We start from the raw sequence: 57,079 nt of genomic DNA, 5'->3' as shown, positions 1-57,079 counted from the left end.
CAGCCACTTCTCCAGCCCCACGATGGGCAGCACCACCGCGCCGGCCAGCACCGAGCGGGCGATGTCCCCGGCGGACAGGGGCGCGGAGCCGAAGATGCGCTGGAAGAAGGGCACGTACATGAACGCGGCCTGTAGCAGAACCAGCGTCGCGATGCCCACGAACACGGTGCGGTTGCCCCACAGCCCCACCTCCCGCATCGAGCCCATCAGGGTGCGGCACAGCCACAGGTAGAAGATCTGGAAGCTGATGACGGTGTTGACCGCCATCGTCTGCGCCTCGGCCAGCCGCCCGGGGCCCGACGCGTCCCGGCCGGGGCCCTCGCGCGTGAACTCCCAGAGGAACAGGCCAATGGCGCCCGCCGCCATCAGGAGCGCGACGAGGCCGGTGCGCATCATCACGAAGCGGTTGAGCACCGGGGCGTCGGGGGCGCGGGGCGGGCGGCTCATGACGTGGCGCTCACGGGCCTCGAAGGCCAGGGGCAGCGCCAGCGTGACGGTGGCCACCAGGTTGATCCACAAGAGCTGCGTGGGCCGCATGGCCATCAGCGGCGCGTGCACACCCGCAGCCTCCTGGATGGGGAAGAAGGCCACGGCCGCCATGAGGATGAGGGCGAGCCCCAGGTTGGTGGGCAGCACGAAGGCCAGGGACTTGATGAGGTTGTCGTAGACGCGGCGGCCCTCCTCCACGGCGGAGACGATGGTGGCGAAGTTGTCATCCGTCAGCACCAGGTCCGCCGCCTCGCGGGACACCGCCGTGCCGGTGATGCCCATGGCCACGCCGATGTTCGCCTGCTTGAGCGCGGGGGCGTCGTTGACGCCGTCGCCCGTCATCGCCACCACGTGGCCCTCCGCCTGGAGCGCCCGCACCAGGCGCAGCTTGTGTTCAGGGGCCACGCGCGCGAACACGTTCGTGTCCTTCACCGCCTGGAGGAGCGCCGCGTCGTCCAGCGCGGACAGGCGCGCGCCCGTGAGGCCCGGACGCTCCGCCGAGTGGATGCCCAGCTGGAGCCCGATGGCCTCCGCCGTGGCCAGGTGGTCGCCGGTCATCATCTTCACGTGGATGCCCGCGCTGTGGCAGCCCTTCACCGCGGCCACGGCCTCCTCGCGAGGCGGGTCGATCATCCCCTGCAGGCCCAGCAGCGTGAAGCCGTCCTCCACGTCCTCCGCCTGGAGGGCCGTGGCCCCGGGCGCGTCCTTGCGCGCGACCGCGAGCACGCGCATCCCCTGCCGGGCCATGCGCTCCACCTCCGCCAGCACGGCGTCTCCTCCTGTCTCCGGCACGCAGCGGCGCAGCACGACCTCCGGGGCGCCCTTGAGGAACAGGTCCCGGTTCTCCGGACCGTCCGCGTGGAGCGTGGCCATGAACTGCTGCTCCGACTCGAAGGGGATGGCGTCCAGGCGGGGGCGGCGCTTGCGCACGTCGGCCACGCCCAGCCCCACCTTCTCCGCGGCGACGAGCAGCGCGCCCTCGGTCGGGTCCCCCGTCAATCGCCAGCGTCCGGCGCCGTCCTGCCCGGAGCCGGCCAGCAGGCTGGCTTCGTTGCAGAGCACGCCCGCGCGCAGCAGGCAGATGACGTCCTCGGGAGGCGCGTCGGTGGGCTTGCCGCCCCACAGGAGCTGGCCTTCGGGGGCGTGGCCCACGCCGGTGAGCTCGTAGCGCCCGTCCCGCGTCCACAGCGCGCGCACGGTCATCTCATTGCGGGTGAGGGTGCCCGTCTTGTCCGTGCAGATGACGGTGGTGCTGCCCAGCGTCTCCACCGCGGGCAGCTTGCGGATGACGGCGCGGCGGGCCGCCATGCGTTGCACGCCAATGGCCAGCGCGATGGTGACGATGGCGGGCAGGCCTTCCGGGATGGCGGCCACCGCCAGGGTGACGGCCACCATCACGGCGTCGCTGAACGCATACCCGCGCACCATCCCCACGCCGAGCAGCACGGCGGACAGCAGGACGATGCCCGCCGTGATGATGCGGCCCAGCCGCGCCAGCTCGCGCGTGAGCGGCGTGCTCAGGTCGGTGGCCTGCTCCATCAAGTGGGAGATGCGGCCCAGCTCGGTGGTGCTCCCCGTGGCGACGACGACCGCCGTCGTCGTGCCGGACGTCACCAGGGTGCCCCCGAAGGCGAGGCTCGCGCGGTCCCCCAGCTCCGCGTCCCGGGCCACGGCCGCGACGCGCTTGGTGGACGGGACGGACTCCCCGGTGAGGGCGGCCTCCTCCACCTGGAGGTTGCGCGCGTGGAGGAGGCGCACGTCCGCGGGCACGCGGTCACCGGACGCGAGCTGCACGACGTCACCCGGCACCAGCCGGGAGGCGGGCAGGGCCACCGGGCGTCCGTCGCGCACCACCGTGGTGGACTCCGGCACCATGTGGCCCAGGGCCTGGATGGCCTTGCCCGCGCGGTACTCCTGCACGAAGCCGATGAGCGTGTTGAGCACCACCACGGCGGCCACCACCAGCCCGTCCGTCACCTTGCCCAGGAGGATGGCCAGCGCGGCGGAGGCGATGAGCACCCAGATGAGCGGGCTGTTGATCTGCCGCCACAAGAGCTTCCACGCGCTGTCGCCGCGCTCGCGCTGCAGCACATTGGGGCCGTGGCGGGCCAGGCGCTCCACGGCCGCCTGCTCCGTGAGACCCGTGCCCGTGCTCTCCAACTGCTCCAGCACCGCTTCAGGCGGCAGGGCATGCCACGCGACGGGCCTGCCTTCACCCTCATTGCCCGGCTGCTCGCGCATGGCGTGTCTCCCCCGGAGGGAAGCTGGGCACTCCCGGACGCAGGGACCTGGAACGGCAGCCTTGGGCTCGTCGGCCAGCAAGCCCGGCTGCGTTCATGCTGGATGTTTGTGATTTATTTGGATTTGGCGGGAAGGCTGGTTTTTCAAGGTGAGGGCAGGAATGATGGATGGGGCGGACTGTCCCGCGCATCGCGACCTGCGGAGTCACCCATGCTGAGCAAGAGCGCCCTGGGGGCGTGCATCGCCGCCCTGTTCCTCACCGCCTGTGGAGGCGCGCCCACCGGAGAGGAAGTCCTCGAACCCGCGTCTGAAGCCGCCGCGCCGGAGGTGACGGCGCAGGCCTGGAGGCTCTGCAACGGGCGGAGCATCTCCACCCGCTACTTCTACAGTGACTCCTCCATGACGACCATCGTCGGCCGGCAGAACTGCGGCTGCACCACCGGTGGCGGCGAGCGCTACGGGATCACGACCGGGTACTACGAAGACGTCGTCTTCTCCACCTGCCGGTAGCGCTGGCACGAAGTGGGGGCGGGTAGGGGGACGGGCGGATGTCCTCCAGTATCCCCCTCCATGCGACCGCCGGCCGGGCCCGGGCCGGCAATCTCCCTTTGAAATCCGGAGCGCCTTGCCGTAGTTTGCAAGGCGACTTCGAGGAGCGTTGCGAGGCCTTCCCGGCCCCAGGCTCGAAGCCGAATGACCCAACGGCGCTCACCTGTACGCGTTTCTTGCGAGGGTGAGTCCGGCCGAAGGTCTGACCTCCTCCTCGCCAGGACGGCGCGCCACCTGGACCCGGAGCCATTCCATGACCGCAGCCAACAAGCAGCAGAAGCAGGACTACGCCGTCGCCGACCTCAAGCTCGCCAGCTGGGGCCGCAAGGAGATCCGCATCGCCGAGAGCGAGATGCCCGCGCTCATGGCCATCCGCGACGAGTACGCGAAGCAGCAGCCCCTGAAGGGCGCCCGCGTGACGGGCTCGCTGCACATGACCATCCAGACGGCGGTGCTCGTCGAGACGCTCCAGGCGCTGGGCGCGCAGGTGCGCTGGGCGTCGTGCAACATCTTCTCCACCCAGGACCACGCGGCCGCCGCGCTGGTGGAGGCCGGCACGCCGGTGTTCGCGCACAAGGGCGAGTCCCTGAAGGAGTACTGGGACTTCACGCACCGCATCTTCGAGTTCGGCCCCGCCGGCAGCGACCACGAGGGTCCGAACATGATCCTCGACGACGGCGGTGACGCGACCCTGCTCATGCACCTGGGCAAGCGCGCGGAGAAGGACCTGGCCGTCATCGCCAACCCCGAGAGCGAGGAGGAGCGTGAGCTGTACGCCTCCATCAAGGCGAAGCTCGCGGAGGACGCGACCTGGTACTCCCGCAAGAGCGCCAAGATCATGGGCGTCACGGAGGAGACCACCACGGGCGTGCACCGCCTGCAGGAGATGTCCAACAAGGGCACGCTGCTGTTCCGCGCCATCAACGTCAACGACAGCGTGACGAAGAGCAAGTTCGACAACCTGTACGGCTGCCGCGAGTCCCTGGTGGACGGCATCAAGCGCGCCACGGACGTGATGATCGCCGGGAAGATCGCCGTCGTCGCGGGCTACGGCGACGTGGGCAAGGGCTCCGCGCAGGCCCTGCGCGCGCTGTCCGCCCAGGTGTGGGTGACGGAGATCGACCCCATCTGCGCGCTCCAGGCCGCGATGGAGGGCTACCGGGTCGTGACGATGGACTACGCCGCGGACAAGGCGGACATCTTCGTCACCGCCACGGGCAACAAGAGCGTCATCACCCACGAGCACATGGCGAAGATGAAGGACCAGGCCATCGTGTGCAACATCGGCCACTTCGACAATGAGATCGAGGTCGCCTCCCTGGAGAAGTACCAGTGGGAGGAGATCAAGCCCCAGGTCGACCACGTCATCTTCCCGGACAACAAGCGCATCATCCTGCTCGCCAAGGGCCGTCTGGTGAACCTGGGCTGCGGCACCGGCCACCCCAGCTACGTGATGTCCAGCTCGTTCGCGAACCAGACCATCGCGCAGATCGAGCTGTACTCGCACAGCGACAAGTACCAGGTGGGCAAGGTCTACGTGCTGCCCAAGCACCTGGATGAGAAGGTCGCCCGGCTCCAGCTCAAGAAGCTCAACGCGCAGCTCACGGAGCTGACGCCGGAGCAGGCGAGCTACATCGGCGTGGAGAAGTCCGGTCCCTACAAGCAGGACACCTACCGCTACTAAGCGCGGGCGTCCGTGACACCCGGGGCACCGTGGGCCGTACGCCCGCGGTGCCCTTCGTCGTTCCTGCCCCCGGGTTCGGCGGACGGCGTCAGAACAGGCGGTTGAGCCCGTTGAGCGCGGCCACGCGGTAGGCCTCGGCCATGGTGGGGTAGTTGAACGTGGTGTTGATGAAGTAGTTGATGCTGTTGCCCGCCCCCTCCTGCGCCATGATGGCCTGGCCGATGTGGATGATTTCGGAGGCGTTGTCGCCGAAGCAGTGGATGCCGAGGATTTCTCGCGTCTCCCGCTGGAAGAGCAGCTTCAGCATGCCCACGGTGCGGCCGGTAATCTGGGCGCGCGCCAGGCTCTTGAAGAAGGCGTGGCCGACCTCGTAGGGGACGCCCGCCTGGGTGAGCTCGCGCTCGGTGCGGCCCAGGCTGCTGATCTCGGGGCTGGTGTAGATGCCGGTGGGGATGTCCTTCACCAGCTTGTGCTCCAGCCGCCCTTCCACGATGTGCGTGGCGGCGAAGCGGCCCTGGTCATACGACGCGCTCGCCAGGGACGGGGCACCCACCACGTCGCCCACCGCGTAGATGTGGGGCACGGCGGTCTGGTACGCGTCATTCACCTGGATGCAGCCGCGCGAGTCCACGGTGATGCCCAGCGCCTCCAGGCCCAGGTCGCTGCTGTTGCCGGAGCGGCCGTTGGCCCAGAGGAAGACGTCTGCCTTCAGCCGCTTGCCGCTCTTCAGGTGCAGCACCACGCCGTCGTCGTGGGCCTCCACCTGGGTCATCTCCTCCTGGTGGCGGATGAGCACGCCCTGCTCGCGCAGGTGGTAGGAGAGGGCGTCGGAGATTTCATCGTCCAGGAAGGACAGCAGGCGGTCGCGCGTGTTGACCAGGTCCACCTTCGTGCCGAGCATCCGGAACATGGAGGCGTACTCGCAGCCGATGACGCCCGCGCCGTAGATGATCATCGACAGCGGGGCTTCGCGCAGCCGCAGGATGGTGTCCGAGTCGAAGATGCGCGGGTGGCGGAAGTCCACGCCCCCCGGGTGGTAGGGCCTGGAGCCGGTGGCCACGACGAAGGCCTTGGCGGACAGCAGCTCCACGGAGCCGCGCGGCTCCGACACCTCCACCGTGTGGGCATCCCGGAAGCGCGCCCGGCCCACCACCAGCTCCACGCGGTTGCGCTCGTAGAAGGTGCTGCGCAGCTGCACCTGCTTGGACACCACGGACGACGCGGCGCGCATCATGTCCGCCAGCGGCGTGTGGCGCGCCAGCTCCGAGCGCAGCTCCGGGTGGTCCCGCTGCACGTCCATCAGGCGCTGGATGGCGTGGCGCAGCGCCTTGGAGGGAATGGTGGCGGTGTGGGTACAGGCGCCCCCCACCAGGGGGCTCTGCTCCACGGAGCACACCCGGCGGCCGGACTTCACCGCCTTCATCGAAGCGCCTTCACCCCCCGGACCCGAGCCGAGGACCACCACGTCGAACTGCCGAGCACTCATGGTGTACGTGTTTCCCCCAACCCCGGCCCCGAGGGAAGAAAGCTGCTGTGGGCGGGGGCTCGCCCGCCCGGGTGCTCCCTCACGTGCCAGGGTCGGGGGGGCTTCCTCACTCGCAGGTCGCCAGGAACTCCGCGCCGTTCTCCTGGCACCAGCGCCGGTAGCTCTCCAGCCGGTCGGCGGGCATCGCGGAGCGGAGGACCTGGCCGTCCTCACCCAGGTACTCAATCCCGCCGCGGACGTTGATGAGCAGGACCACCGGCTCCTCGCCCACCACCTTCCAGCTGTCGACGTTGCCCTGCGGTTCGTAGACGTAGCCGCCGGGGCCCACCACCTCTCCGGTGTCGAGGAGCTGGCGACGGCCCGCGAGGTTGAAGGCGTGCACCTCGCCGGTGTGACGGTGGCGCGGGATATGGGTGCCGGGCTCCAGCCGGAACAGGTACACCCAGCCGCTCCCGTCGCGGAAGAAGCGGAGCGGCTTGTACGAGAGGCCCGGAGACTCCATGGGGATCCACGGGATGCGTTCGGAGTCGACGGGGAGGGACGCGAGGAGGGTGGAGGCGGTCATGGGGGCAGGATGCCTTCCTGCTGGACCCGTGGGAGGGCCAGGATTGACGATTTCCATTGGGCCAATCCATGGGAGCATCGGGCATGGATTTCCACGTGACCCTCCAGGGCCGCCGGGACCTGTCCGGGCAGATCTACCGCGAGCTGCGCGCGGCCATCCTCGATGGGCGCCTGCGACGCGGGGAGCGGCTGCCGCCCACCCGGGAGCTGGCGCTGCGCCTGGACGTGTCCCGCAACACCGTGGGCGTGGCCTACGAGTGGCTCACCGCCGAGGGGCTCCTGGAAGGGCGGACGCGCGCGGGCAGCTTCGTCCAGGGCGAGCCATCCTCGCGGCGCGGTCGAGCGGAAGCGGCCCCCGGGGTGCGCCTGCGCGCCCGGGCCTTCTGGCGCGAGCTGCCCGGGGAGCCCGTGCTCCTGGCTCCCACCGCCTACGATTTCCGCATCGGCATTCCGGATGCCTCGCACTTCCCCTTCGAGACGTGGCGCAGGCTGGTGGCGCGCCAGCTCCGGGCCGCCACGCTGTCCGAAGGGTATGCCGAAGCGGCGGGGCACGCGGGGCTGCGTGAAGCAGTGGCCCGGCACGTGGGCGTCGCGCGGGGCGTCCACGCGGAGGCCGACGACGTCCTCATCACGCATGGGGCGCAGCAGGCGCTCGACCTCGTGGGACGGGTGCTCCTCGAACCGGGGGACTGCGTCGCGGTGGAGGACCCGGGCTATCCGCCCGCGCGGCTGTTGTTCCAGTCCCTGGGCGCGCGCGTCGTCCCCGTCCCCGTGGACGCGGAGGGGCTCGACGTTCGCGCGCTGCCGGACTCCGCGCGCCTCGTGTACGTCACGCCGTCCCATCAGTTCCCGCTGGGCATGCCCATGTCCCCGGCCCGGCGGAGCGCGCTGCTCGACTGGGCGAAGCAGCGGGACGCGGTCATCATTGAAGACGACTACGACAGCGAGTTCCGCTTCGGTGGCCGGCCCCTGGAGACGCTGCATGGGTTGGATCGCTCCGGCCGCGTCCTCTACGTGGGGTCGTTCTCGAAGGTGATGCTGCCGGTGCTGCGGCTGGGTTTCCTCATCGCGCCGCCGTCGCTCCAGCGGGAGCTGCGGTGGGCCAAGCGCGTGATGGACTGGCACAGCCAGCTTCCAGCGCAGGCGGCGCTCGCGCGCTTCATCGACGGAGGGCTGCTCGCGCGGCACATCCGCAAGATGCGGCGGGAGTACGAGGAGCGGCACGAGCGCGTCCTGGAAGGCCTGACGCGCCACTGCGGTGACTGGCTTCAACCCCTGCCATCCATGGCGGGCCTGCACCTGAGCGCGACGTTCCGGCGGGGAGGCCTGAAGCTGGAGCGGGAGGCCGTGGTGCGGGCCCATGCGGCGGGCGTCGGGCTCTTCACGCTCTCACGCTACTGCGCCGGGCCTCGCGCGAAGGCGGGCCTGGTGCTCGGCTATGGCGCGATACCGACCTCGCGCATCGCGGAGGGATTGCGGCGCCTGGGCGCCTGTATTGCCGCGGCGTCGGGTGGGGCCTGACGCGTGGATGCGGCTCAGGGGGCGGCGGCGGGCTTGGACAGTTTCGTCACGTGGCTCGCGGCGAGCTTCCACTGGCCTTCGCGGTAGACCCAGGTGTCGGTGAACTGGAAGTCGCCCGCGAATTGCACCTTGCCGGAGTGGCCCTTGAGGGTGGTGATGCCGGTGACGACGGCGGCGTCGCCGTACAGGACGACCTTCTGGTGGTGGTTCTTGAAGACCTCGTAGACGGGGTCTCTCTTGGACACCTCCGCGAGGTTCTGGTCGAAGTTCGTCACGGTGCCCTGCGAGTCCGTGAGCGTGAACTTCTTGTCCAGGCTCTTGCGCAGGGTGTCGGCGTCGCCGGCTTCGAAGGCGCGGCAGAGGGCCGCTTCGACCCTGAGCAGGTCGCGTTCGTCCTGCGCGGGGTCGCGGGCTTCAGCAGTGGCGCTCGCGGCGACAGCGAGGACGGCGGTCAGCGTGGTCTGGAAGTTCATCCGCGGCTCCCTGCGGGGTGGGGGACTCAGGTGGCGATGCGAACCAGCTGCTTGCCCAGGTTGTTCCCTTCGAACAGGCCCTGCAAGGCCATGGGCGCCTGTTCCAGTCCTTCAGCGACGGTCTCGGCGCAGAGGAGCTGCCCGCTGGCGGCCCAGGTGGACAGCTCGCGGAAGGCCTCTGGGAAGCGCGAGACGTGGTCGAGGAAGATGAAGCCTTCCATCCTCGCCCGCTGGAAGGCGAGCTGCATGTAATTGCGAGGCGCGACGCCGTAGCTGTTGTCCTTGTAGCCCGACGCGATGGATCCGTTGAGCACCACCCGCGCACCGCGAGCGAGGTGGTCCAACGCGGCCTCCAGCACCGGACCGCCCACGTTGTCGAAGACGACATGCACACCCTGCGGCGCGAGTTCTCGAAGGCGAGCTCGCACGTCCTCGGACTTGTAGTCGATGCACGCGTCGAACCCGGCGACCCGGGTGACCCAGTCGCACTTGCGCGGTCCGCCCGCGATGCCGATGACGCGGCAGCCCCGGAGTCGGGCCACCTGCCCCGCGATGCTGCCGACGCTGCCCGCGGCGCCAGACACGAGGACGGTCTCGCCCGGAGCGGTGCGGCCGATGTCCGTGATGCCAATCCAGGCGGTGAGACCGCTCGCGCCGTAGAGGTTCAACATCGCCTTGGGGTCGATGCCGTCCGGCACCTTGTTGAAGCCGAAGAGGCCGGCGTCTTGGGTCAACACGTAGTCCTGCCAGCCCGTCAGCCCCGCCACGTGGTCGCCCACCGCGAGCCGCTCCGTCCGGGAGGCGATGACCTGGCCCACGCCCGCGCCCCGCATCACCTCTCCGAGCGCGACGGGCTGCGTGTAGGTCGCATGTGCGTTGAGCCACGTGCGCTGCGTCGGTTCAATGGCCAGCCAGAGGACGCGCACGAGCGCTTCACCGGGGCCGGGCGTGGGCACGGGGCGTTTGCGCAGCTCGAAGCAGCGATCGGAGACGTCATCCAGCGGGCGCGCTCGCAGCACCCACTGGCGGTTGACGGGTGTACTCACGGCGCCTCCCTGGTGAACGCGGGAGCCGCGAGTCGGCGTGCGCAGTCGCGGATGTCGTCCGGCCACGCGCGGGTCCACTTGTTGAAGCGGGCGCGGTCACCTGCGTAGAGCGCGCGGGCCGCTTCCTCGTAGCCCGGAGCGTTGCCGGCCATCGTGGTCATGAAGCGATCCGCGGCGGCCTGGGCCTGACGGACGCGGTCGGCATCGCCGTGCGTCGCGCGGGCAGCCTCCACCAGCTTGCGCAGCGCCACGGAGGCGCCGCCCGGCTGGGTGGCCAGCCACTCCCAATGCCGGGGCAGCAGCGTCACCTCGCGGGCCACCACGCCCAGCTTCGGACGTCCGGGGCCGCGGGACTCGGAGGCTTCCGCCGCAGGCTCTGGCGCTGGCTGGAGGCGGGCGAGCACCTCCTCCAGCGAGCCGCGCAGGTGGAAGTCGACCTGACGGCCCGTGGCGTCATCGAACAGCAGGAGGGACTCGGGTTCCCCAGCGTCGAGCGCGCGGCGGGCCGCGGTGACGACCTCGGACGGAGGACCGGAGGCGAGGAGGCGCTGTCCCGCGAAGGCGGTCCAGCAGTCAGATGGGGAAGGCATGGGCAGATATTACCCGGGTATAAATAGGCGTCAATTCTATCCGGGTAGAACATGCTTGGTGGAAACGGACCCCGTCCTTCAGTCGGTGTCGCCCCATGGGGGGGCCCAGAGGGTTAGGTGGTCTCACGTTGCCGCATCGGGCCAAGCCGCTATCCGCGAGTTCTGATTGCGGCGCTCAGGCGCAGAGAGAGTGCGCTCCTACCCTGGGCTTTCAAACCTCCAGGCAATCTGGAATGCTTGTCAGTCTCGACTGAGGACTCCCTGCCAAGTTCGTGAATTCAAGCTCTCGCGCCCCGTCTTCGCGCTGGTCCATTGAGTTGGACCAGTTGTGCATTTCTTTAATCGACCTCCCTCCGGAACTCGCCTTCCGCGTCCACCTCAGATTAGAGGATTGGAAGGCGAAGGGCTGGTGTGACAGCCAACGGGTTCTCTTCTCCCGCGACCAGTGGATCGCACTCGGTCGCCCTACCAATATTGGTGGGGACTCGGAAGAGCGCGACTGCCTCCGAGAGGAATGGGTCTCGCTGCAGCACCTGCTCTTGGACCTGCTCGGGCTTGAACGGCAGTCCATCCGCTGTGACGTCGTGGGCATTCCCGGTGGCACCAGGGCCCAATACAAGATCCGGATTGAAGGCGAGCCGCTCTCGACGGCATCGGAGGCCATCCCGTGGGTGGTGACCCCCGTGGACGGCAAGACGTTCCCCCTGACGCCAACCGCCGCCTGGGCCAGTTCTGAGGCGCGCCTCGCGACCCATGCTTCGCCACAGCAGCAGCTAGCGGTGGTCGCGCGACTTCGCGGCATGTTGGATGACGCGTCCCAGTTGTTGGGAGGGCGCGTCCAGTTCACTGCAGCTGGCTTCCTCAAGACGTTCGAGCCTCAGGTGGTGACTCGGGTGGGTCTGCATTGGGAGCCGGAGCCTGACACCTCCGATGTTGTCTCCTTGCGGTCCTATGCAGTTCTCGCGGATGGATCACAGGCTCCCCTGCCTCTGTCCTCCCTGCGGCCAGGGGGGATTGCTGGCAGTGACAGCCGCCGACCGCTGTTGCTTCCTGAAGGCGCCGATGAGGTACTTGAGAAAGTTCGTCCACTACAGCGTCGTCTTGTCGGCGACGTAACGAGAGAGATGGAGGACCCCACACTCCTCGTTCCCGAGGGACGGGACGTTGACTCCATCTTGGATCTCTCTCTGTACTCGCAGCGAGTCGCGGGATTTGAAGTCCTTCGGGGAAAGCAGCCAGGAGAAGGAAGGGAAGGGAGCGGACTTGTATGGATCGATCCGCCCGCGGATTCCGAGGCTTTTGCTCTGACGATCCACGTCGAGCAAGGGAGCACGCTGGAGCTCCTGAAATTTAGACTGCACTCGCGAGAGGACGCACTGGACGTCCTTGCGCGGAACGATGCGGCGCTGAAGCATGCACCCACCACGGCCATGACCATCGGAGGGCAGCAGCTCTTTCCAAGCGAGGCTCTGGGCCGCCAATTGCGCACGGCACTCAAGCTGTCGGAACAGCCGCCAGAGGAGGGTGAACTCCGTATGGACCCGGATGGAAGTCGGCATTCCAGCGGGAAGGTAGGCGCAATCGTTCGTGAGTTGAACGCCACGCCAGCGGATACTGATGTGGCTTTGGAAGAGTCGAATTCAGTTCCCTGGGACCTCCTTCGCACCGCGCTGCGCCCCGGCGTCACGCTCAAACCGCACCAGAACGAGGGGCTCGCATGGTTGTGGCGCCATGCTCAGTCCAATGCCTCCGGGGTCCTGCTCGCCGATGACATGGGACTCGGAAAGACCCTGCAGGTCGCTTGTCTCCTGACGCTACGATTGCTCGCTGACGGTGGAGGGAAACGCCCACAACTCGTGGTCTGTCCCACGATCCTGCTCGACAATTGGAGGCAGGAACTCGCCCGCTTCTTCCAGGAGGACCTCTGGCCGGAGCCTTTCATTTTGCACGGACCGGAACTTCGGGCGGTCAAACGCGGAGAAGGGCTCAACACCGATTTTCTTGCGCGTCAGCGGATGATTCTCACCAACTATGAGACGCTCGGCGCATACCAGCGCTCCTTGCTGAAGGTAGACTTCGATGTCGTCGTCTTCGATGAGGCACACAATCTCAAGAATCCAGACACGTTGCGCTCTCGCGCAGCCCGTGCGCTCAAGCGGTCCTTCGCAATTGCCCTGACAGGTACCCCAGTCGAGAATGAATTGTTCGATGTCTGGGCCCTCTACGACGCGATCCAGAGCCGGGAACCACGCGTCTTTGGTGTGCGCGCCTCATTCCGCGAGCAACATGGTGGCGAGCACGGCGCGGCGAGCCTTCGGCTCCGGTTGAGGTATCCCTCCGCTCAGAGCACGCTCCTGCGGCGTGAGAAGGCACAGGCCCTCAAGGATCTTCCCCCGAAACTCTACCAGCGCAACTCCGTAGAGATGACGGCGCTCCAGGAGGAGCAGGAGCGGCTCATCGCCCAGCAGGCGCCGAAGCGTGGGGCATTCTGGGCTTTGGCGGCTTTGCAAAAGCTCTACCAACACCCAGCATTGCTTTCGGATGCACGGGGAATGTCAGTGCAGACTGCTCTTCGCGAGAGCCCGAAGACACGGCTCTGCCTTGAACTGTTGGAGCGCGTGGAGAGCCAGGGCAGTGGTGTTCCGGAGAAGGCCCTGGTCTTCGTCCTCTCCCGTGCCATGCAGGAACTGATGGCCCGGCTCATCAAAGAGAAGTTCCGGTTGGGCCACGTCCCCATCATTAATGGGGAGCCAGAGAACCGCCGTGTGGCGCTGCAGTCCATCGACGAGTTCTCGCGCGCGAAGGGGTTCCAGGTCCTTCTCTTGAGCCCCCTGGCTGCGGGAGCCGGGCTGAACATCGTCGCCGCGAATCACGTCATCCACTATGGACGCTGGTGGAATCCCGCGAAGGAGGACCAAGCCACGGACCGTGCTCACCGCATCGGTCAGGTCCGGCCTGTCCATGTGTACTATCCATTGCTCCACCGCCAGGGGCGGGTAGACGCGGGTTTCGACCTGCGGCTTCACGAACTCGTCGAGCGCAAGCGCGGGCTGGCTCACGACTTCCTGTCACCCAATCCTGATGATGCACAGCAGTACGCAGGCGTTTTTCAAGAGGGGGTTGGGCTATGAATTATAATTCTGTATTACAAGATGAGTCGCTGGTAATCCCAATTGTTTTTGTTTTGGCGTTGGTGCTTGTATCGATAGGGGGTGCCGTATGGCGGTGGCGCAGGCTTGCTCAAGCCATCCATGTTGTGGAGGCGAACCTGGAGGCTTTGCTTGCCGGCCGGCGACAGGAGCCTGATTCCAGTGATGCGGGACGCGCCCTGTGGCGTGCTGTTCGTGAGCAGCTCGTGTTCCCTCCTGGGAAGCAGGAGGTCCCGGGACTCGTCCTCATGAGGTCATCTCCCTCGCGAGAGCTTCGCGAAACCTCCCGAGCTCTGTTCCGTCACTCCTTCGGGCATGGACTTGGAGGGAACCTGACGGGCATCGCCCTGGTTATGACATTTGGGCTGCTGGGCCTTGTATTGGTGGGACCGGTTCAAGAGGCATTGAGTAGTACTTTCGCAGGGGGAGCGTCGCAGGCGGATTTGCTTTCCCAGGCTATTGGCAAGATGGGGGCGAAGTTCTTTGTTTCTGCCACAGGGCTCCTGGGGTCATTCGTCTTCCAGGCAGTTGCCGCATCCCTAGAAAAGAAGCTGCTGAGCAGCCTGGACGCAATGCGTGCGAGCTTCGAGCGCACCACCCGGACGTTGGATGCGCATGAGATTTCACTAGCTGCGGCCAGCAAGGATGCTTTGGGGGAACTCAGGGGCGAAATTATACAGACCCGCCGGGAACTCTCTGACCAGCTCCAGCATCTGGAGAGCGTGGAGGTATCCATCCAGGATATTGGCGTAGAGGTTAGGACCCACTTCGGAACGATGATGAAAGAGCAGGTTGGCGATGTTATTACCCGGCAGTTGACCGCGGTCGAGAAGGCCGTTCGGGACATCGCCGCAGACCTGCAGAGAACCATCGCTTCTGGCTTTACCTCGGCGCTCCAGCAAGAGATGGCCTTGGTCCGACAGTACCTAGATGCCATCCAGAAATCAGTCGCGGGAAAGCAGGAACACGATCTGGGCCGTATTCTCGAACAGCTTCGAGACACGGTGTCTGGTGGGTTCCATTCTCAGTCACAGGACATGGCCCGCCAGATGGCAGGGCTCGTGGATGTTCTTCCAAGGTTGGAAAAGCAGTTTGAGGTGATGACCCAGGCCCTTGGGAACAATGCACGCCAGTGGGGCAGCGAGAATCAGCGCGCCGTCGAAGCCCTTGGTGAGAAGGTGTCCGAACTCGTTGGGAGCTTTGATCGGGTTCGGGATGACATGGAAAGAGCCGTCTCTCAAGTGCTCCGCGGAGCGACGACCGCCTCGCATGAACTCGGGATTAAAAATCAGCAGGTGCTCAGTCAACTGGAGGGCAGCGTTTCCGGCATCGTGGGCAGTTTCAAGGACGTGCTCGCGGGAATGCAGGAAAGCTCTCAGCAAATGGTGCGGGTTGCCGCCAAGGTGACTCAGGGTATTCAGGAAGGCACTGTGCAGCAGTCCGGAGCGCTGAACCATATTGCGGAGGGCCTTCGCAACACGGCCGAACTGGGTATGAGCGGCTTCCAGACCCAGTCCAAGGAGTTCGCCAAGGTCATGGGCGAAACGCAAGAGGGGCTGCGCACTCTAACGAAGCAGATGAGCGAAACTGCGGAGAAGTTGGTGTCGGCAACGCGGGGCGCTGGCGAAACCCACAACAAGGCAAGCGGTGTCTCCACGAGGATGGAGGAGGTCGCCCAGCGTCTGATTGAGACGGCGAGTAGCTTCCAGAAGCTCTCCCAGGAACGGACGGGCGTGGTCAAACAGGAGGAGACGCTTCTCAACGCTCAACGGCAGGCCCTTGAGCAAGTCGTCCCGGTGCTGAATGGATTGACTCGTACCTATGAGGAATCTGTCAGTCGGCAGGCGCAGGTCCTGAGCAGCCAGTGGACGGAAGTCATGCGGCGGCTGGACTCCGTGGTGGACCGGACTTCTGGAGAACTCGTCCAGGGTGTGGACGACCTCTCCGAGACAGTGCAGCAACTCAAGGAGACCTTGCGGCAGCAGGTGAGGCGGCCGTGAGTTCATCGGGAGAGAGCAGCGACCGGTCCCTCGCGGACCTGATGGCCGGAGTCGCGGTCGTATTCTTATTGCTGGCCGTCATCTTCATTCTAGAGGCACGCAAGCAGAAGGAAGAGGCCATCCGGGAAAAGGAGGCGGCCATCGGGAAGGTGGATTCTCAGAAAGATGGCGTCCAGGCCTCGCTCTTCTCTCTGAGAGAGGACCTGGTGACACTGGATGCCGAACTCGATGGCGGATTCATCGCGCTGAGTGGACTGGACGGAGGTGTGAACGCGCTGGAGATTGAATTCAAGAACCTCCAGTTTGGCCTGGGGCAGTGCCGGACTCCCCCTGCATATGTCGAGCAGTTCGAGCGAGGGGCTGTTCCCCTCATTCACCGTGTTTGCGAAGCTGTCGATGCCATGCGGGATGCGGGCGCGGAACCGTCCATCATCCTCGAAGGACACACGGATGACCGACCCTTCCTCGGGACGAGCGGCGAGTGCGGGGTCCGTTATGGTGTCTCGCAGTTCAGCTTCGAGAACAACGTCCGTGCGAGCGCCTCGCGCGCACAGGAAGTGTTCTTCACGGTTCGAGGCCAGCTCAGAGATGCTGGCTATGAGCGGGACTGCCTGGATGCGAACTTTGTCGTTTCGGGACGGGGGCAAACGGCTCCACGACCAGGGACAGCTGGGAATGAACCATCCAACCGTCGGCTCGTGATTCGCGTCCGCGGCGACCTACGATTGTAGGAGGTACCATGGGGTTGGACTCCTGGCTCGATGAGGTAAATGAACGGCAGAAGGCAGTCCTGGCGGGGCTTGGCACATTTCAGCAACAGGTCGAGAGTGGAGTGAGGCAGCTTTCTGCCCGCGTGGAGGATGCCCAGCGATTGGCAGACGACCGCGAGCCAGGGCGGCTCCTCCGTGCTCGGCAAACTCTTGATGTTCCGGCTGTGCTCAAGAAGTTGGATGCGCGTGACTTCTCAAGTCTTTCCAGACGTGAGCGACGCATCGTGCCGTGTTTGTGGCGCGAGGTTGGTTTAGAGCGCATGGCCTGGTTCCTCGTGAAGAGTCCTGAGAACCTGCCCCGTTTGGTGCGACAGCGCATCCGTGACTGGAGCTTGTTCGAGGAAATACCGGCACAGGCATCATGGGCGAGGCTGGCTGGTCAATGCAGTGTGGATGCAGGCTTGTTGCGATGGGGGCTTCCCATCTCCATCGAAAGCGCGCTTGGCCGAGAAGGGCCTCGAATCCTGGCGAAGCATTGGCTTGATCGGCCCTTGCCCAATGTGGTCGAGATGCTTAGGGCCTCCGGTATCAAGCCAAGCATCAGCTACGCGGGGCAGGTCGTCGCGGAGTACCTCCGTCGAAGACTCCAGGCGCGGCAGGACGTCTCTGATGCCTTGAAGTTCCTTGTTGATGACCCAATCGGGCGGGGCTGGATGCCGCACAACAACACGGACGACGTCGTTGCTTCGGCTCCCCTGGAAGCTCGAGTGGCCGTGGTTGCTGCTGCATTGGAATGTTGGGCGCGCGGACAGGTCGAGGCGGGTGTCCGAGGCCGTCTGGAGGAACGTCTTATCTCCAGGGACAGCGTCTTCGGTGATCCTAGGCTCACGAACTTGATGCAGGCGTGGGCGCAGGTCCGAGCCCAGGCTGAAGCTGCTTTCGGTGAGTTCCTGACTGCGCTCATTCAGCAGGACTTGGAGTTCTTCTTCGAGCGGGCAATGCACGAGCAGGACCGTCGTCGGTTCTGGTTGCGATATCTCGGTTCCATCAGGAAGACGACGTGCTGGCTGGACTCGGAAACCTATGACGCTTTGAGAAGAAATTTGGCGAACCTGCCCGCAGAGCAGCAGGCTGCATTTCGAAGGGCGAAACGACTTTCCGGCAGCGGGGATGTGAGCGCATTCTGTTTGTCGTTTGAGCGCTACGCAGTGGTGGAGTTTTCAAAGACAGGGAATGCCAGTTTCATTTATCAGCGCCCAGGACTGGAGAGTGCGCTTCAGTCACAGGCTGTTGGGCATCATGAAGAACTCAAGCTCAAGTCGGCCAGCTTCTTCGTGGACCGACTGACTCACGCCGTAGGATGGCAACTCCGTTTCGAGCAAGATCTTCTGGCGCTTGGCATTGAAAAAGACAGTTCTGGGCCGAGAACGCGGCGCTGAGTTTCTGAGGACAGTGGGTGACTGCCAGGTGATCACAAGTAGGCCACTACGACGGCCCCCCTTGACGCGGACGATGCCTCGCTGGCCGCTCAGCGGCTCGCGCGGCGCGTGATTCGGCGGCGCCAGGGTCGGAGCGTGGCCAGGAGGGCCAGGGCGCTCAGGCCTCCTCCGGCCTGCGAACAGCTGTTGTTGGATGTGCCTTCGGGTTCCTCTCCGGGCTCTTCGTCAGGCTCCTCGGGCGGCTCCTGGGCGCACGTCAGCTCGAAGTCCACGGTCACGGGCGGCAGCGTGAGGTGGGCGTGCTCCAGTGTCCCCTTGAGCGTGGCCTGGTGGCGTCCAGGCGCGAGGCCCCGGGTCGGAGGCGTGGTGGGGTTGGGCTCCCCGCAGAGGGTGTAGAGGAACATCAGGCGCCGGTTGTATTCGTAGAGATGGGTGTCTGGGTTTTCACCCGTGGGCGTCAGCCCGCCATGTTTCGCGTAGGACCACGCCTCTCCATCCACCTCCACCGTCCAGTGCACCCACGGCAGGAACGGCACCAGCTCCGGTGACGGCGTGAAGTGCAGGGTGGTGGTGTCGCCCTCCGCCTGCGTGTTCCCGCAGCTCGCATCCCCATACACGCTGAAGGTCCTCCGTTGAGGCGGCTCGGCCGTGAGGCTCCCGAGCGTCGTGGGCAGCGGCAGGGCAGGGCCCGCGGTGAAGGTCGTCGCCTGGGTCTCCTGGGGTCCACCGAAGTTGCAGACGCCCTTCGCCTCCAGACGGTACGTGGTGCCCGTGACGAGCGGCGCGTCCGGGACCAGGACCTGGGTCTGGTGGGCGCCTGTCGTGACGCTCGCGGGCACCTGGGTCCCATCGTCCAAGAGCAGCCGGACGGTGGTCGGATCCACGCTCTCCAGAAGCGGTGGCACCGTCACCAGCCCGGGAAGGTTCGCAGGGACCGCTCCACCGTCAGCGGGGAGGGCGAAGCGGGTTCCTCGCAAGCAGTTGGGCGCGACGCACGCGTGCGCTGAAGGAGGAAGGAGTGCCCCCATCCCCACGAGGAACATCCCTACGGTGGCCAGCTTCCGGGTGTATCCGTGCATGCCTCATCAGACACCCGAAGCCGGAGGGTTGGGACACGGCTCAGGTGGGACGCACTCCGCGGGAGCGCCTGCGCCAGAGCTGGAGCGTGGCGAGGAGCCCGAGCGCCGTGAGGCCGCCGCCTGTCTGGGAGCAGCTCTCGCCGTCAGGGGAGGGGATGGGGTCGGCGGGCTTCTCCGGGCACGTCAGTTCGAAGGGCACCTCCAGCAGCGGCAGCGGTACCGCCAGGTGTTCAATCACCGGACGCAACGTGGCCACATGCCGTCCCGGTGCGAGTCCCATGTTCATGGGCGGCTGTGTGCCGGGTGTCACCTCGCAGACCGTGTAGAGCCACAGCAGGTCCCGCGTGTACTGCAGCCGGATGGAAGGGATGAGTTCGCCCGTGGGCCCCAGCGCGCCGTGCGGTGCCGTGGCCCAGGGCTCTCCATCCACCTCCACCGTCCAGTGCACCCACGGCAGGAACGGCACCAACTCCGGTGACGGTGTGAAGCGCAGGCGCAACGAGCTGCCCTGCGTGTCCACCGAGCACGATGCTCCTCCGACGACGGTGACCTTCCCCTGCTGGACCGGGCCGGCCTCCAGCACGCCCGGGGTGGCGGGCAGGGGCAGGGGCTCGCTCGCGGTGAAGGTGGCCGCCACGGTCTCCTCGCCGAGCGGACAGGGGTTGCTTCCCTCCAGGCGGTAGCCGGCGCCGGGGACGAGCGGCGCGGCGGGCACCACGACCGCGCTCCCGTGGGCGCCCTGGGTGATGTCCGCCGCCAGCTCGAAGCCCTCCGCCGTGCGCAGGTGGACGCTGCCTTCATCCATGTTCCGGAAGATGGCGGGCACGATGACCAGGGCGGGCACGTTCGCGGGAACCTCGGCGTTCGCGGTCATCGGAATCTGGACCTCGCGGTCGGAGCAGGCGGGACCACTGCAGGCCTCCGCGACAGGCGTCAGGCCCCCTCCCGCGCCCAGCACACACGTCACCACGCCCAGGGTTTTCCAATCGTGTCGCGTCATGCGGTTGAGACACCCGGGTCTGGAGGATTGGGACATGAGCCCTCAGCGTCGGTACAGCGTGCCGCCCTTCATCACCAGGCGTACCCGGCGCACGGCGGAGATGTCCTGCGTGGGGTCGCCCTCCACGGCGACGAGGTCCGCGAGCAGCCCTGGCTTCACCTGTCCGATGCGGTCCTCCCAGTGCAGCATGCGCGCGTTGCCGGAGGTGGCGGCCTGGAGCGCCTGCGCGGGCGTCACGCCGCTGCCCACGAGCAGCTCCAGCTCCCGCGCATTGTCCCCGTGGGTGAAGACGCCCGAGTCCCCGCCGACGCACAGGGGCACTCCCGCCGCCAGGGCGGCCTTGAGGCCCGCGCGCTTCTTCTGGGACGACTCCGGCTCCGGATCCACGCCGCGCTTCCAGCCCCGGTACTGGAGCATCGCGTCGCCCGCGGCGAGGGTGGGGCACAGGAACACGTTCCGCTGCGCCATCAGCTTCCAGACTTCGGGCGTGCCGCCGTCGCCATGTTCAATGCTCTCCGCGCCGGCGAGCACCGCCCGCTTCATGCCTTCCGGCGTGCTGGCGTGCACCGCGACGGGGCGTCCGCCGCTCCTCGCGGTCTCCACGATGAGGCGCAGTTCCTCCAGGGAGAAGGTGGGGAGCGCCTCGCCCCGTGGGCCCCAGCGGTAGTCGCCGTAGACCTTGATCCAATCCGCGCCGCGCCCCATCTGTCCGCGCACCGCGCGCGTCAGCCCGTCCACGCCGTCCGCCTCCTCCGCGCCCTGGGGCACCGTCCATTCAGCGGCGTGGCCCTTGGGGCCGTAGCTGCCGGTGGCGACCAGTGCGCGCGTGGTGACGACCATGCGAGGGCCCGGGATGATGCCCTGGTCGATGGCCTGCTTGAGGCCCACGTCCGCGTCGCCCGCGCCCTCGGTGCCCAGGTCGCGCGTGGTGGTGAAGCCCGCGAGGAGCGAGGCCTTCGCGTGGTTCGTGGCCCGAGCGACGCGCAGGGCCAGGGACTCCTTGAGCACCTGGTCGTTCCACGACGCCTCGTTGTACGGGTGCAGCAGCAGGTGCGAGTGGCCTTCGATGAGTCCTGGAAGCAGCGTGGTGCCGGGCAGGTCGATGACCTCCGTGCCCTCCGGGGGCTTCAAGCCCTGCGCGGGACCCGCCGCGACGATGCGCTCCCCGGTGACGAGCACCGCCCAGCCCGTGTGAGGCTTGAGTGTGGTGCCGTCGAAGACGCGCGCCGGCCGCAGCAGGTACGAGCGGGGCGGCGTGGCCGCGGGCGTCTGGGCCCGGACGGACGCGGAGACGAGGACAGCGAACAGGACGGTGGCGAGGAGTGGGGCGCGCATGTCGGGGGCGGCAGTCTGGGCACTGGACGCAGCCAGGGGCCACGGGTTTGTGGGAGCGACCTTGAACAACGTCAGGCGAAGCGCAGTCCCCTTCGAACCCGTGCAGGCGGGGGCTACTTTTGAATGGCGAGGATGCGCGCCCCGGAAACATCCACGGCGTAGGTCGCGCCCATGTCGAGGGCGATCTCCCTTTCGTGCTCAGCGCAGTTGGTGGGGCTGAATGAGAACCGGACGAAAACGACCCCGTCAGCTCCTGGAGCCGCTGACACGTTGAATGCCTCGCGCCGGTAGAGGCACTGCTCAAAGGGAGTCGCATTGCGATGGGGCTTTGTCCCAAGAGGGCGAAAGTCCTCCATGGCGAGCGCGATTGCCGCAGCAGTCGGCCCCGACAACTCTTGAAGCCCCTCACTCGGAAGGTCGCGTGGGAACTGAACCCTGGCCGCCACTTCTGGCGGTGCGTGAGCAGGTCGTGCGGGCCGCTGGAAGAGTGCACACCCCTGCAGGAGGAGGCAAACAGCCACGACCGGTATTTTCATGCTGCTTGGGGGCTTGTCAGACATCGTCGATGGTGGTGATTCGCCCAGATTTCTTGTCTTCATTCAAGTATGTCATCCCGCTCAGGGAGATGTCACGTCACTGCGCCAAGGCGCGGAACACCTTGGTGTCGCCGTCGTAGCTGTTCGGGTTCCAGTACACCTTGTCCGCGCCACCCCGGCCATCAATGTCCGCGAAGGCGAAGGTGGTGTTCTCCGAGCCGCTGTAGCCGGTGTTGTCCATCACCGGGCTGCCCGCGAAGTTCGTGCCCGTGCCCGGGTAGATCTGCATCCGGCCCTGGCGGAAGTTGGGCCGCCAGAAGACCTTGTCCGCCTTGCCATCACCGTCCACGTCCGCGAAGTACAAGCGCGTCGTGTCCACGCCGCTGGTGCCCGCCTCGTGCGCGAACGCAAAGGCAAACACCCCCGCACCCGTGGAGCGGTACACGCGCGTGCGGCCCCCGTCCTGGTCCGGGTTCCACAGGATGCGGTCCGCCTTGCCATCCCCATCGACGTCCGCGAAGTACACGCGCGTGCCCTCGCTCGTGTTCGCCCCCACCGTGCTCTGCACCGCCGCGCCGAAGGCCGGTGCCCCCGCGCACTTCGCCACGAAGGTCTCGAACGCGCCGGCCCGCTCCTTCGGGTTCCAGCGCAGCAGGTCCGCGCACCCATCCCCCGTCACGTCCGCGAAGGACAGACGCGTGGACTCGCTCTGGCTGGCCGCCTGGAAGACAGACACGCGGTCGCCGAACGTGCCATCGCACTTCGCCGGGTAGATGCGCACCTCGCCGTCTCCCAGCGTGGGCCGCCAGAGGACCTTGTCCGCGCACCCATCCCCCGTGACGTCCGCGAAGGAGAACCGCGTCGTGGACACCGCGCTGAACGCGCCCTCGTTCTTCACCGCCGCAACGAAGCTCCCGTCACACCGCGATATCGCGACCCACGTCTCCCCCTCGCCCAGGGTCGCGTTCCAGGAGATGCGGTCCGCGCACCCATCCCCGGTGACGTCCGCGAAGAACACCTGCGTCGCCGGGGACGTGCCACCCGGCGTCGGAGAAAACGTGGAGCCCGCGGAGAAGAGGGCGGGGCGCAAGGTGGCGAGCACCGCGAAGTGGTCCGACGGCGTGTTGCCGCCGCTCTCCGTCCGGTCGATGGCGGGCGCCGATGACGTGAGCGCGCCCCCGTTGTGGAAGATGTAGTCCAGCCGCGCGTAGTTCGTGGACGGCGTGCCGTCCCACGCGTTGTTGAACGTGGCGTCGTCCTCGCCCGTCGTGCCGTCGAAGCGCGCGGTGCGGAACAGCTTCGCCCCCGCCTCCAGGTCCTCGAGGGTGCTCTCCCCCGGCGTGGACGTGCTCTGCGCGTCCGCGTTGAAGTCCCCCATCGCGATGACGGGCAACCCCGCGGGCTTCGTCGCGAGGAACGCGGCCATCTGCGCCGCCTCCTTCAACCGGCCCAGCGAACACGCCGCCGCGTAGGCGAAGTGCGTGTTGGCCACGAAGTACACCTGGCCGGACGTCAGGTCGCGCAACCCCACCCAGGCAATCTTCTTGCCCTCCGCGTGGCTGAAGCACGGCGCGCCAGGGGCATAGGGATTCACCAGCGACTCGTTGCCGTGGCCCACCTCGGGGGCCATCTCAAAGCGGCTCTTCTTGAAGAAGATGAGCTTCGGGCTGCCACCCCCCGGGTTGTAGACGCCATAGGGCTTGTCGGTGCCCGTCAGGCCCGCGATGAGGTCCGCCGGGATGCTGGGCCCGCCCGCCGGGGCCTGCGCCTCCTGCACGCCCACGATGTCCGCGTTGTTCGCGAGGATGCGCTGAATGACGGCCGCCTTGCGGTTCGGCCAGGCGAGCACGCCCGTGTCCAGCGGCCCCCGCACGTTGTACGTCATCACCCGGAAGGCCTTGTGCCCCGTCGTCGCCGCCGCGCGGGCCTCCCCCAACAGCACGTCCCGGGAGGGCAGGTCGCCGCTCGATGCGCCGTCCTGGGGGCCGCAGGCACCCACCAGGGACGCGAGCAGCGCGGACAGCACGAAGCCGGTTCGGACGAATCGCATGACTGCGATTATAGATGCAAAACGAGAAAGAGCTTTAATTCCTTCCGGATGGGATGATTCCGGATGTTGCAGGCGAAAAGAGGCCGCGCCCGGCGTGGAGCCCGGGCGCGGCCGTGGGTGACGGCGATGGGTTACTGGCGCACGACGCGCTTGAGCTTGAAGGGCGAGGGGGACTCGCTCATCGTGTAATAGGCCGTGCCGGTGGAGTCGTACTCGATGGCCTCGCCCTGGCCCTCCACGGTGTCCGTCAGGGCGACGGGCGTGGCGGCGAAGGCGGTCTCGAAGGCGGCGCCCGGGGCCGCGCGGAACTCATACACGCGGCGGTAGGTGCGCAGCAGGAAGCGGTTCGCGCACGGGTGGATGTTGCCCGACGTGGCGGCGCCGTAGTTGGTGTCCGTGGTGGTGGGCAGCTGGATGTTGGCCACGAACACGAGCGTGGACATGGTGCCCGGCGCCGGCAGCGGCTGGGGGAACTTGTAGACCTTGCTCGCGCCCGCGTAGGACTTGGTGATGATGTAGATGTCGCCCGTGGTGGGGTGGACCATGATGGTCTCCGCGTCCTTGGGCGTGTCCGGGTACTGGAACGGGAAGGCCGTCGCGGTGAGGTTGCCGCTCGTCTGGCCCGCGCCGATGTCAGGCTCCGGGATGCGGTAGACGGCGAAGGTGGACGGCGGCGTGGGGAAGTTGGCGCTCGAGCGGCCAATGTCACCCATGTAGATGCACTTGCCGGTGGGGCACGGTCCGGAGGCGACGTCCTCCCAGTCCGCGGGCGTCACATTGGACACGTTGAAGGTGCCCAGGGTGCTCGCGTCGGTGGTGCTGATGGCCACGATGGCGGTGGTGTCCTCGTTGTGCACGTAGAGGACGCCCGGCGTCAGGCGGCTCATCGCCAGGCCGGACGGCTCCACGATGGCGGGGGACACCACGGTGCCCTGGGTCGTGTACGTGGTGGCGAAGGTGTCACCCACGGAGCAGGACGCGGAAGCGCCCACCGCGCGCAGCGCGACGACCTGCGCGATGTTCGTGTTCGGGAAGGGCGACGAGCCGTTGAACGCGCCCTGGGCCCCGGCGGCGCCCAGCTCCTTGTGGGCCACGTCGAAGAGCAGGCCCGTGGACGAGGACACGAGGCAGGTGTCGAGCGGCTCGGCGAAGCCCGTGGGCGGCACGATGGGGCTTACGGGGCACTCGGCGCCGGTCCAGATCTGCGAGCCGAACCACACCGCGACGCCGTTGGCGGTGCTGGTGGTCAGCGCGGGCGTGATGAAGCTGGCCGTGGTGCCGTTCTTCTGGCCGGCCTGCGCGTCGATGGGGTTCGTGGGGTCCACGCCGGAGAACGCGGAGAGGGTGCCGGCCATGTAGCTGGCCAGGTCCAGGTTGAACGCGTAGCTGGCGGGCTCGGACGCGGTCGCGACCTTGTAGAAGACCCACGCCTTGATCTGCGACGCGCTCTGGTCCGAGCGCAGCAGCGTCCAGCCAGCGGGCGCCGTCGCCACCGCGGCCACGACGTTGCGGTTGATGATGCGTGCCAGCAGCACGTCACCCGCCACGGTGCCCGCGGGCTTCGCGATGCTCAGCGAGGTGATGGTCTTGCCCGTCGCGCTGCTGCTGCTCCGGTACGCGATGGTGGACAGCGCCTGCTGCGTCGCGCTGACCTCGGCGGAGACGCCGTCCTGCTCGGAGGGGGAAGAGGTGTCCGCGCCCTGCGGGCCGCAACCCGCGAACGCGAGCAACGACACCGAGCACAGCATGCGTGAAACATTTCGATTGAAGAACTTCAAGGTCACTCCAGCCTGGATGGTGATGCGAGACGAACATCCACGAGAACCGACTGCGCTCTCGCTTTCGCAGGAAGTTGTCGGAAAGGGCAGACAAGTGTTGCGGAATTCCCGCATGTTGTTGGTTCGAGTCGCCCCTGGGTGCAAACTTCCGCGAGGAGCCTTCCGGGTGAAGCTGATTGTCCGCTCGTGGACCGGGCGTGCGGGGCTTGCGTCGGACCGCGAGCGGAAGGTGCGGCACCGCGAGTGCGGGCTTCCCTCGCGTGCGCGGGTGTGGAAGACCGGCGGACATGATGCGCCATGCCCCCGCCACCGAGCGCAACCGCGAACCGCTCCTCGCCGTCCTCCGGGAGGTGCTGCCCGCGTCGGGCCTGTTGTTGGAGGTGGCGAGCGGCACCGGCCAGCACGCGGCGTTCTTCGCGCGGGCGTTCCCGGGGCTGTCCTGGCAGCCGACGGACGGGGACGCCGGGGCGCTGGAGAGCATCGACGCGTGGCGCGCGTCGGAAGGGACGCCCAACCTGCTGCCCGCGCGCATGCTGGACGCGAGCTCCGACACGTGGCCGGTGGAGCACGCGGACGCCATGCTCTGCGTGAACATGATCCACATCGCCCCGTGGGCGGCCTGTCAGGGATTGATGCGGGGCGCGGGGCGGGTGCTGCGCGCGGGGGGGCGGCTCGTCCTCTACGGGCCCTACTTCGTGGAGGGCACGGTGACCGCGCCGAGCAACCTCGCCTTCGACGAATCGCTCCGGGCCCGCGACCCGGCCTGGGGCGTGCGCGAGCTGGGCGCGGTCACCGCCGAGGCGCTGCGACACGGGCTCACCCGCGAGCGCGTGGTGGAGATGCCGAGCAACAACCTCACGGTGGTGTTCAGCCGGTAGCGGGCTCCCACCGGGACGGCCTGCCGCGCCGTCCCGGTGACGTGCGCGCGGGCTACATGCCGGGGCAGTGGCCGCCCTTCATCTGGCGGGCCGTTTCGTGGACCTCGTCGATGAGCTGGCGCTTCTGCATTTCGTCCAGGGCGGAGTAGGTGACGGTGATGCCGTCCTGCGTGTCCTGCGCCACCGCGCGGGAGGGCACGGTCGGCGCTCCCGCGGTGTCCTGGGGGCCGCCACCGCCCGTGCCGCTCTCATCGCGGCCGGCCTGCTCCTCCAGCGCGCTGTCACCCAGGTCCTCTTCCTGTGCCAGGTCCATGGGCGTCTGCGAGCGCGTGCGCTGGGCCTGTTCGTCCAGCATCCGACGGCTGCGAAGCTGGAGGTCCGCCACCTGCGAGGGATCCGACGTGGTGAAGATGAGCGCCACCCCATCCGACGTGTCCTCCGTGCGGACCTGCGCTCCTGGCACGGCCATGGGACAGCGCTGATCCACGGACGCCTGCGCGGGTGTGGGAGTCGCTTGTGGCGACTCGGACTTGTTCATCTCCTGTTTGGAACAGCCCGCGGAGAAGCACAGCGCCGCGGACGCGGCGAGGGCCAGCGAGAATCCAGGCATGGACATGGGCACGGTGCGCCTCCTCTGTCGTGAGAGTCCTTCCCGCGGAACGTGGGGACGTGGGGGCGGCCTTCGCAACACCCCCTGGCACACGGGGCGCCTGGAGGCCCCACCTTGGAGGCAGGGGCCTTCATCGCGAAGTCGACAGCGCGGTGCCCGGGAACATCCTCGCGCGGGATTCCGTCTCTCTCATGTCGGGGGAGCGCGCCTGCCCTCGGCTCACCACACGGCTTCGAGCTGGAGCATCACGCCATGCTTTTCGTAGATGCCATTCGTGTAGTCATACGCATGGCAAAGGCGCTGTGCTCCCTCGCACGCGGCGGAGTCCTCGTCGGTGAGCCGCATGTCGATGTTGGAGCGGTTCACCAGCAGCTCGTAGCGCGCGGTGAGGCGCAAGTGCTCCGACAGCCTCGCGCGCAGGGAGGGGCCCAGCGTGCGAGGTAGCGGCGCCACTCCACCTCCGCGTCCAGGCTGGCGGTGAGCCACGGCAGGGGCTGCCACCGTCCTGAGCCTCCGACGGCGTGGCTCATGAAGCCGAAGGGAATGACATACGCCTGGGATGCGACGGAGGACTCCGTGGGGGTGATGGCTTGCACCAGCGTGCCGATGCGGTCCTGACGGTAGCGGTACCACGCCGTGGCGCTCCCGAAGCGCAGCCGCGCTTCCTGGGACAGCGTGGCGTCCAGGCGCGGCCCGGTGAGGTAGGCGAACTCCTCTGCGAGCCCGTCCTTCTCCACCTCGGAGCTGGTGGACGGCGCGCCGCCCCGGCGCAAGAGCACGCAGGCGGACGTGACGCGCACGCGCACGGATGCTTCCGGCGCGGTGGTGAAGTCGGTGCGCCTGACGGGCGAGCTGTCCGTCGCGTTCTCCAGCGACACGCCGCGGGTGCGCACCATTGATGGCGCCTACACGGAGACCGTGCTCGATGGCTCGCAGGGCACTGTCACGCTTTCGGGCATCGTCCGGCCGTCGCGCGACGTGTGCCCCTGGCCCACGGGCGGCGAGCGCGGCGGCGGTCGCCACTGAGCACTTTCACGGGGCTCGCGGGCCGGGGGCGCCTCTCCCCCTCCTTCCCCCGGGCCGCGACGCCTCCTGTCAGCGTTGGATGACCGGAGACGCCGCCACCAGCGGCGCCGGTGTGCGCGACTTGAGCCAGAGCGCGTAGATGGGAAAGACGGCGCGGGGACGCGTCAGGGGCCACGCCCCCACGCCGGGCATGCGCGGGCCCCCCGGCTGGAATGACGGCACCCACGAGAAGCCCAGCCCCGCGGCCACGAAGGCGAGGATGCTCTCCGCGGAGTCCGCCGCGTGCACCCGCTGTTTGTTTTCTACACCGCGTCAGTCCCGCAGCAGCGGCTGGCCCGCCAGCACGTGCTCGCACAAGGTCAGTGAGCGGTTTCTGGGCTGGACAAGCGTGGGGGCGAGCCGCGCCGCCAGAGCCTCGCCCTCGAGCGGATCGGGTACCGATGCCGGGAGGTAGATCGCGCCGCGGTGACCTGGCCGCAGCCACGCGCCGACCTGCGCCTCGCCGTGGACGACCAGATGGGTCGCGTCAGTGCCGTCCGTGACGAGGTTGCCGGTCAGCTTGAGGTCGCCCTCGATGAACACCTGCGCGTCGGCGCTGAGCAACAGGTCACGGGCAATCAGCGAGCCCTTGACCCACAGCGGCACGTAGAGGTCGAGGTCGCGGATCACCAGCGGTCCATCGACAATCAGATCGCCTTCGATGACGCACACCATCGGCTCCTCATTGCGAACGTAGGTCGGTCCGCTCAGCGTGAGCTTGCCTTCGTGGACCACGAAGGCGACCTCGTTGCCGCCGAAGAGGTCCTCATAATTGACCGAATCATCACTGACCTCGAGCAGGTTGTAACGCTCAAGGCCGAGCTCGGTTGCAAGGGGTTGAAACCGCGTGCCGGGGAGGGTGATGTAGGGTTGGGGCTTCAGGGACATGCGGCTTGATAAAGAATTTTTTGCTCGCAGGCCAGCGCGGCGGAGGCACGCGTACTCCGCGGGGCTCAGAGTCCCAGCCGTTGCCCTTGCGCGACATGCTGCATTCAATGCCCTGCTCCTCCAGCCGCCACAGCCAGGAGCGCCGGGCCAAGCACGACCCCGGTTCCCCTCAGGTCGAGCGAGCCAGGGTCGGTGCGAAGTACGGACGCGCGGCCTCGTCAGCCTCCGCGCGGTACTGTGCAATCTTCCCGGCGTCGGCCTGCGCCAGAGCGGCTTCCAGCCCGGCCCTACCGAGGTCGTGGCAGTACGCCGGTGTGCCGGGCTGCTGCCGCCAGGACTCGGCGAGCGTGCCGGCGTCGAGGCCGTCGAAGCCCAGCGCCTCGATGATGCCTTGCACCCCCTGCTTCGCACGCACGTCGTCGCCAGCGACGGAGAGACAGACACGGCCCGGGGTACCGGCGGGTACGCCTCGCGTGGCGAGGCTGTTGGCGCCGATGTTGTTGAAGGCCTTCACCACGGGGCGGCCCAGCATCTGCGCCACCCACTGGCTCTCGGCCAGACCCCCGTCGATCTCTGCGATGCGGCCGTCGCGCGACGGGTAGTAGTTGCCGGTATCCACCACGACCGCGGACGTCGCGGCGAACACGTGGCGCGGCAGCTCCGACACGGCCTTCTGCGGGATGGTGACGATGATCACGTCGCGAGCACGCGCGGCCTGCTCCACGGTCGCTGCGGTCGCGCCCGTCTCGGCCGCCAACGCGGCCAGCGAGGCGGGGCCACGCGAGTTGGCAATCGACACCCGGTGCCCGAGCGCCGTGAGCTTCCGTGCGAGCGTGCTGCCGATGTGACCTGAACCCATGATTCCGATGTCCATGACGTTCCGTTTCGCTGGATGAGAAAGAAGAGTGGACCGACCGCAACCGGCGGACCGTCACATGAACAAGACGCGACTGAGGCGGACCCCGAAGTCCGAATCGGGATTCGTGGCGCTGTCCCCCACCCGTTCCTGGATGACCGCCACTGAGAGATCGCGCCGCTTCGGCAAGCGCGCCGCGTCGGCGGCTGCCAGCGCGGCCGGCAGCTCCTCGCGGGTGAGGTCCGTCCCATAGCAGGGGGCACCCGGCTGCTGCCGCCATGACTCCGCGAGCGTGCCCGCGTCGAGTGCGTCGAACCCGGTGTCCTCGACGAGCGCCATGGCCACCTTGCGCTCCGCTTCCCGGTCCGCCGCGACAGGGAGCGCGATGCGCCCCGGGTGCCCCGAGGCCATTCCCCGGGTTGCAAAGGAGGCGGAGCCGATCGAGTTCCACGCCTTGGCGACGGGCCGCCCCAGCCGTTCAGCGACCCACAGGCTTTCGACCTGGCCGGCTTCGATGGCGTCAATCCTGCCGTCGCGCCCGGGATAGTAGTTCGACGTGTCGATGACCACCGTCTCACTTGGGACGCGGGCCATCAGCGGCGCGACCTCGGGCAGACGGTTCAGGGGGATCGAGAGGATGACGACGTCCACGTCGGACACCGCTTCGGCGACCGTGACCGCGCGTGCGCCGGAGGCCAGCACATCGGCCTCGATCGTCTCCGGGCCGCGCGAGTTGGCCACCTTCACGTCATGTCCGGCCGCACCCAGTTTACGTGCCAGGGTCTTGCCAATGTAGCCGACGCCTAGAATGCCAATCTTCATGTCGAATCTCCTCGTGTTCCATGGGGCGTTCACTCGACCGCGGGATGCGCAGGCGCTTCGAGCCACAGGAGCATTTGTCGGAGCGTCATCGACGGTCCTTCACCTGGGGCAGGGAGAAGCGGAGGGTGCCTCCGATTTATTGGCCATATATACGGAGGTAGACTCCGTTTCGCAACGTGATGGAATCCGATGAGGAGAAGGAGGAGCCGATGAGCACCGGGGAGGCGGAGGGGCGGAAGCCGCGGGCGGACGTGCTGCGCAACCGAGCGAGCATCCTGGAGGTGGCCCAGCGCCACTTCCTGGCGCACGGCTTTGGCACCTCGCTGGAGTCGGTCGCCAAGGAGGCAGGCGTCGGGCCGGGCACCCTGTACCGCCACTTCCCCACGAGGGAGGCATTGCTGGCGGCGGTGCTGCAGTTGCGCTCGGAGGAGCTGGTCGCGCGCCGCGCGGAGCTCACCCAGGTCGCGGACCCGGATGAGGCGCTACGGCAGTGGATGCGGACCCTGGAGGACTACTTCAGTGCCTTCAGCGGCCTGCCTGAACCTCTCATGGTCGCCGCCCGGGAACGCGAGCCGGAGAATCCGCTGACCCTTCCGTGTGACAACCTCATCGCCACCACGGAGGAGTACTTGAAGGCCGCGCAGCTCAAGGGCCACGCGCGCTCCTCCATCAGGGGCTACGACCTGTTCCTCGCCGCGATCTCCGTGGCCTGGCTCAAGGGCACCGGCGCCGCGGACGACGCCTCGCTCACTGCCCTGCGCACCATCGTCGAGACCGGGTACAGCAGTGGCTCCCCCAGGCAGGTGCGGAAGAGGTGAGCGTGCGTGAGGTGTGGAGGCGGGCTCAAGGGGCCTGGTGCAGGCGCAGGGGGGCGTCCGGGACACGGTTCGGGTGAAGCCTGACGGCACGTTCCGTCAGGGCACCTGCCGTCTTGATGTGACAACCACAGCGGTCGCGCATCAGAGTTGCGGCATGTCCAGCGCCTGCGCCCTCGTGCTCGCCGCCGTGCTCACCGCCACCGCATCGACCTCTCCCACGAGGGAGGCCGACGCGGACCTGGATGGCGACGGCACGCGCGAGCACCTCACGCTCGAGGTGACGAAGCCCGGCGCCTTCCGTCTCAGCGCGGGCACGGCCGTGGCCGAAGGCGAGCTGCCCGGAGTGCGCGGCGTCACCGTGCTGGACCTCGACAACAACGACAAGCGCCGTGAGGTGCTCGTCCACGGTGAGGCGCGCTTCCGCCTCTTCCGTCAGGAGGGCACCTCGCTCCGGGAAGTGCCGCTGCCTCCCGGGACACCGAGCGCCTCCGGCAATGGCATCCTCCTCTGCGACGTGCCCATGGCGGACGGCTGGGCGCGCCGCGACAAGTACCTCTACGACGCGAAGCAGCCGGGCTTCACCGAGGTGCCGCAGGAACTCTACGCCGTGGGCCGCGTCCTTGCGCCTCCGGGCCGGGTGCCGCTCCAGCAGACTCCTGGAAGCACGGACGTCGTCGCCCTGGCCGGACCCGAGCGCGCCCTCTCGCTGCACGCCTTCAAGCCAGACCCGGCGGACGGTGAGGGAGGCTGGTACCTCGCGGGTGTGGCGGGCAAGCCGGAGGACGTGCTCGGCTGGATTGCGGCCCGGGTGCTGCGGCAGAAGGTGGACGGCGACGACGGTGCGAAGCCCGGGGCGACGCTCGTGCTGCCGGAGCTGTACGGCTCGGGCCTGAAGCCGAAGGTGGCCACCTCCTTCCCGCTGCTGCGCACGCGCCGGGACGACGCGGAGCCGGTCGCGAAGCTGCGCGCGGGGAGCACCGTCACCCTGCTGGCCACGGAGGGGACGTGGTACCTCGTCCAGTCGGAGACGCGGCTGCTCGGCTGGGCCCGGGCCGGCACGCTCACGCAGGGGCTGGCAGCGCTGAAGAAGGCCGCGGTGCCCGACAAGCGCGCCCAGCTCTCCACCCTGCAGCGCCGCCTGCGCGAGGCGATGCCAGCGTCTTCCACCGGGCGCGAGGACTGGCAACCTGACGCCGCGGGCTTCATCCTCGAGAACGAGTACGCCAGCACGATGGACACCTACAACCTCTGTCCAGACGGCCGGGTGGTGCTCGAGTTCCTCAACGATGACTACACGAAGTACGGCACCTGGACGCTCGACGGGGACACGCTGAAGCTGGAGCTGACGCGCGAGACGAAGCAGCTCGGCGTGGGGGAGCCCATCGGACCTCCGGAAGGCGTGGAGGGCGTGCGTCAGTACCGCAAGACCACGCCCCATGAAGCCATGATCGCCGAATCCCTCACGCTCGACTGGAGCGAGATCCTGAAGGACGTGAAGGACCCCTCTCCCAGCTACAGGCCGAGGCGCGGCACCCCCACCTGCCGCTGAAGGTCGGCGCCCGCCTCACCCCGTCTTGCGAGACAGGTAGTAGACGTTCCCGCCTGGGTCCGTGTGCGTCGTTTCCAGCGTGAGCCCGTGCGCGCGCAGCAGGTCGCGGTACCCGTCGATGCTGTACGAGTGATAGCGGAACGGGACGCCATTCATCGGCGCGCCGTCGATGGAGCCGTGAGCGTCGCCTGAGGTGAAGAGGAACGCGGCGCCAGGTCTCAATGCCCTCGCGATATGGGCAATCGCCTGTTCCTGCTCATCGTGGCGCAGGTGGAACAAGACGCCCCACGCGATCGCGGCATCGAACGCCCGCTCCTGCAGCTCACACGACTGGATGGGCGCACAGCTCACCGGCACGTGGGGGAAGTTCGCTTGAAATCGCGCCAGCAGCTCGCGGGAGCTGTCCACGCCCATCACGTGGCAGCCGTGCTCCAGCAGCACCCGCGTCAGCGGCAGTCCCGTGCCGCAGCCGACGTCCAGCACCGAGGCGCCGGCCGGAAGTGAGGCCGCGAGCGCGGTCACTTCCGGGACGCCCGTGGGGCCCGCACGCTGGGCGGCATACCAGTCCGCGATCAAATCGTACTCGTGCACCCGTCAGCCCCGCTTCGTCATGTCGAACAGCGCGCGGGCCTGCGGACCCAGGAAGCCGTCGAAGCCTCCGGAGCGCTCGGCGATCTCGAAGTACGCATAGGGCCACGTGCGCGTGCCGCCGCCCCGGAGCGTCAGGGGCAGGGGGGCGGCGTGCGTGGCCGTCTGTCGCAGCGACGTGCCGGGCGCGCCCTCGATGTCTGTCTTCATGGGCACGCCAGCGTCGCGCATCCGCCGCTGCCACACCTCCACGTCGTCCACCGCGCCGGTGAAGTGATTGACCTTGCGGCCGAACGCAAGCAGCCACGCGCCGTACTGCGTCTCCTTCTCCAACTCCAACAGCGCGGCTTCGTCCGGCGGGGACGGCGGCGCGAACCACGCCGCGAGCGCCTCTACGTCCTCCGGCGCCGGTGGGTCCACCGGGAGCGCGGCGAGCAGCTCTCGGGCGCGCGGCGACAGCTCCTCCGACTTCAGCTCGGAGAGGAAGACGCGCGGCAGCCCGTCCGGATGGGAGAGGTAGATGGCGGACAGGTGCGCGTCCGGGAACGTGTACGTCCCGGCCGGACGCCAGCCGAACCGCTCGAACACCCGCGAGAACAGCGCGATGCCCCCGCCCGGCCGCGCGAGCGTGCGGAAGGCGACGTGGTCGTTGCGGAAGTGTCCCCCCGACAGCGCCACGAAGGTGCGCGCGAAGGGGACTTCAGAGGCATAGCGCTCCCACAGCAGGTCCAGCAGCCGGGAGGCGTCGGAGGCGGAGGTCGTCATGTCCGCCAGTCTAAGGAGGTCGCCAGAAGCTCTCTAACAAATAGGGATGGCTTTCGCCGTGATGAGCCTCGACTCCGGGGTGATGGAGTTCTACAGGGACGCACAGGCGCCGTGGGAGCAGGACTTCGTGGTGCCAGCAGGGAGCCAGGGATGAAGGACGCGAACAGGATTCCCGTCATCGTGGGCGTGGGGCAGGTGAACGACCGTCCCGAGGATCCGCTCCAGGGGCTGGACTCGCGGGGCCTGATGGAGGCCGCGCTCCGGTTGGCGGATGCCGACGCGGGAGGAGGGTGGCTCTCCCGGCTCGACTCGCTGGCGGTGGTGGATCAGCTCTCGTTCCCACAGCTGGGGCCGCTGCCGTTGTCGCTGGCGGAGCGACTGGGGGCCCGGCCGCGCCTTCTTGAGCAGACGGCGGAGGCGAGTGGTGACAGCCCGGTACGGCTGCTCGACGAGGCCGCGAACCGCATCGCCGCGGGCGAGGTGGAGGTCGCGGCGGTCGTAGGTGGCGAGGCCCTGCGCACGGCGGCCCGGCGCGCGGCCCTGGCGGCCGGGGACGCGCCCTCCGCGCACAACGCAGCGAGCACCATCGGCGTCCAGGCTCGTGAGGCCTACCGGCGACGCTACGGGTTGCTGGCGCCCGTGGATGTCTATCCCCTGTATGAGAACGCCTGCCGTGCCGCGTGGGGCCAGACGCTGGAGGAGGGGCAGCGGGAGAGCGGCGTTCTCTGGTCGCGCTTCTCCCAGGTCGCCGCGGGCAACCCGGGCGCGTGGCTGCGCGAGCCCCTGTCGGTGGAGGACATCCTCACGCCGTCCGCGGTCAACCGCCCCATCGCGTTTCCGTACTGGAAGCGGATGGTGGCCAACAGCTCGGTCAACCAGGGCGCGGGCTTCCTCGTCACCAGCCTGGCCCGGGCTCGCGAGCGCGGCGTGCCGGAAGCCCGGCTGGTGTACGTGGGGCGGGGCGCGGCGGCCCACGAGGCGGAGGACTTCCTCGCCCGGGACGGCTACGCGGGCTCGCCGAGCATGGCGGTCTCGCTCCGCCGTGCGCTGGAGCTGAACGGGCTGACCGTCGATGCGCTGGATTGCGTGGAGCTCTACAGCTGCTTCCCCTGTGTGCCGAAGATGGCGCGCCGGGTGCTGGGCTGGCCGCTGGAGAAGCCCGCCACCGTGGTCGGTGGCCTGACGTTCGGCGGAGGTCCCATCGCCAACTACATGGGCCACGCGGTGGTCCGCATGGTGCAGCAATTGCGCGAGCAGGGCCGCCATGGCCTGCTCTTCGGCAACGGCGGCTTCGCGACGTACAACCACAGCCTCGTGCTCACGCGGGAGCCCCTGCCCGCGAGCGCGCGACTCCCTTCCCCTGACCCCCAGGCGGAGGCGGACGCCGCGCGGGGTCCCATTCCTGCGTTCATCGAGGACTTCACCGGCCCTGGCGTCATCGAAACGTACACGGTGTTGTACGAGCGGGACGGGAGCCCCCGGTCTGGCGTCATCGTCGGACGCGGCACGACGGGCGCGCGCTTCCTCGCGAAGGTCCCCGCGCATGACGCGGCCGGCATCGGCTTCCTGTGCGACGGGAAGGTAGAGCCTGTCGGGAGCGCGGGCAGGGCGGTCCCCGGACGCGGCGGGGACATCCTCTGGGAGCGGGCATAGCGCTACGCGTCGTTCAATCGCGCGAGAACCCTTGCTCCCTCCTCACCGGAACCACGGCCCGGGAGCCTGGGCTGCATGCCGACGTTCAGCCAGGGTTCGAGCGCGAGCTGGATGCCGCATGCCGCGACGGTGACGAGCGCGGCCGTGAGGCCCGGGGCCTTCCAGGCGCCCAGGACGGCCGCCGCGGCGATGACCCAGGGGCGGATCAGCGTGAACGGCCCCAGGACCACCACGCTCGCGAGCGTCCGCACATCGGCCTCCGCCGCCGCCCAGACGCCCATGCCCATCAGGGTCAGGGTCGCGTACGGCAGGAGCACCCAGAGCAGGGCCTGTGCACAGACGAGGAGCTGCGCGAACAGGCCCGGCGTGAACAGGCAGGCCCCTGCGATTCCGCAGCCCACCATCGCGGTCGTGAAGAGTCCCCGCCCCATGCCCCGGCGGATGGCGTACCGGTAGAAGTCGGCCTTGAAGATGCGGGCATCCCGGCCGGTGGCGACCCGGAAGCCGCAGAACGAGGCATCGGTGATGGCGAGCAGCGCGAGCAGCACCGGGAGGACGGCGTTCATCCGGTGGGCCCCAGCCTCGCGCGCAGTGGGCCCATGCTGCGCATGAGCGGCGCCCACAGCTCCGCACGGGCACCCAGCGTGGCGGTCATCGGGCGGAGCACGGCACCGAGGAGGTTCCGGGCACCGTCGAGGGACGCGCAGGTGAACCCCGTCGCCGTCCGGGCCGCCGACAGCAGGGTCTGCGTGGAATGGACGCGCCGTGCGGAGACGACGCCGTCGTGGCGCGCGAGCGGCTCACGCATGCGGGTCTGGTGGAAGATCCACGCGCCCCAGGGCGAGAGCACCGAGCGCTGGATGTCGTAGTGAACGAAGGCGTGCCCCTGCCGCTGGCCCGCGAAGAACGCGTCAAGGTCGTTCCCACGGAAGTGATGCATCACGCCCGTGGAGATGAAGATGTGGCCGGGCTGTTCGAGCTGGAACGCGTTCGCGACCTTGAGCTCGCAGGAGAGGGACTCCTCTTCAGCGAGCCGCTGGGCGTTTTCAATCAGCGCCACGTTCATGTCACAGCCAATGAGTTCAACATCGCGTCCCAGCCGGCCATGCGCCGCGAGCGAGCGGACGACGTAGCCGAGCCCGCACCCGACGTCGACGATGCGCAGCGGAGGCTTCACGCCGGCGTCGCGCAGCGCTTGCAGCAGGGGTAACAGCACGCAACGCAGGCGGTCTGCTTGCAGGAACTCCTCGCTCAGCCGCTGCAGTTCGATGTGCGAGCGCAGGAGGGCCCGATTGCAGGCCTCCACGTCGAGCGTGTCATTCGAAGCGGGGAGCCGCTGCACAATCCGCGCGGCGGACCGCTGCCCGTTCGCCATGAGCCGCGCGACGACGGACTCGCGCGACACCGGCCGGGGCTGGAGCGTCGCGACGTCGTAGTCGACGATGAGGTCGGAGATTTCCAGCAGTTCGGAGGACATTCCAGCGCGGCCACGGTGGGCCCGTGGAGTGTACCGCATCGCGCGTGGGGACACCGGGGCGGTGGGCCGCCCCGGTGTCGGACCTGCCTACTCGCGCGATCCAGTCAGCCCCGGCGGGCAACTGAAGGTGGCCGGCACGGACCACAACTGACCTTCGTCGCTGGCGTCGCGGGCGGTGAAGAAGATGCGATGGCCCACGCGGGTGAACGAGTCCGGCAGGGAGACGTCCGCCAACTGGCCCTGCGTCGCCACGGAGCCCCGGGTGAAATAGGGGCGGGTGGGCCCATAGCGGGCCGAATTGCCGCCGAACAGGACCTGGCCCGTGCCGGTGGCGAACAAGGGGTACCGGTAACCGTACTCCGGATAGGAATTGTCGAAGAGCCTGCGGGTCCCCGCGGCGGTTCCGTTCGTCGCCCACAGCGCCACGTTCTCGGGCACGGGGGCGTCGCTGCCGATGGCCATGGAGAAGTAGAGGTCGCTGCCGGAGACCACCGCTGTCCGCACGTAGGGATATGCGTACTCGCCGGCCCCATAGGGGTTGGGCAGGGTGGTGACCTGCGCCTTGCCACCGCCGTTCAACGAGAGCCGGTCGATGCGCAGCCGCTTCGTCGCCGGGCTGTCCACGGACGTCAGATAGACATTCGCGCCCAGCGCCCCGAGCAGGCGCACAGGCTTGCCGAAGGCGTCCAGCCGGACGGTCCCTGCGGCGGTGCCATTCGTCTTCCACACCTCGGAGCTGGGGCCGTCCTCCAGGATGAACAGCGGCGGCTCACCCGGGCGGCTCACGCTGCTGACGTAGGTGGGCCCCGAGTCCAGCCGCTTGACGGAGGTGGTCCCGGCCAGCGTGCCGTCGGTGCGCCACAGCGTGGTACCCGTCTCTTCGGCGAAGAAGAAGAGCAACGCGTTGCCGGCCTTCAACGTGTCGGCGCTCAAACCCGTGGAGCCGCTGAAGTTCCGCACCCGCAGCGTGCCGGCGGCGGTCCCGTCGGACCGCCACAGCTCCGGCCCCGCCCCGCCTCCCGGCAATGGCACCCAGCGGAAGAACACCAGGCGGCCATTGACCTCGGAGGCATTGGTCAGAGCGGAGCCGTCCGCGCCGGGGGTGATGTCCTTGATCAGCCGGGTCCCGCCCTCCGTCCCGTCACTGATCCATAGCTCCATGCCGGCGGCGGGAGTGCGTGTCTGGAAGAAGAGCCTGTTGCCCACCGCGACCAGGTCCATCGGTTGGTAGACGCCGGGCGGCCCCGGAAACGCCTTCACCGGGACGGTCCCCGCCTCCGTGCCGTCGCTGCGCCACAGGACCGAACCGGTTTCGAAGACGGAGGTGACGAAGTAGAGCGTCCCCTGGACGTTGGTGAGCTCCCCCATGAAGCCCCCGGAGCCAGAAGGGATGAGGGACGCCACCCGGGACGCCACCCCGGGAGGGCATGCCTGGGCACTCACCTCGCGGGAGTCCTCCTTCACGATGGCCGCAGGCTCCCCTGACAGTTCATCGCCCTGCGAACCACCACATCCCATGCCCGCCAACCCCAACCACAGCAGAGTGCCCCAATTCCTCACATGCATATCCACTCCTTCCGGCCCACGGTGGTTGGAAGGTGGGATGCGAGGCTTTGCCTGCCAAGGGGTACACCAGGAAGGTAGGAGTGTTTTGTATATCTTCTGCTTGCGCGTGGCGGCGTCCGTGTGGCGAGGGCCGACGTGTAACCCAAGGAGGCACAAGCGTCACCGGTGGCTCAGCGCGACTCCACGGTGAGCCCGCCAAAGGTCATGGCGGCCCTGTTGCCGCCGTCTCCCGCGTGCGTCATGGGCGCCTCCGCGAGCCCCACCGCCACCAACGTTTCGCCGTCCGCGTCCACGCCCAGCAGGTGGAAGTGGCGGTCCTTCCCTTCGACCCCGGGCCGCTGGGTGCGCACCGTCTGGCCGTCATTGGACGCGAGCGCGAGCAGCGCCCCCGCGCCGCGCGAGATGCTCATGCCGCCGTACCAGCGGTCCCAGCCAGCGCCGCCCACCGCGAGCAGCCCCGCGTCCGTCCAGCGCAGCGCGGAGAAGTGGTCCGCGCGCCCCGTGTCCACCCGGTGCTCGAAGCGCAAAAGCCCCGTGTCGAGCGACAGCACGGCCAGGTAGCCGTCATAGGGCGTCATCCGGTCCTGCACGCCCGGCGCGGACGGATAGTAGGGAATCGTGCCGTCCGCGGACTCCGTCACGATGGTGCCGGCGAGCGCCAGCTCCCCGCCGCGCACCGCCATGTCGAAGACGACGAACTCCGCCGCCGCATCGGCGATGAAGGCGCGCGTGCCGGTGCGCACTCCCTCCGGGGTGAACGTCGTCACCGCGAAGGCCTGGCGTTCGGTGTCCACGGGATAGGTGACATCCGTGCTCGTCCTGCAGTGCAGGCTCGTGAAGTCGTTGAACGTGCGGCTGGAGGCCTGGCACCGGGACGTGTTCCACGTGCGCCCCACCACCAGCCGCCCGTCGCCCTCCACCGCGAGCAGCGGACGCAGCGTGGCCTCGCGCCAACGGAACTCGTCGTAGGCCCAGGCCGCCGGCTGCGTGGAGTGGCGCCCGTCGACGACGCGCGTCCACTGCTCCTGGTAGCGCCCGTCCACCCACTGGAGCGTCATCAACCCCGACGCCAGCTCCGACGTGTTGCTGGCTCCCTCCGCGACCGCCACGAGTGACAGGAAGGCCACGGCCACGTCCTCGCCGCGCGCCTCCGTGCGCAGCCAGCCGTCGGCGAGCGCGTGGGCCCACGACGACTTCATGCGAAAGGGGGAGGGGAGCAGGGTGCCGCCCAGGTCGGACGCTGGCAACGTCGAGGACACGGGCAGTGGCTGTCGCGCCAGCACCTGCCCCTCCGCGGAGATGCGCAGCAGGTCGAACGCGCCGGCTTCCGCGTCGGTGCGCTCGACGCCCAGCGTGAGCGCTCCTGATGGGTGCACGGTGAAGTCGCTGAAGTGCTCTCCCGCCGCCGCTTCGACGCGCCAGCGCAGCGTGCCGTCCGCGGCTCGCGCCGTGAGCCGGCGGGTGTCATGGCCTTGCGCGTCCCGCGTCGTCTCCAGCACGAAGGTGCGTCCAGCGGCCCGCCGCACCTTGAGCCCTCCGAAGCTCGCGCGCGGCTCCACGCGCGACGACAGCGCGTCCGGCTCGAACGCCCGCGCGAGCCCCTCCACGGGAACCGGGCAGTCCACGCCCTCACACGGGGGCGGGCCGTCGTCCGGTCCATGGCAGGCGGAGGCGCCCAGCCAGACCAGGGCTCCCAGCAGGAAGCGGGTTCGACGCAGCTTCGGAGTGTGCATGGACTCCATACGGACACAGGCCCGGACACGGGTCGCACGGCCGCCGAGGCGCGATTGTTGGGACCCAGACGGTCTCCTCCCCAGCGGGACCGGTGGTGTTCCGGGGCCTTCCGCGTACAGTGCGAAGCCCCCCTGCTCGTTGAAGTGAGTTGCCGCGCGTGACCCCCGACTCCCCCCGTCAGACGCTCCCCGCGGCGCTCCAGGCCCGCCCGAAGTTGGAAGCCGTGGCGCGCACGCTCACGGAGAGCGCGGACCTCGCGCTGTTCATGACGGATGCGCAACAGCATTGCATCTACATGAACGCGGCGGCGGAAGCGCTCACGGGCCGCACGCTCGCGGAGGTCGTCGCGCACGCTCAGTCGCTGCACGCGCTGGTGCATCCGGCGGCCCCTGACGGGACGTCCGCCCTGGACGCCGAAAGCCCCATCGCCCGGGCCCTGGCGAAGGGGACGCGCGAGCGGGGCGAGGACGTCTTCGTCCACCGGGAAGGGCACCCCCATCCCGTCGCCTTCACCGTGAGCCCCGTGCGCGAGGCGGACGCCGTGCTGGGCGCGGTCATCGAGGTCCGCGACCTGACGGCGGAGCGGCAGGCGGCGGCGGCGCTCCGCACGAGCGAGGTGCGCTACCGCTTCCTGGCGGAGACCATCCCGGTGCAGGTGTGGACGGCGACGCCCGACGGCCTGCTGGACTACGTCAGCGGCCGCGCGGTGGACGAGTTCGGCGTGCCGCTGGAGACCCTGCTCTCCGAGGGGTGGCTCAACGTCCTCCACCCGGAGGACCGGCCCCTCGCCATCGAGCGCTGGACGAGCGCGCTCCGCACGGGCGAGGGCTACGAGGTGGAGTTCCGGCTGCGGCTGGCCAGCGGCCAGTACGCCTGGTACCTCGCGCGCGCCGTCCCCCAACGCGATGCGAACGGGCGCATCCTCCAGTGGCTGGGCACCAACACGAACATCCACGAGCAGCGCGAATCCCAGCAGCGCACCGAGGCCCTCCTCGCGGAGGTGGCGAAGCAGGCCAGGGAAACCGAAGCCGCGCTGGTGCGCCTGCGCGCGGAGAAGCTCGCCGCCGAGCAGCGGGTCGCGGAGCTCGAAGCGAAGTCGTCCCCATGACGGCCGCCACCCCATCCAAGGACTGGCACGGCGTTGCGATCGCCAAGCTGACGTCCGTGCTTGGCCCGGCCCGAGGCTCCGCCGCGCTGGAAGAGGCCCTGCGCGCCACGGGGCTCACCCACATCACCAGCGCGGACGAACTCCACCGCTTCGCCCAGGCCCTCATCACCGCGGGCGGCTTCGCGGGCGCGGTGGGCGGCCTGCTCAGCGTGCACGCCGTGATGCACGGCGCTTCCCGTTTGGAGCCTCGCTAAAGGCGGATGCCCTGAAGTCGGACTCCTGCTTGCGCACGCTGTCGCCCTCGAGGTTGAGGGTCCAGGCCTTGTGCACCTGATCCAGCACCTTCTCCGCCGTGCGCTCCGGGTGGTCGCCGCGGGACAGCTGCACGCGCACGATGAACAGCGACGCGCGGGTGCCAGGCACCACGCGGGTGGACGGGCTCGCGATGTCGCCGTCACTGCGCATGGACTCCCACAGGTGGTCCTCCAGCGCGTCCACCAGGAAGTCCTGCACGGCGCTGGCCTCGTCGAAGCCGCGCGGCAGCACCCAGGACAGGTACAGCTCCGGCGTGGGCACGGCGGCCGTGTACACCGGCATCTGTTGGGGGACGGGCGCGGAGGCCGGCAGGGCCGGCTGCACGGGCAGGCGCGTGTCCAGGGCCAGCGGCGTACCCGTGCCCACCCACGCGGGCGGCAGCTGCTGTTGGAGGAGGGCCTCCACCTCCTCCAGGTCCACGTCGCCGGAGATGACCAGGGTGACGTTCTCCGGACGGTAGTGCGCGCGCACGAAGCGCTGGGCATCCGCGAGCGGGCCGCGCGTACGGGTCCCCCCGCCGCGAAGGACGCCGCGTGCACCCAGCTGGACACCTGCCCCACGAAGCCCGTCTCGTTGAGCTGGCGCAGCTCGCTGCGCACCACCTCGCGCTCCACCGCGAACACCTCCGGGGTGACGCCGGCGAGGGGCGCCGACAGCCGCTGCCCCTCCTCCAGCTTCACCAGGGGGGCGAGCGCTCCCGGGAGGCCAGCGTCTGGTAGGCGGTGTAGTCCAGGCTGGTGGAGGCATTGAAGTGGCCCGCGCCCGCCGCCGTCACCATCGCCACCACGGGCGACCGCTCGTCGCGCTCCACCACCACGCGCAATCCCGACGGCATGCGGAAGTCCCGCAGGGGGAAGGACACGTCGCGTATGATGACCTCCCCGCGCTGGGGCAGTGTGGCGCACCCGCCCAATGTCAGTGTCAGTGACAGTGAGGCGAGGACACCCGCGGCCAGGCGCGGCCAGCGGAAGCAACCCGACGGGGACGACATACGACTCCAGGCGAAGAACCCGGAAGGAAGCCCACGAAGGGCGCACGTGGCCCCAAGCCTCCCCCGGCGGGATGAATGATGGCTGCGGCGGCGACCGGGGAGACAAGGCCTGACGGCGCAGACGGACCCCGTCGGCAACGACAGACAGCATCCGCCTCATCGCATCCGCCGCCGAGCATCCGCCAGGGGCCCCCGCTGGCGGACGGCATGCATTGGCCGGATCCTTCCGTTGAGTAGGATGGGGGCATGCCCCGTCCCTCACCGCGCACCGCGCTCCGGTTGCTGGGCTGCGCACTGCTTGCTTCTGCCTGTGATTCAACGCCCCGGACCGTGAAGCTCCTCCCGGTGGGGGAGCGCCTGGTCCCCGAGGAGACGTCGCTGGTGCGCCGGTGGGACGGCAACCTGGGCTCGGGAGTGGACGGCCAGCTGTCCCCGCCCGGCGTCCCGGTGGAGGCGTCGGTGACGCTGGACCGGGTGACCCCGGACGACGCCGCGGGCCGCTGCGTCTACCGCCACGAGGACGGAGGCACGCTGACGTGCACCTTCGACGTGCCGGACCGCGTCTACGACGACGGCCTGGGGGTGGCGGTGGTGACGACGATGACGACGACGACTGAGAAGAAGCCAGGCCGTCGGCGCGGGCTCCAGGTCGTGGTGGGCCTCGGCCAGGACGCGGCGGGACACCCTGGCGCTCACGTTCGCGGGAGGCCTGCTGCTGTTCCTGAGCCTCTCCGTGGCGAAGCTGCGCCGGGAGTCGTCCGGTGCGGCCCGGGAGGACCCCCTGCGCCAGCGCCGGCACGCCTGAGCATCCGGATACCGTTCTGGCGCCAGTCTTGAGAGGGTATGCAGGGCCCGGTTCCGCTTCGGCACCGGGCCCTTCACGCACGCGAGGACCGGCACATGACGACGAACATCCAGGGCAAGGTGGTGGCCATCACCGGAGCAAGCAGTGGCATTGGCGAGGCCACGGCGCGGCTGCTCGCCCAGGAGGGCGCGAAGGTGGTGCTGGGGGCGCGCCGCACGGACCGGCTGGAGGCGCTGACGGCGGACCTGAAGGCGAAGGGCGGTGAGGCGCGCTTCCGGGCGCTGGACGTGACGAAGCGCGAGGACGTGGAGGCCTTCGTGGACTTCACGGTGAAGACGTTCGGGCGGCTGGACGTGCTCGTGAACAACGCGGGGGTGATGCCGCTGTCGATGCTGGGGGAGCTGAAGGTGGACGAGTGGAACCGGATGATCGACGTGAACATCCGGGGCGTGCTGCACGGCATCGCGGCGGGACTGCCGGTGATGCAGCGGCAGCAGTCGGGACAGTTCATCAACATGTCCTCCACCTCCGGGCACTCGGTGGCGCCGTCGACGGCCATCTACTCCGCGACGAAGTTCGCGCTGAGGGCCATCACGGAGGGGCTGCGGCAGGAGGTGGGGCCGAACCTCCGCGTCACGCTGATTTCACCGGGCGCCACGGAGTCGGAGCTGGCGGAGAGCATCTCCGACCCGAACATGCGCGAGGCCGTCAAAGGCTACCGCAAGGGGGCGATTCCGGCGGACGCCGTGGCCCGGGCCATCTCCTACGCCATCGCCCAGCCGGCGGAGGTGGACGTGAGTGAGATCCTCGTCCGGCCCACGGCCGCGAAGTACTGATGGGCAGGCAGACAGGTCTCGAATAGGTTGGCGCGCCTGATGAGACAAACCCTGTCTGCCTTCATGCTCTGTGCCTGTCTGTTCGGGCTGAGCGCCTGTGATTCGACCTCCAAGCCCACCCCTGACGCGGGGCCCGTCATCCCGGCGGGACATCCGCTGGTGACACCTTCGGACGAGTTCCAGCGCGTCTCCCGAAGCGGTGAGGCGGAGCCGTTCCGCTTCGCGTTCATCGCCCAGGCCGGGCGGCACTACGACCTCATCGTGGAGGCCGAGAATGCTCGCTATACCGTGGAGCTGCGGGACGCGGCGGGGGGGACACTCCTCGATACCGGCGACCGGGGCGCCGACGGGCCCAGCTCCTCCTTCTTCACCCGGCATTGGTCGGGGCTTGGCGCGAACGCCGTCTACACGGTGCGGATCACCCTGCACCAGACCAGCTCCCAGGATCGGTTCACCTTCCGCTTCGTGGACAAGGGATTGGACGACCACGCGGACCTGCGCGCCACCGCGACGACGCCGTGGGTGCCTTCGGAGCAGTCCCTGACGGGCCTCAGCGAGCACCCCGGCGACCGGGACGTCTTCTCGTTCCAGACCGTGAACAACCATGTCTACGCGCTCGCCTGCACCTTCGTGTCCACGTCCTGGGAGATGGACTTCTCGCGCGGCGATGAAAGCCTGCTCACCCGGTTGGTGAATGATGGGCGCGAGCCCTCCCTGCAGGGCGGCCTTGCCTTCAAGTCCCCGGGCGGGATGTTCCATGCCTACATCCAATACCTGGAGGACGACGTCGCCACGCCGCTCCCATACAGCTGTGTCCTGAGGGACCTGGGCGCGGAGGACCACGGGGACTCCTTCAATACCGCGGCGACCCTCCCCCTCGGCATGCCGTCCTTCCAGGGGAAGATGGAGTACCTCCAGGATACGGACGTCTTCGCCCTGGTCGTGCAGCCCCAGCATCACTACCGGGTGACGTGCACCATCGACGGCCAGAAGAACTGCGACCTCAGGGGCGCCTTGCGGGGAGAGACCTTCTTCAATCCCGGCCTGGACCCCGCGCACCTGGCCCTCAAGGCGTCCGGGCCCACGCACTACCTGCGCGTGAGCCTTGGCTTCTTGAACGTGCCCCTGCAATGGCAGCCGGGGAACTACACCCTCCAGTTCGAGGACCTGGGCGAGGACGACCACGGCGACACCCTGGCCACGGCGACGTCGCTCAAGGGGCCGGTGCAGGCCGTGCAGGTCAGCGTCCCCGACGTCCTCGACACCGACTTCTTCTCCTTCCAGGCCACCGCCGGGTATCGCTACCAGTTCGGCTGTGAGCGGAAGGAGGTGGCGCTGCTCTCCTTCTTCGTCGACTCCCAGGGCCAGGAGCTGGAGGCCTCCAGGGCGGACGACGGCCAGCGCTGGGTCGAGACCTTCACGGCGCCAAAGACCGCGACCTACGGCCTCGGCCTGACGACGGGCTACCCGGAGGCCACGGGCGACTACGCCTGCGAGTTCAAGGCCCTGGGCCCCTGATGAAGCGCTGAAGCCGCACTGCGGTCCCGGGCTGCACACCCGGGACCGCGTCGTGTGGCGGCGGATTACATATTGCGCCGGTACTGCCCGCCCACCTCGTACAGCGCGCGGGACAGCTGGCCCAGCGTGCACACCTTGCAGGCGTCCATCAGCGCGGCGAACACGTTGCCGTTGTCCAGCGCCGCGCGGCGCACCGCCTCCAGGGCCTGCGTCGCCGTCTTCGCGTTGCGCTTCCAGAAGGCGTCGCGCGCGTCGATGGCGTAGTCCTTCTCCTCCTTCGTGGCGCGAATCACCTCCGGCGGCGTCACGGTGGGGGAGCCCTTCGGGTCCAGGAAGGTGTTCACGCCGATGATGGGCAGCGTCCCGTCGTGCTTCTGCATCTCGTAGTAGAGCGACTCGTCTTGAATCTTGGAGCGCTGGTACATCCGCTCCATCGCGCCCAGCACGCCGCCGCGCTCGGAGATGGCGCGGAACTCCGCCAGCACCGCGCCCTCCACCAGGTCCGTCAGCTCCTCGATGATGAACGAGCCCTGGTTGGGGTTCTCGTTCTTCGACAGGCCGAACTCCTTGTTGATGACCAGCTGGATGGCCAGCGCGCGCCGCACGCTCTCCTCCGTGGGCGTGGTGATGGCCTCGTCATACGCATTCGTGTGCAACGAATTGCAGTTGTCGTTGAGGGCCAGCAGCGCCTGGAGCGTGGTGCGGATGTCGTTGAAGGCAATCTCCTGCGCGTGCAGGGACCGGCCCGACGTCTGGATGTGATACTTCAGCTTCTGCGAACGGTCGTTGCCGCCGTACTTGTCCCGGATGGCCTTGGCCCAGATGCGGCGGGCCACGCGCCCCAGCACCGCGTACTCGGGGTCCATGCCGTTGGAGAAGAAGAACGACAGGTTGGGCGCGAAGTCGTCGATGTGCATCCCGCGCGACAGGTAGTACTCGACGAAGGTGAAGCCGTTCGCCAGCGTGAAGGCCAGCTGGGAGATGGGGTTCGCCCCCGCTTCCGCGATGTGGTACCCGGAGATGGACACCGAGTAGAAGTTCCGCACCTTCTGGTCGATGAAGTACTGCTGGATGTCGCCCATCACGCGCAGCGCGAACTCGGTGGAGAAGATGCAGGTGTTCTGCGCCTGGTCCTCCTTGAGGATGTCCGCCTGCACCGTGCCGCGCACCGCCTGGAGCGTGGACGCGCGGATCTTCGCGTAGACGTCCGCCGGCAGCACCTCGTCACCGGACACGCCCAGGAGCAACAGCCCCAGCCCGTCGCTGCCCTGGGGCAATTCGCCCTGGTAGCGCGGACGCGGCAGACCGCGCTCCCGGTAGAGCGCATCAATCTTCTTCTCGACCTCCTCCACCTTGCCCTGCGCGCGGATCCACTTCTCACACTGCTGATCCACCGCCGCGTTGAGGAAGAAGCCCAGCAGCATGGGCGCGGGGCCGTTGATGGTCATCGACACGGACGTGGACGGGTCCGCCAGGTCGAAGCCGGAGTAGAGCTTCTTCGCGTCGTCCACGCTGGCAATGGACACGCCGGAGTTGCCCACCTTGCCGTAGATGTCCGGCCGGTGGTCCGGGTCCTCACCGTAGAGCGTCACGGAATCGAACGCCGTGGACAGGCGCTTCGCCGGCAGGCCGCGTGACACGTAGTGGAAGCGCTTGTTGGTGCGCTCCGGGCCACCCTCGCCCGCGAACATGCGTGCGGGGTCCTCGCCCTCGCGCTTGAGCGGGAAGACGCCCGCGGTGAACGGGAAGGCGCCCGGCGCGTTCTCCCGCAGGAGCCACGTCAGGATGTCGCCCCAGTCCTCGTAGCGGGGGAGCGAAATCTTCGGGATGCGCAGGTGGGAGAGGGTCTCCGTGATGAGATCCAGCTCGATGACCTTGTCGCGCACCTGGAACTGGTACTTGGACGCCGCGTAGCGCTTCTTCGTCGCGGGCCACTCCGCCAGCAGGCGCCGGCAGTCCGCGTGCAGGCGGCTCTCCAGGTCCTGGTACAGCGCGACCAGCTCTCCCAGGTACGCGGGCTCGCCCTCCACGCGCTCGGTCACCTGCACCACGTCGGAGGCGTCCTTGGGCTCGACGATCTCCAGCTTCTTCCTGCCCACGTTCTGGCGCAGGGCCTGGATGGTGCCGTGCAGCTGGTACATGCGCCGGGCGATGGCGGCCTGGGCGCGCACGAAGCCGTCGTAGGACTCGCAGGCTTCGACGATCTCCGCCAGGTAGCGCGTGCGCTCCGGCGGGATGATCCACTTCTTCTCGCTCATACCGGGCGACAGCTCGAAGCGGGACGGCAGCTCCGCGCCCGTCTTCTTCACCAGCGCGTCGATGATGGCCCGGTAGAGCGTGTTCATGCCCGGGTCGTTGAACTGCGACGCGATGGTGCCGTACACGGGCACCGCGTCCTCGGCCAGGGTGAAGGCGTTGTGGTTGCGCCGCCACTGCTTGCGCACGTCGCGCAGCGCGTCCAGCGAGCCGCGCTTGTCGAACTTGTTGATGGCGATGACGTCCGCGAAGTCGAGCATGTCGATCTTCTCGAGCTGCGTCGCCGCGCCGTACTCGGCGGTCATCACGTAGAGCGCCACGTCCGAGTGCTCGGTGATCTCCGTGTCCGACTGGCCGATGCCGGAGGTCTCCACCACGATGAGGTCGAAGCCCGCCGCCTTGCAGACCTCAATCGAGTGGGCCACGTGCCGGGACAGCGCCAGGTTGCTCTGACGGGTCGCCATCGAGCGCATGTAGACGCGCGGGTTGTCGATGGCGTTCATGCGGATGCGGTCGCCCAGGAGCGCGCCGCCGGACTTGCGCTTGGACGGATCCACGGACAGCACGGCGAGCGTCTTGTCCGGGAAGTCCGCGAGGAAGCGGCGCACCAGCTCGTCCACGAGGCTGGACTTGCCGGCGCCACCGGTGCCGGTGATGCCCAGCACGGGCACGCGGGCGGACTCCACCCGGGCCTCGGCGAGCGCGGTGCGCAGCGCTTCGCCCGCGTCCGCGAAGTTCTCCGCGATGGTGATGAGCGACGCGATGCGGGCGGGCTCGCGAGGCAGCGGCTGCTCCAGCAGCGGCTTGAAGTCCGGCGGGCGCTTCTCGAAGTCGCACTGGGAGATGAGGTCGTCAATCATCCCCTGCAGGCCCATGGCCCGGCCGTCGTCCGGCGAGTAGATGCGCGTGACGCCGTAGCGGTGGAGCTCCTCAATCTCCGTGGGGAGGATGGTGCCGCCGCCGCCGCCGAACACCTTGATGTTCGCGCCGCGCTCGCGCAGCAGGTCGATCATGTACTTGAAGTATTCGACGTGGCCGCCCTGGTAGGACGTGAGGGCGATGCCCTGGGCGTCCTCCTGGATGGCACAGTCGACGATCTCCGCCACGGACCGGTTGTGGCCCAGGTGGATGATCTCCGCGCCGGAGGCCTGCATCAGGCGGCGCATCACGTTGATGGCCGCGTCGTGTCCGTCGAACAGGCTGGCGGCCGTGACGATGCGGACGTGGAAGCGCGGCTTGTAGGGCTGGGGAGCGGTCGTCGGTTGGGGGTGTCGCACGCGCGTACACTAGGAGTGCGGTGCGGGCCCGGCAAGCGATTGAGACAGGCGTTGCCTGTTGGACGACGCGGCCCGTCAGGATTGGGTTTGGGGAAGGAAGGCCCCCAGCACACGCAGTGCGGCCGACGTCGGCGTCGCGCGTCCTTCGCGTACGTCCCGCTCCAGCGAGGGGACCAGGGAGCCCACTTCAGGGTGCGCCCGGAGGGCCGCCCGGAGGCCGTCGTGCACCATGGCCCACATCCAGCCCACCTGCTGCTGGGTCCTCCGGCGCTCCAGCTCCCCGGAGGCGGCGCGGCGGGCCAGGTGCTTCTCCACGGAGGCCCACAGCAGGTCGATGCCCGTGCCCTCCATGGCGCTGCAGGTGGTGACCTCCGGCTCGGAGCCCGGGCGCATCAGGTGCAGCGCGGCGCGGTACTGGGAGCGGGCCTGGGCCGCGCGGAGCTGGTTGTCGCCGTCCGCCTTGTTGATGGCGACCATGTCCGCGACCTCCAGGATGCCGCGCTTGATGCCCTGCAGCTCGTCCCCCGCGCCCGCGAGCATCAGCACCACGTAGAAGTCCACCAGCTCCGCCACCACCGTCTCCGACTGGCCCACGCCCACCGTCTCCACCAGGACCACGTCGAAGCCCGCGGCCTCGCACAAGAGCAGCGTCTCCCGCGTCTTGCGCGCGACGCCGCCCAGCGTGCCGCTGGAGGGGCTGGGCCGGATGTACGCGGACGTCTCGCGCGCCAGCCGCGCCATGCGCGTCTTGTCGCCCAGGATGCTGCCGCCGGACACGCTGCTGGACGGGTCGATGGCGAGCACCGCCACCTTGTGCCCGCCCCCGACGAGGTGCATGCCCAGCGCGTCGATGAAGGTGCTCTTGCCCACGCCCGGCACGCCGCTGATGCCCACGCGCTGGCTCTTGCCGGTGTGGGGCAGCAGCCGGGTGAGGACCTCCTGCGCGAGCGCCGCGTGACGCGGGTGCTCGCTCTCCACCAGCGTGATGGCGCGCGCGAGCAGCGCCCGGTCTCCTGCCCGCACGCCTTCCACGTAGGTGTCCGCGGGCAGCGACTTCACGCCTCTTCCTCCAGCGCGGCGGAGAGCTTGCCGAGCAGCTCCACGGCCGCCTTCGCGATGACCGTGCCGGGGCCGAAGATGGCGGCGGCGCCCGCGGCCTTGAGCGCGTCGTAGTCCTGGGCGGGGATGACGCCGCCCACCACGACCATGATGTCCTCGCGGCCCAGCTGCTGGAGCGCCTGCTTCAGCTGCGGCACCAGCGTGAGGTGGCCGGCGGCCAGCGAGCTTGCGCCCACGACGTGCACGTCGTTCTCCACGGCCTGGCGCGCGGACTCCTCGGGCGTCTGGAACAGCGGCCCGATGTCCACGTCGAAGCCCAGGTCCGCGAACGCGGTGGCGATGACCTTCTGGCCCCGGTCATGGCCGTCCTGGCCCATCTTCGCGATGAGGATGCGCGGGCGGCGGCCGAAGCGCGCGAGGAAGGCGTCCGCCTTCGCCCGTGCCTCGGCGATGCCCTGGTCGCTGCCGGCTTCCGCGGAGTACACCCCGGACACACTGCGCACGGTGGCCTCGTAGCGCCCGTAGACCTTCTCCATCGCGTCGCTGATCTCCCCCACCGTGGCCTTGGCCCGTGCCGCGTCGATGGCGAGCGCCAGCAGGTTGCCCTCGTTGCGCCGGCCCGCCTCGGTGAGCGCCTCCAGCTTGCGGCGCACCTCGTCCGCGTTGCGTTCCGCGCGCAGCTCCCGCAGGCGGGCAATCTGCGACTCGCGCACCGCGGAGTTGTCCACCTTGAGGATCTCGATGTTGTCCGCGCGCTCCGGGGGGTACTTGTTCACGCCGATGATGGCCTGACGTCCGGAGTCGATGCGGGCCTGGGTGCGCGCGGCGGCCTCTTCGATGCGCAGCTTGGGCAGGCCCGCTTCAATGGCCTTGGTCATGCCGCCCAGCGCCTCCACCTCCTGGATGTGGCCCCAGGCCTTCTGCGCCAGCTCATGGGTGAGGCGCTCCACGTAGTAGCTGCCGCCCCACGGGTCGATGACGCGCGTGGTGCCGCTTTCCAACTGGAGGTAGAGCTGGGTGTTGCGGGCGATGCGCGCGCTGAAGTCGGTGGGCAGCGCGATGGCTTCATCCAGCGAGTTGGTGTGCAGGCTCTGGGTGTGGCCCTGCGTCGCGGCCATGGCCTCCACGCAGGTGCGCACGACGTTGTTGTAGACGTCCTGCGCGGTGAGGCTCCAGCCGGACGTCTGGCAATGCGTGCGCAGCGCCAGGCTCTTGTCGCTCTTGGGGTTGAAGCCCTTGATGAGGCGGGCCCAGAGGAGGCGGGCGGCGCGCATCTTCGCCACCTCCATGAAGAAGTTCATCCCGATGGCCCAGAAGAACGACAGACGCGGCGCGAACGCGTCCACGCCCAGGCCGGCGGCGAGCCCCGCGCGCACGTACTCCACGCCGTCCGCGAGCGTGTAGCCCAGCTCCAGGTCCTGCGTCGCGCCGGCCTCCTGCATGTGGTAGCCGCTGATGCTGATGCTGTTGAAGCGCGGCATCCGCTCCGCCGTGAACTTGAAGATGTCCCCGATGATTCGCATCGAGGGACCGGGCGGGTAGATGTACGTGTTGCGGACCATGAACTCCTTGAGGATGTCGTTCTGGATGGTCCCGCTGAGCTGTTCGGGCTTCACGCCCTGCTCCTCGGCCGCGACCACGTAGAGCGCGAGCACGGGGAGGACGGCGCCGTTCATCGTCATGGACACGCTCATCTGGTCGAGCGGGATGCGGTCGAACAGGATGCGCATGTCCTTGATGGAGTCGATGGCCACGCCCGCCATGCCCACGTCGCCCGCGACGCGCGGATGGTCGCTGTCGTAGCCCCGGTGCGTGGCGAGGTCGAACGCGATGGACAGGCCCTTCTGGCCGGCCGCGAGGTTGCGCCGGTAGAAGGCATTGGACGCCTCCGCGGTGGAGAAGCCCGCGTACTGGCGCACCGTCCACGGCTGCTGCACGTACATGGTGGAGTACGGGCCGCGCACGAACGGGGGCAGGCCGGGCAGCGAGCCCAGGTGCTCCACGCCCTCCAGGTCCTCGGCGGTGTAGAGCGGCTTGACGGGGATGCCCTCGGGCGTGTCCCAGCGCTCGGCGGTGCGCGTGGCTTCGGCCGCGCGGGCGCGCTGGGCTTCGCGCGTGGGGGCGGGGGCCTGGGTCTCAGGGGCGTCGAAGGCGACGCGGGAGAAGTCCGGAACGGTGGGGCGCATCAGGCCACTCCCAGCTGCGTGTGCAGCGTCTTCAGGAGCTGGAACAGGTCCGCTCCCGCGTAGAGGAAGAGATCCACGCCGGCCGCGCGGAAGGCGGCCTCGTGTTCACCGGGACGGCCCGCGACGGCGACCGTGGTCGCGCCCTTCGCCTTGAGCGCCGCGACGAGCGGGGGCACCTGGTCGGGATAGAGCGCGTCCGGACCGGAGATGACGGCGAGCGACGTGCCCGCCTTCGCGAAGAGGTCCGCCGCGCTGTCCGCGTCCGCGAAGCCGCGGTGTTCGTCGGCTTCGATGCCGCCCACGGCCAGCACGTTGGCAATCCACGTCGAGCGCGCGGTGTGCTCCGCCACCGTGCCCAGGTTCGCCATGAAGGCGCGGGGCCGGGAGCCGTGCGCGGCGTGGTAGCGGTCGCTCGCGTCGCGCAGGGACTCGAAGGCCTCCGCCATGCGGAAGGGGCGCGGCGGCGCGATGACGCCCTCGCCCTTCGCGGGCGCGACGGCGTGGGCCTCGCGCTGCACGGGGGCCTCGTTCAGGTGGGGGAACTCGCTGACGCCCACGATGGGCAGCTTCCGGGTGCGCACGGCCTTCTCGCGCGCGGCGCGGGTCTCCGCGAGGACGCGGGCCACGTCGCCCTGCACGAGCGCCTTCGTGATGCCGCCCAGCGCCTCGATGCGCTGCAGCTCCGCCCACGCCGCGCGCGCGATCTCGCCGGTGAGCTGCTCCAGGTAGTAGCTGCCGCCCGCGGGGTCGGCGACGCGGTTGAGGCTGGACTCGTCGCGCAGGATGAGCTGCGTGTTGCGCGCGAGGCGCCGGCCCTGTTCGTCGGGCGTGCCCAGGGGCTCGTCGTAGGGCGACGTGCTCACGCTGTCCGCGCCCGCCATCACGGCGGCGAAGGACTCCGCGGTGGCGCGGAGGATGTTCACCCACGGGTCGCGCTGCGTCTTGGTGGCGCTGGCGGTGCGCGCGTGCAGCACCATGGCCTGCGACTCCGGCGGACCTCCGGAAGCGGCGACGACCTTGGACCAGAGCAGCCGCGCCGCGCGCAGCCGGGCGATCTCCGGGAAGAACTGGCCGCCCACGGACAGGGCGAACTGGAGGGAACGCGCCGTGTCGCCGGGGGCCACGCCCGCGCGCTCCATTTCGCGCAGGTACTCCACGCCGGTGGCGATGGCCCACGCCAGCTCGTGCACGGGCGTGGCGCCCGCGTCCGCCCAGGGCCGCGAGGACACGAGCAGCGCGCGCAGGCCCGGCGCCTCCGTGAGCAGTGACGTCACCAGGGGCGCGGCCTTCGCGAGGGTCGCGGCCACGTCCACCTTCTCCGCGCCGGTGCGCGCCAGGGCCGCGACGGGGTCGATGCCGAGGCTGCCGTGCAGCGCCTGCTTCGGGACGCTGCGCTTCTGGGCGAACGCGAGGAAGAGGGACGCGGGCGTGAGCAGGTCGGTGGTCGGCTCGAAGTGCACCGGCGTGCGATCCAACGGCACGTTCGCGAGCAGGCGCTCCAGCGTGGCCGCGTCCTTCACGTCCACGCCGTGCGGCGCGTCCAACACCAACCAGACGCCCTGGGAGCCGCGCTCCAGGTCGTTGTGGAGCGCTTCGGTGGTCCGGGCCACGTCGGGGCCGGCGTACTCCTGGCACACCACCCAGCCCCCTTCGGTGTGGCCCAGGGGATGGGTGCCTCGCACGTAGGGTGCGACGCCGGGAGGCTCGGAGGGGGCGGGAGCGTCCTGGGGCGTGTAGAGCGGCTGGAGGGACAGGCCGCCTTCCAGGGGCGACTGGAGCACCGTGAAGGGCTTGCCCTTCAGGTCCTTGTCCACCAGCCGCCGCCACTCCTCGACGGGAGGGGGAGGGAACTGCGTGGCGATGGGAAGAGGCTCTGACGACATGCGGCGTCCTCGCGGGAAGGGGGGCACCGTCCGACGGACCGCGCCGTTCCCCTCCCATAGGCGCAATGCCAGCCCGGGGCAATGGGATGGTGGCGGGGGCCTCCTCCCGAGTGACCGGGAGTCCTCATGCGTCAGCGGAACGTCTTCGTGAGGCAGTGCAGCGCGCCCTGACAGGGGATGACGGTGTCGGAGGGGATGGGGAGCACCTTCACCGCGCCCGGGCCGTACTCCCGGTCCAGGGCCCATTGGTAGGTGGCCAGGGCCTCCTGTTCCTGGCCCTGGTGGCGCCAGGCCTGGGAGGGTGGCACCCAGCGGTACACGGGCACGGCCATCACGTCCCCCAGCCGGATGGAGTTGAGGTACGTGGCCCAGACGCGGGTGTTGGTGCCGTCGCACTCCCGGACGCGGCCGGGTTCCCCCAGGCAGGAGTCGCCGTCGTCCTGGCAGTAGGGCGTGGGCATGGGGATGCGCACGACGTCGTAGCCCAGGGCCGCCAGCCGCTGCGCGTTGCGGTCCAGGATGGCCGCGTTGACGGCATCATCCCGGACCGCGTAGCGGCCCACGAGCACGGTCTTGGAGGACAGCACCGCCATCCACATGTCGATGTGGTCGATGACGTCTCCCTCCAGCGACTCCAGGGTGACGACGTCGCAGCCGTACGCGCGGCCGATGACTTCATCCGTCTGCGCTTCCGGGTAGCGCCAGCCGGGGAAGCAGTTGCGTCGGTTGGTGACCTCCCGTGCGCGGAAGCAGCGGCCCGCGCCGTCCGTCAGCAGGTTGCCGCCCTCCAGCACCACGGCGGGCCGGTCCACCGGGACGTTCCAGCGGCGGCCCAGGTCGTCGGGGACGCGGTCGCAGTGGTCCGCCGCGTGGGTGTTGCAGTAGAGCGCGGCGTAGGGGCCGTAGACCAGGTCCACGAAGCGTCGTGTCCCCTCGGCCCCGGCCACGACGTCCGGCCCGTAGTCGCGGATCCACACGCTGTCCACCTCCAGGTCCACCAGGTTCAGCTGCTGGAGCTGCTCCGGGGTCGCGCCCTCCCGGGTCATGCAGTCGCGAATCGTCGGGTGGAGCTCCGGGGCCGCGAGCACGTACACGGGCACGTGTCCCACCGCGGCGAGCAGGAGCGCGCGCTGCTCGGGATGGCCGCAGTCCGGCCGGCCCCAGCCCAACAACAGCCCGCCGGTGGACTCGTGTTCGCCCGGGAAGCGCACGCCCCCGGGGGAGGGGGTGAAGCCATAGCGGTCCGGAAAACATTGCCATGGGTAGTACCGGGGCAAGGCGTCCACCAGCGCCTCCGCGCGAGCGCGCTGGGCCTGCTGCGCCTCGTACCGGTTCAGCGGAAGCGGGGGCGCCTCCTCGACGACGGGACCACAGCCGAAGCCCGCTCCCAGCCAGACACAGAGCCTCCAGACCTCGCGCATCCTCATGTCCACTCCCGGTCCGCGACGAGGCCTCCGACCCTGGATGGGCCCGGAGCCTTGGTGCCTGGGGACCTCGTCGCGAAAACGCCGGTCGGCTCGGAACGGCGCGAAGTGCTTGCCGGGGGCAAGGACCTCTGCGTGCGAGCGCCGTCAGGGCGAAGGGATGGCGGGCTGGTGCCCGGCTTGCAATAGTCTTCCGGCATGGCCCCTGAATCGAAGCCGCCCGTGCGTGACGCAACGGCCCGGGTGCTGCTCCACACCGCGGAGCGGCTGGCCGCGGAGACGGCCAGCACCGGGGGTCCCCTCACGTCCGGCACCGTTCGCCGCCGCGCGCTGCTCACACTGGGGAAGGGGCTGGGCCTGGTCCTCCTGGGAGGCCTGCTCCTCTGGGGCATGGTCTGTGTCTTATACACATCTCCGAGCCCACGAGACCGGG

General features: G+C 68.9%; 49 protein-coding genes and 1 riboswitch (1 of these 50 cut by a window edge). Of the genes, 18 read left to right on the top strand and 31 right to left on the bottom strand.

Going from position 1 to position 57,079, the window contains the following annotated elements; all coding sequences use genetic code 11:
* Positions 1 to 2,730: the 5' portion of a cation-translocating P-type ATPase gene (locus D7X12_RS01930; protein WP_120623558.1), read on the bottom strand. Its footprint begins 72 nt before the window's first position; the window shows 2,730 of its 2,802 coding nt (coding positions 1-2,730); the start codon lies at positions 2,728 to 2,730; the stop codon falls past the left edge of the window.
* A 210-nt stretch (positions 2,731 to 2,940) separates the two neighbouring features.
* Between D7X12_RS01930 and D7X12_RS01925 the strand changes: the two genes are divergently transcribed.
* Together D7X12_RS01925 and ahcY are read left to right on the top strand one after the other, a co-directional pair.
* Complete coding sequence (locus D7X12_RS01925) at positions 2,941 to 3,240, top strand: hypothetical protein (protein ID WP_120623557.1); 300 nt, start codon at positions 2,941 to 2,943, stop codon at positions 3,238 to 3,240.
* Between the two features lie 134 nt (positions 3,241 to 3,374).
* A riboswitch (S-adenosyl-L-homocysteine riboswitch) is annotated at positions 3,375 to 3,447 on the top strand.
* A gap of 85 nt (positions 3,448 to 3,532) precedes the next feature.
* Entirely contained in the window at positions 3,533 to 4,963 is a 1,431-nt protein-coding gene (gene ahcY / locus D7X12_RS01920) for an adenosylhomocysteinase (protein ID WP_120623556.1), read from the top strand.
* A gap of 88 nt (positions 4,964 to 5,051) precedes the next feature.
* On the opposite strand, the gene sthA is transcribed toward ahcY, so the two are convergent.
* Both sthA and D7X12_RS01910 read right to left on the bottom strand, forming a co-directional pair.
* A complete protein-coding gene (sthA, locus tag D7X12_RS01915; protein ID WP_120623555.1) occupies positions 5,052 to 6,449 on the bottom strand; it encodes a Si-specific NAD(P)(+) transhydrogenase in 1,398 nt (465 codons plus the stop codon).
* Positions 6,450 to 6,555: 106 nt separating this feature from the next.
* Complete coding sequence (locus D7X12_RS01910) at positions 6,556 to 7,014, bottom strand: cupin domain-containing protein (protein WP_120623554.1); 459 nt, start codon at positions 7,012 to 7,014, stop codon at positions 6,556 to 6,558.
* Between the two features lie 83 nt (positions 7,015 to 7,097).
* Here D7X12_RS01910 and pdxR point away from each other — a divergent pair, with 83 nt between their 5' ends.
* A complete protein-coding gene (pdxR, locus tag D7X12_RS01905) occupies positions 7,098 to 8,534 on the top strand; it encodes a MocR-like pyridoxine biosynthesis transcription factor PdxR (protein ID WP_120623553.1) in 1,437 nt (478 codons plus the stop codon).
* A 14-nt stretch (positions 8,535 to 8,548) separates the two neighbouring features.
* Here the strand turns inward: pdxR and D7X12_RS01900 are convergent, their stop codons facing one another.
* The 3 genes from D7X12_RS01900 to D7X12_RS01890 are packed head-to-tail and all read right to left on the bottom strand — an operon-like array spanning position 8,549 to position 10,643.
* A complete protein-coding gene (locus tag D7X12_RS01900) occupies positions 8,549 to 9,007 on the bottom strand; it encodes a nuclear transport factor 2 family protein (RefSeq protein ID WP_120623552.1) in 459 nt (152 codons plus the stop codon).
* Between the two features lie 26 nt (positions 9,008 to 9,033).
* Positions 9,034 to 10,053, bottom strand: coding sequence for an NADP-dependent oxidoreductase (locus tag D7X12_RS01895; protein ID WP_120623551.1), 1,020 nt, complete (start codon positions 10,051 to 10,053; stop codon positions 9,034 to 9,036).
* Positions 10,050 to 10,643, bottom strand: a complete 594-nt coding sequence (locus D7X12_RS01890) for a DUF2239 family protein (RefSeq protein WP_120623550.1) — start codon at positions 10,641 to 10,643, stop codon at positions 10,050 to 10,052. Before D7X12_RS01890 ends, D7X12_RS01895 begins: the two co-directional genes overlap by 4 nt.
* A 539-nt stretch (positions 10,644 to 11,182) precedes the next feature.
* Here D7X12_RS01890 and D7X12_RS01885 point away from each other — a divergent pair.
* Genes D7X12_RS01885 through D7X12_RS01865 form a run of 4 tightly spaced genes read left to right on the top strand, consistent with a single transcriptional unit; the run spans position 11,183 to position 17,941 of the window.
* Entirely contained in the window at positions 11,183 to 13,774 is a 2,592-nt protein-coding gene (locus D7X12_RS01885) for a DEAD/DEAH box helicase (protein ID WP_244224293.1), read from the top strand.
* On the top strand, positions 13,771 to 15,792 hold the full coding sequence (locus tag D7X12_RS43960; protein WP_244224292.1) for a methyl-accepting chemotaxis protein: 2,022 nt from the start codon (positions 13,771 to 13,773) through the stop codon (positions 15,790 to 15,792). Before D7X12_RS01885 ends, D7X12_RS43960 begins: the two co-directional genes overlap by 4 nt.
* On the top strand, positions 15,789 to 16,523 hold the full coding sequence (locus D7X12_RS01870; protein ID WP_120623548.1) for a hypothetical protein: 735 nt from the start codon (positions 15,789 to 15,791) through the stop codon (positions 16,521 to 16,523). The genes D7X12_RS43960 and D7X12_RS01870 overlap by 4 nt, the downstream gene beginning before the upstream one ends.
* An 8-nt stretch (positions 16,524 to 16,531) precedes the next feature.
* Positions 16,532 to 17,941, top strand: a complete 1,410-nt coding sequence (locus tag D7X12_RS01865; RefSeq protein WP_120623547.1) for an EH signature domain-containing protein — start codon at positions 16,532 to 16,534, stop codon at positions 17,939 to 17,941.
* Positions 17,942 to 18,030: 89 nt separating this feature from the next.
* Here D7X12_RS01865 and D7X12_RS01860 read toward each other — a convergent pair whose 3' ends face one another.
* The 5 genes from D7X12_RS01860 to D7X12_RS01835 form a co-directional block, all read right to left on the bottom strand.
* Positions 18,031 to 18,825 carry a hypothetical protein gene (locus D7X12_RS01860; RefSeq protein WP_244224291.1) on the bottom strand — a complete coding sequence of 265 codons (795 nt, stop codon included), beginning with the start codon at positions 18,823 to 18,825 and terminating at the stop codon, positions 18,031 to 18,033.
* A gap of 235 nt (positions 18,826 to 19,060) precedes the next feature.
* The gene (locus D7X12_RS01855) at positions 19,061 to 20,020 is read right to left on the bottom strand and encodes a hypothetical protein (protein WP_147443485.1); all 960 of its coding nucleotides are present in this window, start codon (positions 20,018 to 20,020) and stop codon (positions 19,061 to 19,063) included.
* A 42-nt stretch (positions 20,021 to 20,062) separates the two neighbouring features.
* Positions 20,063 to 21,355 (bottom strand): metal-dependent hydrolase family protein, encoded by a 1,293-nt coding sequence (locus tag D7X12_RS01850; protein ID WP_120623544.1) that lies wholly within the window; start codon positions 21,353 to 21,355, stop codon positions 20,063 to 20,065.
* A 633-nt stretch (positions 21,356 to 21,988) separates the two neighbouring features.
* Positions 21,989 to 23,941, bottom strand: a complete 1,953-nt coding sequence (locus D7X12_RS01840; protein WP_120623543.1) for an FG-GAP-like repeat-containing protein — start codon at positions 23,939 to 23,941, stop codon at positions 21,989 to 21,991.
* Between the two features lie 131 nt (positions 23,942 to 24,072).
* On the bottom strand, positions 24,073 to 25,689 hold the full coding sequence (locus tag D7X12_RS01835) for a cell wall anchor protein (protein WP_244224290.1): 1,617 nt from the start codon (positions 25,687 to 25,689) through the stop codon (positions 24,073 to 24,075).
* Between the two features lie 317 nt (positions 25,690 to 26,006).
* Here D7X12_RS01835 and D7X12_RS01830 point away from each other — a divergent pair, with 317 nt between their 5' ends.
* Complete coding sequence (locus D7X12_RS01830) at positions 26,007 to 26,597, top strand: DUF938 domain-containing protein (protein ID WP_120623542.1); 591 nt, start codon at positions 26,007 to 26,009, stop codon at positions 26,595 to 26,597.
* A 52-nt stretch (positions 26,598 to 26,649) separates the two neighbouring features.
* Here D7X12_RS01830 and D7X12_RS01825 read toward each other — a convergent pair whose 3' ends face one another.
* The 3 genes from D7X12_RS01825 to D7X12_RS01820 form a co-directional block, all read right to left on the bottom strand.
* Positions 26,650 to 27,213 (bottom strand): hypothetical protein, encoded by a 564-nt coding sequence (locus D7X12_RS01825; protein ID WP_120623541.1) that lies wholly within the window; start codon positions 27,211 to 27,213, stop codon positions 26,650 to 26,652.
* 213 nt (positions 27,214 to 27,426) lie between these two features.
* Positions 27,427 to 27,603: a hypothetical protein gene (locus D7X12_RS42740; RefSeq protein ID WP_158619924.1), complete on the bottom strand. Its 177-nt coding sequence runs from the start codon at positions 27,601 to 27,603 to the stop codon at positions 27,427 to 27,429.
* Entirely contained in the window at positions 27,570 to 28,013 is a 444-nt protein-coding gene (locus D7X12_RS01820) for a hypothetical protein (protein ID WP_147443484.1), read from the bottom strand. Before D7X12_RS01820 ends, D7X12_RS42740 begins: the two co-directional genes overlap by 34 nt.
* On the opposite strand from D7X12_RS01820, the gene D7X12_RS01815 reads away from it, so the two are divergent.
* Entirely contained in the window at positions 27,997 to 28,233 is a 237-nt protein-coding gene (locus tag D7X12_RS01815) for a hypothetical protein (protein WP_147443483.1), read from the top strand. The two genes, D7X12_RS01820 and D7X12_RS01815, sit on opposite strands and share 17 nt — an antisense overlap.
* Before the next feature lie 69 nt (positions 28,234 to 28,302).
* Here D7X12_RS01815 and D7X12_RS01810 read toward each other — a convergent pair whose 3' ends face one another.
* The 4 genes from D7X12_RS01810 to D7X12_RS01795 all read right to left on the bottom strand — a co-directional run bounded on the left by D7X12_RS01810 (position 28,303) and on the right by D7X12_RS01795 (position 30,838).
* Positions 28,303 to 28,521, bottom strand: coding sequence for a LysR substrate-binding domain-containing protein (locus tag D7X12_RS01810; RefSeq protein ID WP_120623538.1), 219 nt, complete (start codon positions 28,519 to 28,521; stop codon positions 28,303 to 28,305).
* A gap of 24 nt (positions 28,522 to 28,545) precedes the next feature.
* Positions 28,546 to 29,160, bottom strand: coding sequence for a hypothetical protein (locus D7X12_RS01805; RefSeq protein WP_120623537.1), 615 nt, complete (start codon positions 29,158 to 29,160; stop codon positions 28,546 to 28,548).
* 169 nt (positions 29,161 to 29,329) lie between these two features.
* Positions 29,330 to 30,034: an NADPH-dependent F420 reductase gene (locus D7X12_RS01800; protein WP_120623536.1), complete on the bottom strand. Its 705-nt coding sequence runs from the start codon at positions 30,032 to 30,034 to the stop codon at positions 29,330 to 29,332.
* Positions 30,035 to 30,091: 57 nt separating this feature from the next.
* Complete coding sequence (locus D7X12_RS01795; protein ID WP_120623535.1) at positions 30,092 to 30,838, bottom strand: NADPH-dependent F420 reductase; 747 nt, start codon at positions 30,836 to 30,838, stop codon at positions 30,092 to 30,094.
* A gap of 209 nt (positions 30,839 to 31,047) precedes the next feature.
* Here D7X12_RS01795 and D7X12_RS01790 point away from each other — a divergent pair, with 209 nt between their 5' ends.
* On the top strand, positions 31,048 to 31,656 hold the full coding sequence (locus D7X12_RS01790; protein WP_120623571.1) for a TetR/AcrR family transcriptional regulator: 609 nt from the start codon (positions 31,048 to 31,050) through the stop codon (positions 31,654 to 31,656).
* Positions 31,657 to 31,810: 154 nt separating this feature from the next.
* On the top strand, positions 31,811 to 33,205 hold the full coding sequence (locus tag D7X12_RS01785; protein ID WP_120623534.1) for an SH3 domain-containing protein: 1,395 nt from the start codon (positions 31,811 to 31,813) through the stop codon (positions 33,203 to 33,205).
* Between the two features lie 15 nt (positions 33,206 to 33,220).
* Here D7X12_RS01785 and D7X12_RS01780 read toward each other — a convergent pair whose 3' ends face one another.
* Positions 33,221 to 33,796: a class I SAM-dependent DNA methyltransferase gene (locus tag D7X12_RS01780; protein ID WP_120623533.1), complete on the bottom strand. Its 576-nt coding sequence runs from the start codon at positions 33,794 to 33,796 to the stop codon at positions 33,221 to 33,223.
* Positions 33,797 to 33,799: 3 nt separating this feature from the next.
* Positions 33,800 to 34,558, bottom strand: coding sequence for a DUF1338 domain-containing protein (locus tag D7X12_RS01775; RefSeq protein WP_120623532.1), 759 nt, complete (start codon positions 34,556 to 34,558; stop codon positions 33,800 to 33,802).
* Positions 34,559 to 34,708: 150 nt separating this feature from the next.
* On the opposite strand from D7X12_RS01775, the gene D7X12_RS01770 reads away from it, so the two are divergent.
* Entirely contained in the window at positions 34,709 to 36,211 is a 1,503-nt protein-coding gene (locus tag D7X12_RS01770; RefSeq protein WP_120623531.1) for a TLP1 C-terminal extension domain-containing protein, read from the top strand.
* A 2-nt stretch (positions 36,212 to 36,213) separates the two neighbouring features.
* Here the strand turns inward: D7X12_RS01770 and D7X12_RS01765 are convergent, their stop codons facing one another.
* From D7X12_RS01765 to D7X12_RS01750, 4 genes are all read right to left on the bottom strand, one after another.
* Positions 36,214 to 36,777: a hypothetical protein gene (locus tag D7X12_RS01765; RefSeq protein ID WP_120623530.1), complete on the bottom strand. Its 564-nt coding sequence runs from the start codon at positions 36,775 to 36,777 to the stop codon at positions 36,214 to 36,216.
* A complete protein-coding gene (locus tag D7X12_RS01760) occupies positions 36,774 to 37,688 on the bottom strand; it encodes a class I SAM-dependent methyltransferase (RefSeq protein WP_120623529.1) in 915 nt (304 codons plus the stop codon). The genes D7X12_RS01765 and D7X12_RS01760 overlap by 4 nt, the downstream gene beginning before the upstream one ends.
* Positions 37,689 to 37,775: 87 nt before the next feature.
* Positions 37,776 to 39,152 (bottom strand): hypothetical protein, encoded by a 1,377-nt coding sequence (locus D7X12_RS01755; RefSeq protein ID WP_244224289.1) that lies wholly within the window; start codon positions 39,150 to 39,152, stop codon positions 37,776 to 37,778.
* Between the two features lie 272 nt (positions 39,153 to 39,424).
* The gene (locus tag D7X12_RS01750) at positions 39,425 to 40,987 is read right to left on the bottom strand and encodes a hypothetical protein (RefSeq protein ID WP_120623527.1); all 1,563 of its coding nucleotides are present in this window, start codon (positions 40,985 to 40,987) and stop codon (positions 39,425 to 39,427) included.
* 158 nt (positions 40,988 to 41,145) lie between these two features.
* Between D7X12_RS01750 and D7X12_RS01745 the strand changes: the two genes are divergently transcribed.
* Entirely contained in the window at positions 41,146 to 42,096 is a 951-nt protein-coding gene (locus D7X12_RS01745; RefSeq protein WP_158619923.1) for a PAS domain-containing protein, read from the top strand.
* Positions 42,093 to 42,350 carry a hypothetical protein gene (locus D7X12_RS01740; protein ID WP_120623525.1) on the top strand — a complete coding sequence of 86 codons (258 nt, stop codon included), beginning with the start codon at positions 42,093 to 42,095 and terminating at the stop codon, positions 42,348 to 42,350. The genes D7X12_RS01745 and D7X12_RS01740 overlap by 4 nt, the downstream gene beginning before the upstream one ends.
* Here the strand turns inward: D7X12_RS01740 and D7X12_RS43950 are convergent.
* Both D7X12_RS43950 and D7X12_RS43945 read right to left on the bottom strand, forming a co-directional pair.
* Entirely contained in the window at positions 42,301 to 42,882 is a 582-nt protein-coding gene (locus D7X12_RS43950) for an insulinase family protein (protein ID WP_244224288.1), read from the bottom strand. The genes D7X12_RS01740 and D7X12_RS43950 overlap by 50 nt on opposite strands.
* A 205-nt stretch (positions 42,883 to 43,087) precedes the next feature.
* Complete coding sequence (locus tag D7X12_RS43945) at positions 43,088 to 43,273, bottom strand: hypothetical protein (protein ID WP_244224287.1); 186 nt, start codon at positions 43,271 to 43,273, stop codon at positions 43,088 to 43,090.
* A gap of 375 nt (positions 43,274 to 43,648) precedes the next feature.
* Between D7X12_RS43945 and D7X12_RS01730 the strand changes: the two genes are divergently transcribed.
* The 3 genes from D7X12_RS01730 (at position 43,649) to D7X12_RS01720 (ending at position 46,561) form a co-directional block, all read left to right on the top strand.
* A complete protein-coding gene (locus D7X12_RS01730) occupies positions 43,649 to 44,239 on the top strand; it encodes a hypothetical protein (RefSeq protein ID WP_147443482.1) in 591 nt (196 codons plus the stop codon).
* A gap of 63 nt (positions 44,240 to 44,302) precedes the next feature.
* Positions 44,303 to 45,043 (top strand): SDR family oxidoreductase, encoded by a 741-nt coding sequence (locus D7X12_RS01725; RefSeq protein ID WP_120623523.1) that lies wholly within the window; start codon positions 44,303 to 44,305, stop codon positions 45,041 to 45,043.
* A 39-nt stretch (positions 45,044 to 45,082) separates the two neighbouring features.
* Complete coding sequence (locus D7X12_RS01720) at positions 45,083 to 46,561, top strand: hypothetical protein (protein WP_147443481.1); 1,479 nt, start codon at positions 45,083 to 45,085, stop codon at positions 46,559 to 46,561.
* A 65-nt stretch (positions 46,562 to 46,626) separates the two neighbouring features.
* Here D7X12_RS01720 and D7X12_RS01715 read toward each other — a convergent pair whose 3' ends face one another.
* The 5 genes from D7X12_RS01715 to D7X12_RS01695 all read right to left on the bottom strand — a co-directional run bounded on the left by D7X12_RS01715 (position 46,627) and on the right by D7X12_RS01695 (position 56,649).
* Positions 46,627 to 50,094, bottom strand: coding sequence for a methylmalonyl-CoA mutase family protein (locus tag D7X12_RS01715; protein ID WP_120623521.1), 3,468 nt, complete (start codon positions 50,092 to 50,094; stop codon positions 46,627 to 46,629).
* A 75-nt stretch (positions 50,095 to 50,169) separates the two neighbouring features.
* Positions 50,170 to 51,153, bottom strand: a complete 984-nt coding sequence (meaB, locus tag D7X12_RS01710) for a methylmalonyl Co-A mutase-associated GTPase MeaB (RefSeq protein WP_120623520.1) — start codon at positions 51,151 to 51,153, stop codon at positions 50,170 to 50,172.
* The gene (gene scpA / locus D7X12_RS01705) at positions 51,150 to 53,339 is read right to left on the bottom strand and encodes a methylmalonyl-CoA mutase (RefSeq protein ID WP_120623519.1); all 2,190 of its coding nucleotides are present in this window, start codon (positions 53,337 to 53,339) and stop codon (positions 51,150 to 51,152) included. The genes meaB and scpA overlap by 4 nt, the downstream gene beginning before the upstream one ends.
* Positions 53,339 to 55,222 carry a methylmalonyl-CoA mutase family protein gene (locus tag D7X12_RS01700; RefSeq protein WP_120623518.1) on the bottom strand — a complete coding sequence of 628 codons (1,884 nt, stop codon included), beginning with the start codon at positions 55,220 to 55,222 and terminating at the stop codon, positions 53,339 to 53,341. The genes scpA and D7X12_RS01700 overlap by 1 nt, the downstream gene beginning before the upstream one ends.
* A 131-nt stretch (positions 55,223 to 55,353) precedes the next feature.
* Complete coding sequence (locus tag D7X12_RS01695; RefSeq protein WP_120623517.1) at positions 55,354 to 56,649, bottom strand: agmatine deiminase family protein; 1,296 nt, start codon at positions 56,647 to 56,649, stop codon at positions 55,354 to 55,356.
* Positions 56,650 to 56,868: 219 nt separating this feature from the next.
* Here D7X12_RS01695 and D7X12_RS01690 point away from each other — a divergent pair.
* On the top strand, positions 56,869 to 57,079 hold a 211-nt coding region (locus tag D7X12_RS01690), incomplete at its 3' end, for a hypothetical protein (RefSeq protein WP_147443480.1).

The organism is Corallococcus sicarius, from assembly GCF_003611735.1.
GTDB classification, from domain to species: domain Bacteria; phylum Myxococcota; class Myxococcia; order Myxococcales; family Myxococcaceae; genus Corallococcus; species Corallococcus sicarius.
This window is presented reverse-complemented; position numbering and strand designations above follow the sequence as displayed.

Bases quoted from the DNA above. Each gene is read 5' to 3' on its own strand.
- D7X12_RS01700 (WP_120623518.1), bottom strand. From the start codon at position 55,222: ATGTCGTCAGAGCCTCTTCCCATCGCCACGCAGTTCCCTCCCCCTCCC.
- ahcY (WP_120623556.1), top strand. From the start codon at position 3,533: ATGACCGCAGCCAACAAGCAGCAGAAGCAGGACTACGCCGTCGCCGAC.
- D7X12_RS01775 (WP_120623532.1), bottom strand. From the start codon at position 34,558: ATGACGACCTCCGCCTCCGACGCCTCCCGGCTGCTGGACCTGCTGTGG.
- sthA (WP_120623555.1), bottom strand. From the start codon at position 6,449: ATGAGTGCTCGGCAGTTCGACGTGGTGGTCCTCGGCTCGGGTCCGGGG.
- scpA (WP_120623519.1), bottom strand. From the start codon at position 53,339: ATGCGCCCCACCGTTCCGGACTTCTCCCGCGTCGCCTTCGACGCCCCT.
- D7X12_RS01855 (WP_147443485.1), bottom strand. From the start codon at position 20,020: ATGACGCGACACGATTGGAAAACCCTGGGCGTGGTGACGTGTGTGCTG.
- D7X12_RS01795 (WP_120623535.1), bottom strand. From the start codon at position 30,838: ATGAAGATTGGCATTCTAGGCGTCGGCTACATTGGCAAGACCCTGGCA.
- D7X12_RS01750 (WP_120623527.1), bottom strand. From the start codon at position 40,987: ATGCACACTCCGAAGCTGCGTCGAACCCGCTTCCTGCTGGGAGCCCTG.
- pdxR (WP_120623553.1), top strand. From the start codon at position 7,098: ATGGATTTCCACGTGACCCTCCAGGGCCGCCGGGACCTGTCCGGGCAG.
- D7X12_RS01840 (WP_120623543.1), bottom strand. From the start codon at position 23,941: ATGCGATTCGTCCGAACCGGCTTCGTGCTGTCCGCGCTGCTCGCGTCC.
- D7X12_RS01830 (WP_120623542.1), top strand. From the start codon at position 26,007: ATGATGCGCCATGCCCCCGCCACCGAGCGCAACCGCGAACCGCTCCTC.
- D7X12_RS01825 (WP_120623541.1), bottom strand. From the start codon at position 27,213: ATGTCCATGCCTGGATTCTCGCTGGCCCTCGCCGCGTCCGCGGCGCTG.
- D7X12_RS01770 (WP_120623531.1), top strand. From the start codon at position 34,709: ATGAAGGACGCGAACAGGATTCCCGTCATCGTGGGCGTGGGGCAGGTG.
- D7X12_RS01785 (WP_120623534.1), top strand. From the start codon at position 31,811: ATGTCCAGCGCCTGCGCCCTCGTGCTCGCCGCCGTGCTCACCGCCACC.
- D7X12_RS01850 (WP_120623544.1), bottom strand. From the start codon at position 21,355: ATGCGCGCCCCACTCCTCGCCACCGTCCTGTTCGCTGTCCTCGTCTCC.
- D7X12_RS01695 (WP_120623517.1), bottom strand. From the start codon at position 56,649: ATGAGGATGCGCGAGGTCTGGAGGCTCTGTGTCTGGCTGGGAGCGGGC.
- D7X12_RS01760 (WP_120623529.1), bottom strand. From the start codon at position 37,688: ATGTCCTCCGAACTGCTGGAAATCTCCGACCTCATCGTCGACTACGAC.
- D7X12_RS01805 (WP_120623537.1), bottom strand. From the start codon at position 29,160: ATGTCCCTGAAGCCCCAACCCTACATCACCCTCCCCGGCACGCGGTTT.
- D7X12_RS01725 (WP_120623523.1), top strand. From the start codon at position 44,303: ATGACGACGAACATCCAGGGCAAGGTGGTGGCCATCACCGGAGCAAGC.
- D7X12_RS01800 (WP_120623536.1), bottom strand. From the start codon at position 30,034: ATGGACATCGGAATCATGGGTTCAGGTCACATCGGCAGCACGCTCGCA.
- D7X12_RS43960 (WP_244224292.1), top strand. From the start codon at position 13,771: ATGAATTATAATTCTGTATTACAAGATGAGTCGCTGGTAATCCCAATT.
- D7X12_RS01910 (WP_120623554.1), bottom strand. From the start codon at position 7,014: ATGACCGCCTCCACCCTCCTCGCGTCCCTCCCCGTCGACTCCGAACGC.
- D7X12_RS01925 (WP_120623557.1), top strand. From the start codon at position 2,941: ATGCTGAGCAAGAGCGCCCTGGGGGCGTGCATCGCCGCCCTGTTCCTC.
- D7X12_RS01720 (WP_147443481.1), top strand. From the start codon at position 45,083: ATGAGACAAACCCTGTCTGCCTTCATGCTCTGTGCCTGTCTGTTCGGG.
- D7X12_RS01890 (WP_120623550.1), bottom strand. From the start codon at position 10,643: ATGCCTTCCCCATCTGACTGCTGGACCGCCTTCGCGGGACAGCGCCTC.
- D7X12_RS01835 (WP_244224290.1), bottom strand. From the start codon at position 25,689: ATGCTGTGCTCGGTGTCGTTGCTCGCGTTCGCGGGTTGCGGCCCGCAG.
- D7X12_RS01730 (WP_147443482.1), top strand. From the start codon at position 43,649: ATGCCCCGTCCCTCACCGCGCACCGCGCTCCGGTTGCTGGGCTGCGCA.
- D7X12_RS01900 (WP_120623552.1), bottom strand. From the start codon at position 9,007: ATGAACTTCCAGACCACGCTGACCGCCGTCCTCGCTGTCGCCGCGAGC.
- D7X12_RS01790 (WP_120623571.1), top strand. From the start codon at position 31,048: ATGAGCACCGGGGAGGCGGAGGGGCGGAAGCCGCGGGCGGACGTGCTG.
- D7X12_RS01865 (WP_120623547.1), top strand. From the start codon at position 16,532: ATGGGGTTGGACTCCTGGCTCGATGAGGTAAATGAACGGCAGAAGGCA.
- D7X12_RS01765 (WP_120623530.1), bottom strand. From the start codon at position 36,777: ATGAACGCCGTCCTCCCGGTGCTGCTCGCGCTGCTCGCCATCACCGAT.
- D7X12_RS01740 (WP_120623525.1), top strand. From the start codon at position 42,093: ATGACGGCCGCCACCCCATCCAAGGACTGGCACGGCGTTGCGATCGCC.